Origin of the sequence: Dactylosporangium salmoneum (genome assembly GCF_039532525.1) — a bacterium.
Lineage (GTDB): Bacteria > Actinomycetota > Actinomycetes > Mycobacteriales > Micromonosporaceae > Dactylosporangium > Dactylosporangium salmoneum.
In genome coordinates this window covers 56,719-112,391 of record NZ_BAAARV010000029.1, presented here as the reverse complement: position 1 = coordinate 112,391, position 55,673 = coordinate 56,719, and the positions used below count along the sequence as shown (strand labels likewise).

The following is a 55,673-nucleotide window of genomic DNA, read 5'->3' as shown; positions in this document are numbered from 1 at the left end:
TCCCCGCCGTCTCCTTCGCCGCCGTCGACGCGGAGCTGGCGAAGTACCACCAGGGTGACGGGTTCGTCGCGTACGACTCCCTGCGCCCGGAGCAGGTGCAGCGCCTGGCCGCCGTGGTCAACGCGCTGGCCGAGCAGGTCAGCGCGGTACCCGCCGCGATCGCCCATCGCTGATCAGGCCGGCAGCCGGTCGCGGCCCGACGCGGTGAGGTAACAGACCAGGGCGACGACCGCGGCCAGGCACACGGCGCTGGGCCCGACGGTGCCGAAGTCCAGCCCGCCGGAGTCGGACGGCTGGGTGACCCAGTCGCCGAGCGAGGCGCCGAGCGGGCGGGTGAGCACGTAGGCGGCCCAGAACGCGAGCACGCCGCCGAGCACGCGCAGGCCGTAGAACAGGCCGATGAAGGCGATCACCGTGGCGAACAGGGCCGCGGAGAGCAGGTAGCCGAGGCTGAGGCGCTCCGCGAGCAGGTCGCCGGCCGCGGTGCCGAGCGCGAAGGTGACGAGGATGGCGGCCCAGTAGAACGTCTCGCGCCGCCGGGTGGTGATGGAGTGGATCGACAGGGTTCCTTCGCTGCGGTACCACCAGACGAACACGATCGCGAGGAGCACCGCGAACACGGCCGTCGTCGTCTCCAGCGGCACGCCGAAGCCGTCGGTCAGGTTGTCGGTGACGAGCGTGCCGGCGATGCTGACGAGGACGACGACCAGCCAGTACCGCCACGGCACGTACCGCGGCGCGCGGTACTGCAGCACGAGCGCGACGGCCAGCGCGACGAACATCACCGCCGTCGTGCCGCCCAGACCCAGGCCCAGATTGAAGTTGAGCAGGTCGGCCGCGGTCTCGCCCACGGTGGTGGCGAGCACCTTGATGACCCAGAAGTAGACCGTCACCTCCGGAACCTTGCTCACAATACGGGCAAACTCGGACTTTCTCGGCTGCATGGAAGCATGGTCGCCGCCCGAAGCTGAAACCACGCTGAACGCCGGGGGCGGCCGGTTCAGCGGGGCCTCAGCCGGGCGCGCCTACCTTCGGCCTGTGCTTCTACGGCCCCGCACGCTCGCGTGCCTCGTGCTCGGGTGGGCCGTCGCCTGGTTCGCGCTCATGGCCCTCGGCGGCGGCTCGTCGTGGCGGTTCTTCGCCGAGGGCGCGGGCGCCCTCGCCGACGTGGACGACGCGGTCCGCGGCGGCCTGCACCTCTACGCCGGCGCGCCGGTGCTGCAGATCGGCCCGCTGACGTTCCTCGCCGTACTGCTGTTGCAGGCCCCCGCCGGAGCCGTGGCGGCCCTCGCCGGCTGGCAGGTCCTCGGCGCCGCCGCCGGGCTGCTGGTGCTGTGGCTGGCCCGCGGGCTGGTCCCGCGATGGCGGCGCCACGAGGGATGGCTCGCCCTGGGGGCGGCCTGCTTCATGCCGGTGTGGATGTTCCTCGCCGTCGGCGTCGCCCACCTCGACGACGTCCTGGCGCTGCTGCTGTCCGTCGCCGCCCTGCGCACTGCCCGGGACGGCCGCGCGGCGCTCACCGGGCTGCTGCTCGGGCTGGCCGCGGACGCCAAGCCGTGGGCGGTCGGCTTCGCGGCCATGCTGCTGTTGCTGCCGGGATGGCGCCGGGGGCTCACGGCCGCGGCGGTGCTGGCGGCGGCGGTCGCCGCGGCCTGGCTGCCGTTCTTCGCCGCGGACCCGCACACGAGCAATGCGGTGCGGTACACCATCCAGAACGTCCCCGTCTCGGCGCTGCACGCCCTCGGCGTCCACGACCCCCGGACCCCGCCGTGGGACCGCCCCGCCCAGCTCGCGCTCGCCCTGGCCCTGGGCGCCGTCGCCGTGTGGCGGGGCCACTGGCCGGCGATCCCGTTGCTGACGGTGGCGTCCCGGCTGGTGCTGGAGCCCGGCGGGAACAAGTACTACATCGCGGGCGTGGTCGTCGGCACCATCATCTGGGACTATGCCGGCTCGCGGCACGACGTGCCCTGGTGGACGATGTCGGCCTGCCTCGGCCTGTTCGTCGCCCGCTGGGTCCCGATGCCCGATCCGGTGCACGGCTGGCTGCTGGTGGCGTTCTTCGCGGCCGCCTGCGCCCTGCTGCTCGGCCGGCCCGACTTTTCTCACGCAATCCTTAGCCGGATCGGCGATCGCTCTTATCCCGACGGCAAAGGCTGCCCACAGCGCGTTGCGCGGCTGAACGCATCGGTTCGGGAAAGGACTCCATGAGCGACGCTCGCATCGTCGTGTCGGGGCTACGCAAGCAGTACCGCGGCGTCACCGCCGTCGACGACCTCTCGTTCACCGTCGAGCCGGGCCGGGTGACCGGGTTCCTCGGCCCCAACGGCGCCGGCAAGACCACGACCCTGCGGATGCTGCTCGGGCTGGTGGCGCCGGACGCCGGCACCGCCACGCTCGGCGGGCAGCGCTACGCCGACCTGCCGGAGCCGGCTCGCGTGGTCGGCGCCGTGCTGGAGGCGTCCTCGGCGCACAAGGGCCGCACCGGCCGCAACCACCTGCGCGCCTGCTGCATCACCATGGGCCTGCCCCGCACGCGCGCGGAGGAGGTGCTCGACCTGGTCGGCCTGCACCCCGCCGCGGACCGGCCCTTCAAGGGCTACTCCCTGGGCATGCGCCAGCGGCTCGGCATCGCCACGGCGATGCTCGGCGATCCGCGAGTCCTGATCCTCGACGAGCCCGCCAACGGCCTGGACCCCGAGGGCATCCGCTGGATGCGGGAGCTGCTGCAGGGCCTGGCCGCACAGGGTCGCACGGTCCTGGTCTCCAGCCACCTGCTCGCGGAGATGCAGTCGCTCGCCGACGACGTCGTCATCGTCGCGGCCGGGCGGCTCGTGCGGCAAGGGCCGGTCGCCGAGGTGCTCGGCTCGGTCGGCGGCGACGCCGTGGTGCACGCGCGCACCCCGGAGCCGGAGAAGCTCACCGCGGCCCTGCACCAGCTCGGCGCCACCGTCACGGCGGACGGCCCGAACCGGCTGCGCGTGGCGGGCGTCGCCGCCGAGGCCGTCGGCGACGCCGCCCTGGCCGCCGGGGTCGCCCTGCACCAGCTCACCACCGAGCAGCCCGACCTCGAGGACGTGTTCCTCGACCTGACCCACGCGAAGGCGGCCATCCGATGACACGTCTGGTCCGGGCGGAACTGTTCAAGCTGCGCACGACCAGCCTGTGGTGGCTGCTGGCCGCCGCCACGTTCGTCAGCACCGGGGTGATGCTCGCCATCGACCTGGTACAGGCCCACGAGCTGCTGCAGCCGTTCGACGCGTTCGTGGCGCTGCACGCGCACGGGCGTACCGCCGCGCAGATGCCGCCCGAGTTCCTCAACCGGCTGCGGGGTGAGTGGACCCTCGGCCACAGCGCGCTCACCCAGGCCGCCACGATCTTCACGGCGGGACAGCTCATCGGCGTGCTCCTGACCTGCCTGCTCGGCGTCGTCCTGGTCACCGGCGAGTACCACCAGCAGACCGCCACCACCACGTACCTGCTCACCCCGCGCCGGGGTGCCGTGGTCGTGGCCAAGCTGGTCACCGCCGTCATCGTCGCCGCCGCGTCCTGGCTCGCCTCGACCGCGCTCGCCCTGGTCGTCGGCGCCGTCTTCCTCAGCAGCGAGGGCTACGGCACGCAGCTCGGCCAGTGGGGTGTCGTGCGGGCCATCCTGCTCAACCTCGCCGCCTACACCATCTGGGCCGTCTTCGGCGTCGGCTTCGGCGCCCTGATCCGCAGCCAGCTCACCGCGACCGTCTCCGCCACCGTGCTCTACCTGGTCGGCGCGGCGGCCGCCGCCGGGGTGTTCGACCTGCTGTACACCTACGTCATCAAGAAGGACTGGATCCTCACCGCGCAGGTCATCGTGCCGTCGGTGGCGTCGGCCGTCATGATCTCGCCGACGAAGACCTTCGACCAGAGCCCGCCGCAATGGGTCGGCGCCGCCGTCCTGCTCGGCTACGGCGCGGTGACCGCCCTGGCCGGGACCTCGCTGCTGCGGCGGCGCGACGTCTCCTGACGCTCGGCGGCGGCGCCGTCAGCCGATCGCGACCTTCCAGTGGTACCGATGCTCCGGCCGGCCGGTCGCGCCGTAGCGCAGCTGGACCTCGGCGATGCCGTCGCGGGCCAGGGAGGCGAGGTACCGCTGGGCGGTGGCCCGGGAGATGCCGAGCTCGTCGGCGATGTCGGCGGCGGTGCGGGGACGGCCGGCGTTGCGCAGCGCGTCGCTGACGAGCCTGACGGTGACCGCGGACTGGCCCTTCGGCGCGGCCGGGCGGTCGCCGTCGTGCAGGACCCGCCAGCAGCGGTCGATCTCCGCCTGGGTCAGCTGGCGGTCGGCGGCGACCATCGCGCGGTAGTGCCGGTAGGCGGTCAGCCGGTCCGCGAACTGCTCGGCGGTGAACGGCTTCACCAGGTAGTTCAGCGCACCGCGGGCGTAGGCGGCGCGGATCGTCGCCGCGTCGCACGCGGCGGTGAGCATGATGGCGTCCGTCGTGAGCTCGGCCAGCAGGTCGAGCCCCGACTCGTCGGGCAGGTAGGTGTCGAGCAGGACCAGGTCGACCGGCCGGGCGGCGAGCTCGCGCCGGGCCTCGGCCACGGTGCGGGCGGTCGCGGTGACCGTGAAGCCGTCGACCCGGTGCGTGAAGTCGACGTGGACCCGGGCGACGCGGAAGTCGTCCTCGACGACGAGCACCCTGATCGTCACGTGGTCTCCCGGGCCGGCTGCAGCGCGGCCGGCAGCCGCGCCTCGAACACGGCGCCGTGGCCGTCGCCGCCGTCGGACGGGATCGCGGCCAGCCGCACGTCGCCGCCGAGCCGGCGGGCCGCCTGCCGGGCGAGCGCGAGGCCGATGCCGCGGCCGTCCTCGCCGTTGGTCGACACGCCGGGGTCGAAGATCCGGTCCTGCAGGTCGTCGGGGACGCCGTCGCCGGAGTCGACGACCGAGATGTGCAGGGTGGTGCCGTCCTCGAGCAGGGCCAGGTCGACCCACGCGGGGCGGCGGGCGCCGCGCCGGGCGGCCTCGAGGGCGTTGTCCACGAGGATGCCGAGCACGGTGGTGACCTCGACCGGCGCGGTGACGCGGGTGCCGACCCAGCTGGTGTCGGCCAGCGCCAGCCGTACCCCCTTCTCGGCCGCCTCGGCGCTCTTGGCGTCGACGAACGCCTGCAGGTAGGGGTCGTCGACGGTCCGGCCGGCGGCGGGGGCGGCGGTGTCGGACACGGCGTGCAGGAACTCCAGCGCCTCGCTGCTGTGGCCGTTCTGCAGCAGCCCGGACAGCACGTGCAGCCGGTTGGCGAACTCGTGCCGCTGCGCGCGCAGGGCCGTGCTCAGCGTCCGGACCGACTCGAGCTCGCGGGTGATGTTCTCCAGGTCTGTGCGGTCGCGCAGCGTCAGCACGCCGCCGAGGTCGCGCTCGTCGCGGCGCACGGGGCGGTAGTTGGCGACGAGCACCCGGTCGTGGGCGACGGTGACGACGTTGTCGACCGGGGTGCGCTGGCCGACGGCGTCGCGCAGGATGGGCGGCAGGGCGAGGTCGGCGACGGCGGCGCCGGTGGGCCCGGCGTCGCCCGGCACGCCCAGCAGCCGCGCGGCCTCGCCGTTACAGACCGACACCCGGCCGTCGGCGTCGACGGCGAGCACTCCCTCGCCGATGCCGTGCAGGACCGCCTCGCGCTCCTGGACCAGCTCGGCGAGTTCCCGCGGCTCGAGGCCGAGGGTGAGCCGCTTGAGCCGGCGCGACAGCAGCGCCGAGCCGACGAAGCCCAGCAGCAGCGCGCCGCTGACGAAGACCGCGGCGACGGCGAGCCCGCGGGTGACGTCGCCGCGGACGACCCCGAGGGCGAACCCGACGCTGACCTCGCCGACGATCGTCCCGCTCGCGTCGCGCAGCGGCGTCTTGCCGCGGGCGGACAGCCCGAGCGTGCCGCGCTCGACCTTGATCGTGTCGTGGCCGGCCAGCACCTCTGACGGGTCGGTGCTCACCGGCTCGTGGATGCGGTCGGGGTTCGGGTGCGCCAGCCGGATGCCCTTGCGGTTGGTGATCACCACGAACAGGGCGCCGCTGGCCGCCTGCGCCGCCTGGGCCCGCCCGGGCAGGATGCGCTGCGGGTCGTCGGCCGCGGCCGCCGCGGCGATGTCCGGGTCGGCGGCGAGCGTCTGCGCGACGGCGAGCGCCCGGGTGCCGTACTGCTGGGTCAGCTCGGCGTCGAACAGCCAGCCGGCGAGCGCGAAGCCGACGCCCACCACCACGACCAGCACGGCGGCCTGCAGCGCGAGCGCCTGCCGGGCGAACGGGGCGTAACGCAGGCGAAACATGACGGGAGCGTACCGCCGGGGCCGCCCATTCGGCCCCGTGAGCAAAACGCGCAATACGCGGCTTACGCGGGCTGCCCGCACAACTGCGGCAAGGGTTCGCAGCGGCCGTCGCGCTCCCTACCGTCGCTGCCTACGAAACGCGTTCGTAACAGCAAGCCCCCGTTTCCCCCAAGGAGCCCTTGTGAGCGTAATCGCGCTGCGGAACGCCACCAAGCGATTCCCGGGCGCCGGTGGCCGACCCCACACCGCCGTCCGGGATCTCACGTTCACGGTCGACGCCGGCGAGTTCGTCGCCGTCGTCGGGCCGACCGGATGCGGCAAGTCGACCACGCTGTCCCTGGTATCCGGCCTGGAGCCACCGTCCAGCGGCGAGGTCGACGTCGACGGCGTGCCGGTTCGCGGCATCCCCGACGGCGTCGGCTACATGTTCCAGACCGACGCCGTGCTGCCCTGGCGTTCGGTGCTCGACAACGTCGCCGCCGGTCCCCGCTACCGCGGCGCCGGACGGGCGGAGGCCCGCCGCCGGGCCGCCGTCTGGGTCGAGCGCGTCGGGCTGGCCGCGTTCGACCGGTACTACCCGCACCAGCTCTCCGGCGGCATGCGCAAGCGCGTCGCCCTGGCCCAGACGCTCGTCAACGAGCCGCGGATCCTGCTCATGGACGAGCCGTTCAGCGCCCTGGACGTGCAGACGCGCGCGCTCATGCAGGACGAGCTGCTGCGGCTGTGGCAGGGCACGGGCGCCGCCGTCGTCTTCGTCACCCACGACCTGGAGGAGGCGATCGCGCTCGCCGACCGGGTCGTCGTCATGACGTCGAGCCCGGCGACCGTCAAGGGCATCTTCGACGTGCCGCTGCCCCGGCCGCGCCGCGTCGAGGAGATCCGCCTGACGCCCGCGTTCATCGACACGTACCGCGAGATCTGGCAGAGCCTGCGCGAAGAGGTCGAACGAGCCCGGGAGGAGGCGAGCCGCCGTGCCGCCTGAGACCATCGCCGAAAGCCCCGTGGCGGCGCCGGACCGGGAGCGGGCCACCGGCAAGCGGCGCCGGCCGCGCCTGCTGATGTGGGCGGTCCGGCTGGCCGTGGTCATCGTCTGGCTCGGCAGCTGGGAGCTGGCCGCCACGCACTGGATCGACCCGTTCTTCTACTCCAAGCCGTCGGCCATCTGGCAGCGGCTCGTCGACTGGTTCACCAAGGGCACCGCGTTCGGGTCGGTGTGGACGCAGATCAGCGTCACGCTGCAGGAGACGGTGCTCGGCTTCGTCATCGGTGCGGTCGGCGGGGTGCTGCTGGGCGTCCTGCTCGGCCGGGCCCGCTTCGTCGCCGAGGTCGCCGCCCCCTTCATCAAGGCGGCCAACGCGGTACCGCGGATCGTCCTCGCCTCGCTGTTCGTGATCTGGTTCGGCCTCGGGCTGTCCTCGAAGGTCGCGACCGCCGTGGTGCTCGTGTTCTTCGCGGTCTTCTTCAACGCCTTCCAGGGGGCGCGCGAGGTCGACCGCAACCTGGTGAACAACGCCCGCATCCTGGGTGCCTCCCGCGTCCAGGTGCTCACCTCGATCGTGGTGCCCAGCGCCATGTCGTGGATCTTCGCCTCCCTGCACGCCGCGTTCGGCTTCGCGCTCATCGGTGCGGTCGTCGGCGAGTACGCCGGCGCCGACAAGGGCCTCGGCCTGCTCATCGCCAACGCCCAGGGCACGTTCGACGCGGCCGGCATCTACGCCGGAATGATCGTCATCACCGTCATCGCGCTGCTCGCCGAGTGGCTGCTCACGCTGCTGGAACGCCGGCTGCTGCGCTGGCGCCCGCCGGTACAGACCGAAACCCAGATCTGAAAGGAACACGCACATGCGCAAGCTCGTGGCCCTCGTCTGCTGCGCCGGGCTGGTGCTGGCCGGCTGCCGGGGTACGTCGCCGGACAAGGCCGGCTCGGCCGAGGCACCCGTCCAGGTGAAGATCATGGTCGGCGGCATCGACAAGGTCATCTACCTGCCGGCGAAGCTGACCGAGCAGCTCGGCTACTTCAAGGCCGAGGGGATCGACGTACAGCTGCTCACCGAGCCCTCCGGCGCCAGCGCCGAGAACGTCCTGATCGCCGGGGACGTGCAGGGCGTGATCGGCTTCTACGACCACACGATCGACCTGCAGACGAAGGGCAAGTGCATCACCAGCGTGGTGCAGCTGTCGGACGTGCCCGGCGAGGTGGAGATCGTCGCGGCCGGGAAGGCCGACCAGATCAAGAGCCCGGCCGACTTCAAGGGCCGCAAGCTCGGCATCACCAGCTCGGGCTCGTCGACCGACTTCCTCACCCAGTACCTCGCGACCAAGGGCGGCCTGCAGAACGGCGACTACACCACGGTGAAGGCCGGGGCCGGGCAGACGTTCATCGCCGCCATCGACAACGGCGGCATCGACGCCGGCATGACCACCGACCCGACCGCCGCGCAGCTGACCACCACCGGCAAGGGGAAGGTGCTGCTGGACATGCGCACCGAGGCGGGCACCCGCGCGGCGCTCGGCGGCCTGTACCCGGCCAGCTCCCTGTACATGGACTGCGCCTGGGTCCAGTCGCACCGGGAGGCGGTGCAGAAGCTCGCCAACGCGTTCGTGAAGACCCTGCGCTGGATCAAGGCCCACAAGCCGGACGAGATCGCCGCCAAGATGCCCGCCGAGTACTCGGCCGGCAACGCGCAGCTGTACGTGAAGGCCGTCACCGACAGCATCGGCATGTTCAACGGCGACGGCGTCATGAAGGAGGAGGGCGCGAAGAACGTTCTCGAGGTGCTCAGCCAGTTCTCGCCGAACGTCAAGGGCAAGAAGGACCAGGTCGACCTCTCCAAGACGTACACCACCGAGTTCGTCTCGAAGGTCGCCGCCGGATAAGCCGTCCGCAGCATGGCCGGCCGCCCCAGCGGGGCGGCCGGCTCCTTCCGTCAGCGGGGTGAACTTCCCGGCGTGATCAGGCCGGTCTCGTAGGCCACGATGATCGCCTGGGCGCGGTCGCGGATACCGAGCTTGGTGAAGACCCGCGTGACGTGGGTCTTCACCGTCGTCTCGCTGATCTGCAGCTGCCGGGCCAGCTCCTGGTTGCTCAGGCCGCGCGCGATCAGGCGGAGAATGTCCATTTCGCGCGGGGTCAGCGTGGACAGGTCACGGTGCAGCGTGGCGGTGTCCTGCTGCTTGGCGAACCGCTCGACCAGGCGGCGGGTGACGCTCGGCGCGAGCAGCGCATCGCCGGCCCGGACCATGCGCACCGCCGCGACGAGCCGGTCGGCGGTGACGTCCTTGAGCAGGAACCCGCTCGCCCCGGCGCTGAGCGCCGCGTAGACGTACCGGTCCAGGTCGAACGTCGTCAGGATCAGGATCCGCGGAGGGTCCGGGTGGTCGGTCAGGATGCGCCGGGTGGCCTCGAGGCCGTCCATGTGCGGCATGCGGATGTCCATCAGCACGACGTCGGGGCGGGTACGCCGGACCGCGTCGACGGCCTCGGCACCGTCGCCGGCCTCGGCGACGACGTCCATCCCCTCCGCGGCCAGGATCATCGCGAAGCCGGTTCGCACGAGCGCCTGGTCGTCCGCGATCACCACGCGCAGGGGGCGGTCGCCGTCGCCGGCCGGGTTCGTCATGCGCGCTCCAGTGGGATCGTGGCCAGGACCTGGTAGCCACCCGCGGGCAGCGGTCCATTGTCGAGGGTGCCGCCGTACACCGCGAGACGCTCGCGCAGGCCGATGAGGCCGCGGCCGTTGCCGGCGGGGGCCGACGGGCCGGGCCGGCCGCCACTGTCGGTGATCCGCAGCCGGATCGCCTCGGCCCGGTGCTCGATGTCGACGCGGACCCGGGCGCCGTCCGCGTGCTTCACGGCGTTGGTCAGTGCCTCCTGCACGACGCGGTAGGCGGCGAGGTCGATGCCCGGCGGCAAGGGCCGCGGTGTGCCGGCGACGGTGAGCTCGACCGCGGTGCCGGAGGTGCGCACCCGCTCGACGAGCTCTGGCAGCAGGTCCAGGCCGGGTGAGGGCAGCAGGTCCTCGGGGCCGGCCTGGTCGGGCTCGTCGCCGCTCATGCTCAGCAGTCCCATCACGTGGCGCAGCTCGCTCATCGCGGCCCGCCCGCCGGACTCGATGGCGAACAGCGCCTGGTCGACCTTGTCCGGGGCGGTGGCCAGGACCCGCCGCGCCGCGGCCGCCTGGATGACCATGACGCTGACGTTGTGCGTGACCACGTCGTGCAGCTCCTGGGCGATGCGGGCCCGCTCGTGCTGGACGGCCAGCGCGGCCTCGGTCTCCCGCTGTGCCTCGGCCGCCCGGACCCGCTGCCGCATACCGTGCACGGCGTTGGCGGCGAGCGCCACCGGGACGAGGACGAGGATCAGCATCAGGCTCGGCTGGCCGATCGGCAGGTTGGCCCGGTGCAGCACGAACATGAGGCCGCCGAGGGCGACGCTGATGACGGCGGGCACCCGGTACGGGCTGTACATCACCGCACCGTAGGCGGCGACGACGCACGCGGCGAACGTGAACGTGGGGTCGAAGCCGGGCGCCAGGTGGTACGCCTGCGAGGCGAGCCCGACGACCCAGAACACCGCGAGCGGGTAGCGCCGCCGCGCCGCCAGCGGCAGGGTCGACAGCGCGGTGAGCAGCCCCCACAGCACGGCCTGCTGCCACGGCATGCTGCCGAAGTAGGGCACCTCGTCGGGCAGCCGCCCGGGCGGCGGCGGGATCGGCGCCCCGGTCGACGTCATCGTCGGCCCGCCCTGGGTCCGCGTGGTGAAGCCGAGAAACGCGCCGCCGGCGAGCGCCACGGCGAGGATGGCATCCGCGATGAACGCCCAGCGCGACCGGGCCGGCGGCTCGACCGCGCCGCGGCGCAGTCCCGCTGCGGCGCGCCGCAACCGCTGGCTGATCGTCGCCGTGCTCACCGGGTCAGTGTGACAAACCGGCTTCCCGGCCACATCGCCCGTGGGCCGGCATGCGGCCGGGCCCGGAGTCGTACATCTGCGGTAGGACCCCGGCGCCGGGGTCGTACCGGCGGGGAAGCCGATGTCGTCGCCGGGATCGACGCGGTGTGCGGGCGTCCTTCCATAGCGTGCGGGCACAGCCTGACGAGAGGGAGGAGCACCCGATGCTCATGGTCGAGGCCGAGCACCTGGTCCGGTCGTTCGGTTCCACGCCGGCGCTGCGCGACGCGAGCGTGGCGGTGGCGCAAGGCGAGATCCTGGCCGTGATGGGGCCCAGCGGGTCCGGCAAGTCGACCCTGCTGCACTGCTTGTCGGGGATCTACACGCCGGACAGCGGTGCGATCCGCTACGACGGCCGGCGGCTCGACACGCTGTCCGAGGCGGCCCGCACCACGCTGCGGCGAACCGAGTTCGGGTTCGTGTTCCAGTTCGGCCAGCTGGTGCCGGAGCTGACGGTCGCGGACAACGTCGCGCTGCCGTTGCTGCTGAACAAGGTCCGCCGGCACGACGCGTACGCCACCGCCGCGGCATGGCTGCACCGGCTCGGCCTCGGCGACCTCGGCGGCCGCCGCACCGGCGAACTGTCCGGCGGGCAGGCGCAGCGGGCCGCCATCGCGCGGGCCCTCGCGATCGGCCCGCGGGTGCTGTTCGCCGACGAACCCACCGGATCGCTCGACTCCGTGACCGGCGAGGCCGTGATGGAGCTCCTGGTCGGGCTGGCCCGGCAGGAGGGGGTCGCGGTCGTACTGGTGACCCATGACGGCCGCGTCGCCGCCCACGCCGATCGCCGCGTCGTCGTCCGGGACGGCCGGGTGCTCGCCGCGAGCGAGGCGGAGGCGGCCCGATGATGTTCGTCCTCGGCGCGCGGCTGACGCTGCGCAGCGGCCGGGAGGCACTCGTCCGGCTCGTCCTGATCGCCGCCGCCGTCGCCGCCGGCGTGACCGTCCTGCTCGGGGTGCTGGCCGAGCTCAACGCGTTCCAGGCCACGGCCGGCACCCGATGCTGGCAGTGCACCACCGGCACCCCGGTCGGCCCGGCCGGCCCGGGCAGCCGCGGGGCGTTGTGGAACTACAGCGAGGACTCCTACGCCGGCCGGGTCGTGCAGCGCCTCGACGTCGCCGCGCTCTCGGCGCAGGCGCCGGTGATCCCCGGCCTGACCCGGCTGCCCGCCGCCGGGCAGTACTACGCCTCGCCGGCGCTGGCCCGCCTGCTGGCCGCGGTCCCCCGCGGGGAACTCGCGGACCGGTTTCCCGGCGTGCTCGCCGGGCCGATCGGCGACGCGGGGCTGACCCGCCCCGACGACCTGGTCATCGTCGTCGGGCGGACGCCGGCCGACCTCGCCGCGCTGCCGGCCACCCGCGTCGTCGGCGAGATCTCGTCGCGCGGCCACATCGACGGCACCACCAACCTGTACCGCTACGGCCTCGGCCTGGTCGCGGCCGGACTGCTGGTCCCGCTGCTGGCGCTCGTCGGCGCCGCGACCCGGCTCGCGGCGGCCCGCCGGGAGGAGCGCTTCGCCGCGTTCCGGCTGGCCGGGGCGACCCCACGGCAGGTCGGCGTCATCGCCTCGGTCGAGGCGGTCATCGGCGCGGCCGCCGGGTCGCTCATCGGCGTCGTGGTGTTCCAGCCGTTCCGGCCGGCCATCGCCGGGCTGGCGGTCGTCGGCACACCGTACTTCGGCCACCTCGTGGCGCCAACCGTCGCGCAGTACCTGGCGATCGTGCTCGGGGTGCCACTGGCCGCCGCGCTGGCCGCGGTCGTGTCGCTGCGCCGGGTGCGGCACTCCCCGCTGGGCGCGAGCCGCCGGGTCACGCCGCCGGCCCCCTCGGCCCGGCGGCTCGGGCCCCTCGTCGCCGGGCTCGCCCTGTTCGCCGTCGCCGCGGTGGTCCTCGGCCGGCAACCGGCCGGGCCGGCGAGCGGCGGGCTGTCCGGCGGCCCCGGCAACGCCGTGCTGCCGGTCACGCTGCTCGGGCTGCTCCTGACCATGCTGGGGCTGATCCTCGGCGGCCCCTGGCTGACGATGCGGGGCGCCCGGCTGATGGCCCGGACCGCGCGCCGGGCCCCCGCGCTGCTGTCGTCGCGGCGGCTGGCCGACAACCCGGGCGCCGCGTTCCGGTCGATCAGCGGGCTCGTCCTCGCGGTGTTCGTCGGCACCGTCATCGCCTGCGTCATCCCGGCGATCAGCGCCGGGATGCGCGCGGCCGGCGGCGGAACCCTGACCGACGTGCTGCGGGTGTCGTTCGTGCCCGAACCGGATCCGGCCGCGGAGCATCCGGTGCTGGGCCTGGCCCCGGAGGCCGGCGGGGCGCTGGTGGACCGGTTGCGGGCGCTGCCGGGCACGGCCGTGCTGCCGCTGTACGCGCCGGAGCCGCGGCTGACCGGGTACGCCTGCGTCGGCGCCAACGCGTGCGGACCCACCGAGGCCGCGATCGCCTGCGCCGACCTGGCCCGGTTCCCGGCGCTGGGCCGGTGCGACGGCGGCCGGCGGGCCATCCGGGCGCAGTTCGGCCTGCTGCTCAGCCACGACAACGTCGCGGGCCTGCGGCTGCCGTTCGCCGATCGCGACAGCCAGGCGTTCGACGCCGACCCGGCGGCGCAGCCGCTCGAGGCCATGCTGGTCCGCGCCGCCGATCCCGCGACCCTGGAGCGGGTCCGGACGCTGCTGTCCGGGTACACGGCCCGGATCGGCGCGAGCGGCGCCCCCAAGACGTTCGGTGAGAGCGTCGCACTGCGCGACGCCCGTTACCGGCAGGTGCGGCAGGCGACGCTGGCCGTCGTGGCGGTGACCCTGCTGGTGGCCGGCTGCAGCCTGGCGGTCGCGGTCGGCGGCGGCCTCGTGGAGCGCCGGCGGCCCTTCACCCTGCTGCGCGTCGCCGGCACCCCGGCGTCGGTGCTGTTCCGGGTCGTGGCATTCGAGTCGGTGGTACCGCTGGTCTGCGCCGCCGCCGTGGCGATCCTCGCCGGCCTCGGCGTCGCCGCGTCAATCACACACGCGGTGGCGCCCGGCGGCCCCGTGCTGACGCTGCCCGGCTCCGGCTACTTCGTGACCCTGGGGGCGGGGCTCGCCGCGGCGCTGGCCGTGGTCGTGTCGGCGCTGCCCCTGCTGCGCCGCCTGACCGACCCGGACGAGGCCCGCTTCGAGTAGTCCGGCGGGGATCAGGCGGGGAGGCGCAGGTGCAGCGCCGCCCCGCCTGACGGGCCGTCGACGACGCGTAGCGTCCCGCCGTGCGTGGTGACGATGTCGCGGGCGATGGCGAGGCCGAGGCCGGCGCCGCCGCCGTCGCGGGAGCGGGCGTCGTCGAGCCGGACGAAGCGGTCGAAGACCCGCTCCCGGTCGGCGGGCGGGATGCCGGGGCCGTCGTCGGTGACGGTGAGGTCGGCGTGGCCGTCGCCGCCGGACAGGTCGATCCGCACCACGCCGGCGGCGTGCCGGGCGGCGTTGTCGAGCAGGTTGCGCAGGGCGCGTTGCAGGTGCTGCGGGTCGCCCTGCACGCGCGTGGGCGTCACGTGTGCCTCGACGCGCAGGTGCGGGTGGTGTGCGGCGATCCGGTCGCGTTCGGCGTAGACGAGGTCGTCGAGGTCGACGTCGTCGTGGCGCAGCCGCAGCCCGGACTCGTCGGCCCGGGCCAGCAGCAGCAGGTCGGCGATCAGGGTGGCCATGCGGGCGCTCTCGCGGTGCATGCGGTGCACCTGGGACTGCGCGAGGGGCGGCAGGTCCGCGTGTTCGAGGATGTCCAGGCCGGCGTGCATCGTCGCGAGCGGGCTGCGCAGCTCGTGGCTGGCGTCGGCGACGAAGCGCCGCTGGGCGGTGGTGGCGTCCTCGATCCGGTCGAGCATCGTGTTCATCGTCGTGGCCAGCGCCGCGATCTCGTCGGCCGCGGCCGGCACGGGCAGGCGGGTGTGCAGGTTCTGGGCGGTGATGGTGTCGGCCTGGCGGCGCATGGCCTCCACCGGCAGGAGGCTGCGCCCGACGAACAGGAACGTGGCCACGCCGACCACGGCGGTGAGCAGCGGCAGCCCGACGGCGACGGCGCCGATGGTCGCCTCGGTGCCGTCGTTGACCTCGTCCAGCGACTGGGCGACGAGGACGGTGCGCTGCCCGCCGGCGGCCGCCACGCCGGTGGCGACGATGTGGAAGGTCTCGTCGTGGGCGACCGCCAGCCGCCGCCGTTCCCGCAGGGTCTGCCCGGTCCTGGGGCGCAGCGGCGAGATCGGCCCGACGCCGCCGACGGCGGCCGACGCCGCGACGACCCGGCCGTCGGCGTCGACGACCTGGACGATCGTGCGGTCGCGGGGCGACGGGCGCAGGGCCGCGGCGAGCCCCGACCCGCCGTCGCCCAGCGCGCCGGCGACCTGGGCGGCGCGCTCGGTGGTGGACTGGTCGACGTTCTGGTCGAGAATGATGCGGGCCGCAATGACGAGGGCGATGCCGCTGAGCACCGCGGCGATCGCGACGACGGCCGCGGCGGCGAGCGCGGAGCGCATCCGCACCCCGAGCCGCTCGCCCAGCTTCACGCGGGACATCTGCCGGCGGCCAGCCACGCGGCGGCCACGCTCTCGGCAAGGGTGTAGCGGGGCCGCCAGCCCAGGTCGCGGCGGATGCGGCCGGTCTCGGCGACGACCTCGGGCGCGTCGCCGGGGCGCGGCGGCCCGGGCCGGACCGGCACCGGCGCGCCGGCGGCCTCGCCGACGGCCCGCAGGACCTCCAGCACGGAGTACCCGCGACCGGTGCCGGCGTTGTAGACGTGCGCGTGCGGGCGGGCGGCCAGGTGCAGGCCCGCCCGGCGGTGGGCTTCGGCGAGGTCGGCGACGTCGACGTAGTCGCGCACGCCGGTGCCGTCGGCGGTCGGCAGCCGGGTGCCGGTCACCGTGAGCGGCACGCCGGTGCGCAACGCCTCGAAGGCCAGCGACAGCAGGTTCGTGGTGCCGCGGTCGCCGAGGTGGGGCTCGGCGGCGCCGACGGCGTTGAAGTACCGCAGGGCGATCCACGAGATGCCGTGCGCCGCACCGGCCGCGGCCACGAGCTGTTCGGCGACGAGCTTCGTCTGGCCGTACGGGCTGAGCGGCCGGGTCGGGGCGTCCTCGCCGACCGTCGGCGTGTCGGGCCGGCCGTAGACGGCCGCGGAGGAGGAGAACACCAGCCGGGCGACGCCGGTGGCGACCATGGCCTCGAGCACGGCGGCGACGACGCCGACGTTCTGCTGGTAGTACCGGATCGGCCGGTCCAGCGACTCCGGCGCGGACTTGCTGCCGGCCAGGTGCACCACCCCGGTGACGCCGTGGCCGTGCAGGACGGCCCGGACCAGCGCCGCGTCGCCGGCGTCACCGACGATCAGGGGCACGTCGGCGGGCAGCCGGACGGGGTCGCCGGTGGACAGGTCGTCGAGGACGACGACCGGGTCGCCGCCGGCGCGCAGGCCGGCGACGACGTGCGCGCCGATGTACCCGGCCCCGCCGGTGACGAGCCAGGTCACGGACGCACCGGCTCGTGGTCGCCGAGCGGGCCGAGGCGCAGGTTCCGGGCGCGGGACCAGTCGATGAGCCGGGGCAGCGCGTCGAGGGTGCGCTTCCACGACCCGGCCGCGGACGTGCAGTCGGAGTCGTGCAGCAGCACGGTCCCGCCGCCGACGAGGGTGCTGGTCACCGTGGCGACGATCGAGTCCGGTGTGGCGGCGGCCCGCCAGTCGCGGCCCCACGCGGTCCACAGCTTCGGCTCCAGCCCCAGCCGGCGGCAGGCGAGCAGCGCGCCGGTGGTCAGGACGCCGTACGGCGGCCGGTACCAGCGCGGGGCGCCGCCGCCGAGGCCGCCGACGAGGTCGCGGGCGCGGGCGATGTCGTCGTGGGTCGCGCGCGGGCCGCGCCACAGCAGGCAGCGGTGGTACCAGCCGTGTACGGCGACCTCGTGGCCGGCGGCGACGATCTCCCGGCCGAGGCCGAGGTCCTGTTCGAGCATCGTGCCGAGGAGGAAGAACGTCGCGCGGACGTCGTAGTCGGCCAGCATCCTCAGGAACAGCGGCGTCGAGGCCGGGTCGGGCCCGTCGTCGAAGGTCAGCGCCACGCGTTCGGCCGGCCCGGTGCCGGCCAGGCCGGGCAGCAACGCCCGGCGGCCGGGCGCGAACGCGGTGACGGCGGGCAGCGCGTGCGCGGCGGCACCGGCCACGAGGCCGGCGGCCGCGAGCGTGGTGAGGGCCCGCCTCATGCCGTCACCGCCAGGTCGGCCAGGACCGACTCGGGCGGCACCGGCGACGGCGTGAACGCGGGCCGGCCGGACATGGCCGCCCGCAGCCCGTCGGCGAGGTCCTCCCTGCACCGCAGCCAGGGCACCCAGCCGATACGGTCCAGCACCTCGGCGTTGGCGGCGCCGTGGCCGGGCAGGCAGCGGTACGTCACCACCGGCACTCCCGCGGCGAGCGCCTCCAGCGACGACAGCCCGCCGGCGTTCTGCACCACCACCCGGCAGGACCGCACAAGGCCCGGCATGTCGTCGACCCAGCCGAGCGCGACGACCCGGCCGGAGCGGTCCAGCCGCCGCCGCAGCGCGTCGTTGCGGCCGCAGGCCACCACCGGCACGGCCAGGCCGGTCGCGGCGATGTCCAGGGCGGCCCGCGCGACCGGCCCGACGCCCCAGGCGCCGGCGACGACGAGCGCCCGCGGGTCGCCGGCCGGCGGCGGGGCCGGTTCGGCGAACTCGGGCCGGACCGCGGGCGCGACCACCCGCACGTCGGGCGCCCCCAGCGCCTTGGCCTGCCGGGCCGCGTCGTCGTGCAGGGCCAGGTGGACGTCCACCCCGTCGGCGACCCAGGCGGGGTGCACGGACAGGTCGGTGAGGTACGTGACGGCGGGCGCCGCCAGCCGCCCCTGCCGCCGCAGCCGGCCCAGCACCTGGCTCGCGAGGGGGTACGTCGAGACGACCAGCCCGGCGTCGCCGACGGCGGCGAGGGTGGCCTCGTCGGCGGCCGCGGTGAGCGCCGCGGCCCGGTGGCTCAGGCGGTCGGAGCCGGCGGCCGCGAGCAGCCAGCCCCAGGTCCGCGGTGCGACGGTGAGCTGCCGCCGGTACAGTCCGCGCAGCATCGCGCCGGCGCGGCGGGGCAGCAGGTCGACGAGGTCGTGGCGCTCAACCGCGTGGCCCCGCGCCCGCAGCCGCCGGGCCAGCTCCGCCGCCGCGCCGTCGTGACCGGCGCCGAAACTGCCGGAGACGACGGCCACCGATGATCGTGGCTGCACGCGCACCTCCCCTGCCGGGCCGGCGGTCGCCGGGTTGCCGGGGATACTGGGCGGCCCAACCTGAAGAAACGCTGAACGGGCCACAGCTCAGCCAGGCCGTGCCCAGCACAGTGGCCGCGAGCAGCCAGCCGCCGACGACGTCACTGGGCCAGTGCGCGACCAGCGCCACCCGGCTCACGCCGACGAGCGCGGCCCACCCGCCGGCGACGGCGGCCAGCGCGATGCGGGACCGGCGACCGGGCAGCAGCGCCCAGCCCAGCACGATCACGATGCCGGCCGCGACGGCCGACGACGTGGTGTGGCCGGACGGGTAGGAGAAGCCGTCGGCGGCGGTGAGCCGGTCCGGGGGCCGCGGCCGGTGCACGGCGTGCAGCACCGCGAGACGGGCGACGGTCGCGGCCGCCGCGGTGCCGGCCAGGAAGGCGGCGCCGGTCCAGTGCCGCCGGGCCAGCAGGGCGGCCAGCGCCACGAGGGTGAGCGTCAACAGCACCGCGGTGTCACCCGTGTGGGTGATGGCCGACATGGCCGCCCGCCAGGCGGGGTGGGCGAGCGCGAGCCGGCGGGCCGCGTCGCTGACCGCCGCGTCGAGGCGCAGCAGCGGCGCGAACCGCACGGCGACGAGGGCGGTCAGCCCGGCGAAGAGCGCCGCGGGGACGACGGGAGCGAGGCGGCGGTCAGCCACCGTCGGGGTCCAGGCGGTAGCCGACGCCGCGGACAGTCCGGATCGCCGAGCGCCCGTACGGGTTGTCGATCTTCTTGCGCAGGTAGCCGACGTACACCTCGACGATGTTCGGGTCGCCGTCGAAGTTCGCGTCCCACACGTTCTCGAGGACGGACGTCTTGGCCACCACGTCGCCGGGGCGGCGCATCAGGAACTCCAGCAGCGCGAACTCGCGCGGCGTGACGGTGATCTCATCGTCGCCCCGGCTCACCCGCCGCCGCGCCGGATCGAGGCGCAGGTCACCGGCGGCGAGCACGGCGGGGCGTTGCGGCGCGCCCCGGCGGATCAGGGCCCGCAGCCGGGCGACGAGCACCACGAACGAGAACGGCTTGGTCAGGTAGTCGTCGGCGCCGAGGTCGAGGGCGTCGGCCTCGTCGTAGTCGCCGTCCTTGGCGGTCAGCATCAGCACCGGCGTCCACACCTCCTGCTGGCGCATCCGGCGGCAGACCTCGTAGCCGCTCAGGCCGGGCAGCATGATGTCGAGCACCACCGCGTCGTAGGCGCCGTGCGGCTGCTCGGTGGCCGCCCACAGCCCGTCCACGCCGGTGAACACGACGTCGGTGGTGAACCCCTCGGCGCTCAGGCCGTCGCGGATCGTCTCCGCGAGCCCCACCTCGTCCTCGACCAGCAGCAGTCGCATCGGGCCCTTCCCACCGCCGAAGCCAACGCCAGCAGCATACTCCTACAATATGTAGGACCTCTTCGCTGGATTCTCAGGTTCGGCGAAGTACCTTCACCGACCTCTCGACCCCGGCAGCGAGGAGCGGCCCGTGAAGTTCCTGAACCCCGAATGGCTCATCTCGACGTTCGGGATGCTCGGCATCCTGGCGATCGTCTTCGCCGAATCCGGCCTGCTCATCGGCTTCTTCCTGCCCGGCGACTCGTTGCTGTTCACCACCGGGCTGCTCGTCGCCGGCGGGCGGTACCTGCATCTGCCGCTCTGGCTGGTGATCCTGCTCATCGTGGCCGCGGCGGTCGCCGGTGACCAGGTCGGCTACCTGTTCGGGCGGCGGGTCGGCCCGGCCCTGTTCCGGCGGCCGGACTCGCGGCTGTTCAAGCAGGAGAACCTGACCCGCGCCCAGGAGTTCTTCGCACGCTACGGTCCCCGCTCCATCGTGCTGGCCCGCTTCGTGCCGATCGTGCGCACCTTCACCCCGATCGTGGCCGGCGCCTCACGCATGCACTACCGCGTCTTCACCCTCTACAACGTCATCGGCGGCGCGCTGTGGGGCACCGGGGTCACGCTGCTCGGGTACTACCTCGGGCAGATCGAGTTCGTGAGGTCCAACATCGAGCTCATCCTCGTCGGCATCGTCGCGCTGTCGGTGGTGCCGATCGCGATCGAGCTGCTGCGCGCGCGGGCCCGCGCCCGTTCATGATTTTCTCAGCAACCGCTCGCCAGTATTGTCCGACGTGAACCACCTGACCTACCCCGAGGCGATCGTCGTCGGCCTCCTGCAGGGCGTCACGGAGCTGTTCCCGGTGTCGAGCCTGGGCCACAGCGTGCTGCTGCCCGCGCTGATCGGCGGCCGCTGGGCCCGCGACCTCGACGTGTCCGCGCCGGAGTCGCCCTACCTCGCGTTCGTCGTCGGCCTGCACGTGGCCACCGCGCTGGCGCTGCTGCTGTTCTTCTGGCGCGACTGGCTGCGGATCCTCACCGGGTTCGGCACCTCCGTGCGGTACCGCCGGATCAAGACCCCGGACGAGCGCCTGGCCTGGATGATCATCCTGGCCACGATCCCCGTCGGGATCACCGGCCTGCTGCTGGAGCACACGTTCCGCACCGTGCTCGGCCGCCCCGTGCCCGCGGCGATCTTCCTCACCGTCAACGGCGTGCTGTTGTACGGCGCCGAACGACTCCGCCGGCGGGCGCTGGCCGCGGCGCAGACCTCGTGGCCGGAGGCGGCCGCGTCGGACCGGCAGATCGCCGCCGGCAGCCTCGGCGGGGCGACGCTCGTCGGCTCGGCGCAGGTGCTCGCGCTGCTGCCCGGCATCAGCCGCTCCGGCGTCACCCTCGGCGCCGGCCTGCTCAAGGGCCTGTCGCACGAGGACGGGGCCCGGTTCTCATTCCTGCTCGCCACGCCCGTCATCCTCGCCGCGGGGGTGCTGAAGGTCCCGGACCTGTTCGGACCGCTCGGCGAGGGCATCCGGGGCCAGGTGCTGGCCGGCAGCCTGGCCTCCGGCGTCGCGGCCTACTGCTCCGTGCGGTTCCTCACGCGGTACTTCGAGACCCGGACGCTGACCCCGTTCGCCGTCTACTGCGTCGCGGCCGGCGTCGCCGCCCTCGTCTGGCTCGGCCTGGCCTGACCAAAGTCAGCTCCGCGGCAGGCTGACGGTCACGCGCAGGCCGCCGCCGTCGCGGGGCTCGGCGTGGACCGTGCCGCCGTGCAGCTGGGCGATCGAGGCGACGATGGCCAGGCCCAGGCCGAAGCCGTCGCCCCCGGTGCGCTCGTGCAGCCGCCGGAACGGCTGGAACAGCGCGCCGATCGCCTCCGGGGGCACCGCCGGGCCGCGGTTGACGACCTCGAGCCGGGCGCAGCCATCCACAGTGGACGTGGTGAGCCACAGCTCGCCGCCGGGATCGTTGTACCGCACCGCGTTGTCGACCAGGTTGGCGATGAGCCGCTCGAGCAGGATCGGGTCGCCCGCGGTCGGCGCCGGTTCGAGGGACAGGTGGGCCCGGCGGTCGCGCAGGTCGGTGCCGTCCAGGACGTCCTCGGCCGCCGTGGCGAGGTCGGCCGGCTCGGCGGCGGCGAGCCCGCCGTCGTTGCGGGCGAGGGTGAGCAGGGCCTCGATGAGGGCCTCGGCGCGCTCGACGGCGGCCCGCACGTCGCGGGCCATGCCGACGAGCTCGGCCTCGGTCGCGTGCGGCTTGGCCAGCACGACGTCCACGCTCGTGCGCATGACGGTGAGCGGGGTGCGCAGCTCGTGGCTGGCGTTGGCGATGAACCGGCGCTGTCCCTCGAACGAGCGCTGCAGCCGCTCCAGCATGGTGTCGAAGGTGTCGGCGAGCTCGCGCAGCTCGTCGCGGGGACCGCCGAGCGCGACCCGGGCCGTCAGGTTGTGCTCGGACGCGGCCCGGGCGGCGACGGTGAGCCGCTGCACCGGGCGCAGGACCCGGCCGGCGACGAACCAGCCGGCGACGGCGGCCAGCAGCGTGGCGACCGCGAGGCTCAGCCCGGACTGCCACAGCAGGGACGCGAGCGTGGCGTCGCGCTGGGTCTGCGCGCCGACGATGATCCCCTCGTTGTACGCCTTCAGGCACTTGGTCCGCACCGCCGGGTCGACGTCCTGGCTGCCGTTGAGGACCGACTTGCACGCCTCGAGGAACTCGGGCGGCGGCACGCCGTCGCCGCCGTCCCTGGCCGGGGCGACGAGCTCCACGTTCTTGGCCGCCTTCAGGTCGGACACGCGCGGCAGGTTAGCCGCGAGCAGCCCGTAGGTGATCACGATCAGCGCGGCCCCGCAGAGCACGAACAGCAGCGTGTACAGCAGCGTCAGCCGGACCCGGACGGTGAGCCGCGGGCGTCTCACAGGCGGTACCCCTTGCCCACGACGGTCTCGATGAGCGGCGGCGCGCCGAGCTTGCGCCGCAGCCGGGTCAGGGTGACCGAGACGATGTTGCTGAACGGGTCGGCGTGGGCGTCCCAGACGTGCTCGAGCAGTTCCTCGGCGCTCACCACCGCGCCGTCGGCGGCGGCGAGCATCTCCAGGACGCCGAACTCCTTGCGGGTCAGCGACAGCGGCCGGCCGGCCCGGCTGGCCCGGTGCCGGGCCCGGTCGACGGTCAGGTCGCCGCGGCGCACCACCGGCGGGGCCGATGGGGCGCGGCGGGCCAGTGCCCGTACCCGCGCGATCAGCTCGGTGAACGCGAACGGCTTGCCCAGGTAGTCGTCGGCGCCCAGTTCGAGGCCGTCGACCCGCTCGTCGACGCCGGCGGCCGCGGTGAGCATGAGGATGCGGGGGCCGTCGGTGGCGGCGAGCGAGCGGCACACCTGGTCGCCGTGCACCACCGGCAGGTCGCGGTCGAGCACCACGACGTCGTAGCCGGTCTGCGCGGCCAGGGCGAGGGCGGCCGCGCCGTCGTGCACCACGTCGACGGCCATGCCGGCGTCACGCAGCCCCTCACCGATGCGCCCGGCGAGCGTCGCGTGATCCTCGACCACCAGCACCCGCATGCCGACCATTGTGCGCCGCCGGAGATGACATCCGTCCTACACGCGCGGTAGCGCCCGTGTCACGGCCGCCGGCGTACACCTGATGGCCATGCGTATCCGACTGCTCGCCGCCGCCGCGTGCACCGTGGCGGCGCTGACCGCGTGCTCGTCCGGGAGTAGGTCGCCGGGCGTACCGAGCCTCGGCGGGGCCAGCCAATCGGCCCACCCGCCCACGGGCGGCTGCATCAGCGCCGCCGACGGGCTCAGCCTGATGATCGGCGGCAAGGACGCCCCTCGCCAGGGCACCGATGAGGAGCAGGGGTACCAGCCGACGTGCGCCGGGGCGACCGGCGACGCCCGCAAGAACGCGCTGCACGCCGCGGCGGAGTGCATCCGCCAGCACGGCATCCCGACGTACAAGGACCCGGTCCTCACCGGCGACGGGCACGTCTACACCGACTCGCGCAGCCTGCAGGACGCCGAGCAGACCACCGTCCTGGCGGCGGCGCAGGCCTGCGACGCACAGATCCGGGCGGCCGAGCTCGTGCCGGACGGCCAGGCCCCGGCCCCGCCGAAGCTGGTCCAGGCCGGGGTGAAGGCGGCGCAGTGCATGCGATCCAACGGCCTGCCCAACTACCGCGACCCCAACGCCAACGAACTCTTCACCCCGGGCCACGGCTTCGGCATGCACCCCGAGGACCTGCCCGGCGACAAGACGGATCCGACCGTGCACCACGCGCTGGAAGCCTGCCGGCAGGTGCTCGACGAAGAGGCGCGCGTCTCCAGCCTGGGAAGCCTGGCGGCATGAGGCGCCGGGCGTTCGTCACGACGGCGGCCGCCGCGGTCGCCGCCACCGCCACCGGGGGGTGGTTCGTGTGGCGGTACCCCGGCGGGGCCGCACCCGCGACCGCGGAGGTGCCCACCACGACCGCGAAGGTGACCCGCACCGACCTGTCCACCAGCACGTTGGTGTCGGGCGCGCTGGGGTACCGCGGCGCCTACGACGTCATCCCGCAGGGCCCCGGCGGCACGCTCACCGCGCTGCCGCAGCCCGGGGTGGTGGTAAACCGCAACGAGGCCGTGTACGAGATCGACAACCGCCCGGTCCGGCTGTTCTACGCCGACCGGCCCGCCTTCCGCCCCTTCGCCGCCGGAATGACGGCCGGCCTCGACGTGCGGGCGCTGGAGGACAATCTGAAGGCCCTCGGCCACCTCACCAGCGCGGCGGACACCACGTTCACGAGCGCCACCGCGACCGCCATCCGCCGCTGGCAACGGGCCACCGGCCAGGCCGTCACCGGCCGCGTCGAGCTGGGCGCGGTGACCTTCCAGCCCGGCCCGATCCGGATCAACGCCGTCACCGCGAAGCTCGGCGCCGAGGTCCACGGCGGCGAGCCGCTGCTCACCGCGACCTCGACCACGGCCGTCGTGACGATCAGCGTGCCGACCGGGCAGACCTACCTGGTCCACCCGGGCGACGCCGTGACGGTCACGCTGCCCGACCGGCGCCGGGTGCCGGGCCGGGTGGCGTACCTGTCCCCCGTCGCCGAGCAGCCGCAGCAGGACAACGGGCGCGGCACGCAGGTGCTGGTCCCCGGCATCGTCACGCTGGACAACCCCGACGTCGGAGGGAACCTCGACCGGGCACCGGTGCAGGTCAGCGTCACCGACGAGACCGTCACCGGCGTGCTCGCGGTGCCGATCACCGCGCTGGTCGCCCTGGCCGGCGGCGGGTACGGCGTCTACAAGCGCTCCGGCGCCACCCGCACGCTGCTCGGGGTCACGGCGGGACTGTTCTCCGACACACTGGTCGAGGTCCACGGCGACGGGCTCGCGGAGGGCGACGACGTGGAGGTACCGTCGTCGTGACCGCCGCCCTGGAACTGCACGGCGTCGCCAAGACCTATCCACCGCCGACCGCGGTCACCGCGCTGTCCGATGTGGACCTCACCGTCCACCGTGGAGAGACCGTGGCCATCACCGGCGCGTCCGGCGCCGGCAAGTCCACCCTGCTGAGCATCCTCGGCACCCTGGAGCGGCCCACCACCGGCACGGTCCGCATCGCCGGCACCGACACCTCCAGCATGTCGGACCCGCAGCTGTCGGCCGTGCGGGCCTGGCACATCGGCTTCGTCTTCCAGCAGTTCTTCCTGCTCGACCACCTCACGGTCCTGGACAACGTGGCGACCGGCCTCATGTATCGGGGGATGCCGGCCGCCGCCCGGCGCGAGCACGCGGCCCGCGCCCTGGAGCGGGTCGGGCTCGCGGACCGCCTGCGGCACCGGCCCGCCCAGCTCTCCGGCGGCGAGCGGCAGCGGGCGGCGATCGCCCGCGCTGTCGCCGGCCGCCCCGCCGTGCTGCTCGCCGACGAGCCCACCGGCAACCTCGACACCGCCAACGGCCACCAGATCCTGCGGCTGCTCGCCACGCTGGAGGACACCTCGCTCGTCCTCGTCACCCACAACGCCGAGGTCGCCGCGGCCATGCAGCGCCAGATCCGGCTGCGCGACGGGCGCATCGTGCACGACTCTGGAGCCGCCACATGAGCCTGCGTAGCCGTCTGCGGCCGGCAGACGCCATTGCCATCGGTACGGTAGGCCTGCGCGCCCGCCGCGTCCGTGCCACGCTGTCGGCGCTGGGCATCGCCATCGCCATCGCCGCGCTGGTCGCCGTCCTCGGCGTCGCCGAGTCCTCCAAGCGGCAGCTGCTCGACGAGCTCGGCCGGCAGGGCAACCTGCTCACCGTCGCCACCGGCCAGACGTTCGACGGCCGCCCCACCCCGCTGCCGCTCACCGCCCAGGCGATGATCGCGCGGATCCCGCCGGTCCTGGCCACCACGGCGGTCGGCAACGTCGACGACGCCACCGTCCGGCGCTCCGACCGCATCCCGCCGCAGAACACCAACGGCATCAACGTGCTGGCCGCCCAGCCGTCGCTGCCGGCCACCCTGTCGGCCCGCGTCCTGCGCGGGACGTATCTCGGGCCGGCGGCCGAGCAGTACCCCGAGACCGTGCTCGGCTACTCCGCCGCGCAGAGCCTCGGCATCGACCGGCTCGACGCGCGGACGCAGGTGTTCATCGCGGGCCGGTACTTCACCGTGATCGGCGTCCTCGACCGGGTCACCGTCGCCCCGGAGATCGACACCGCGGCGCTGGTCAGCTTCGGCGTCGCCAACCGGCTCTTCGGCCTCGGCGGCGTGCCGACCCGCATCTACCTGCGGGTCGACCCCGACCAGGTGACCGCCGTGGCCGCGGTCCTCGGCCCGACCGCCTCCCCCGGCAACCCGCGCGACGTGATGGTCCAGCGCCCCTCCGACGTCATCCTGGCCCGGCTGCAGGCCAAGGGCGCCTTCGTCGGCCTGTTCCTGGGCCTGGGCGCCATCGCCCTGCTCGTCGCCGGCGTCGGCATCGCCAACATCATGGTGATCTCGGTACTGGAGCGGCGGGCCGAGATCGGCCTGCGCCGGGCCCTGGGCGCCCGCCGCCGCGACGTGGCCGCGCAGTTCCTGCTGGAGTCAGCGGTGCTGGCCGCCGTCGGCGGGTTCGCCGGGATCGGCCTGGGCTGCCTGGCCACGGCGGTCGCGGCGAGGCTGGCCGGCAACCCGCTCGCGATCCCGGCCGAGGCCCTGCTCGCCGGCCTGGCCGCGGCCCTGCTGGTCGGCGCCCTGGCCGGCCTGTACCCGGCCACCCGGGCCGCCCGCCTGCCCCCAGCCGACGCGCTACGCACCCTGTGACGACTCACGCGGCCGGGCCGGCCCGCCTACCCACCGCCGACGCGCTACGCGCCCTGTGCGGACTCACCGGCCGCTCGCCGCCGCCGAGCGGGGTCACCTCGGCCAGGATGACGATGCCGACGGCGTCGAAGCGGTGCTGGATGGCGGTCAGGGCGCCGGAGATGGCGAACACGAAGATGCCGACGAGGTCGAGCACGGCCAGCGCGGAATGACTCGACATCCCACCAGTGTCCCGGCCGCCGGCACACGTGCCGATGTCAGCCGTGGCAGTACACCCGGGCGATCACCGTGTCGTCCGGGACGGAGCCGATGTACTCGGTCATCGCGAGCGCATGGGCCTCCGGCCCCCGATCGTCGGTGAGCTCGCTCAGCCACTGCCCGTCCAGTGTCACGTACGCGTGGGTCGTCACCGACGTGGCCTCGGCCCGGGCGATGAAGGCGTCGCGGTCCACGCCGAAGTACGCCACGGGATCCGCGAGCAGCACGGTGAAGTCGAAGTACGGGTGCCGCTGCGTGACCGCGGCCTGCGCCACCTCCTGCACCGCCGGCTGCAGCATGAACGCCTGCTGCGCCGCCGAGCGGTCGGCGTGCAGCTCCTCGAAGTGGGCGCGCGGCAGGGCCCCGGGATGGGCGCGCACGACGGCGGCCCACGCGTCCCAGGCCCCCGCCGCGTGCCTGCGGGCCCCTCGCCGCATCGCATCGAAGTCGACGATCACCTTCGGCGCGGCGAATACGACGCCCCCGTCGCGCGCCGCGCGCGGGCCGCGCCACCGGCGTCGCACCGGCAGCACCTCGTGCGACGGCAGCCGCCACCGGTCCCAGGTCGCCGTGGGGTCGAACTCCCCGCGGTAGTCGTTCATGTCGAACGGCGCGAGCGCCGCCGTCAGCGCGGGGACCACGCCTTGCGGATCCACGGGATCGAGGAACACCGTCGTGTAGAACTTCACGAGCCGCGATACTACGGCCGCCGAGCCGGCTCCATCAGCCCGCGGCGGCGATGAGCGCGTCCGCCGCCGAGGCGATGTCGTCCGGGGTACTCCATCGGCCCAGCGACAGCCGCAGCGCCCCGAGCGCCCGTGCGGCCGGCAGGCCCATCGCGGTCAGGACCGGCGACGGCGTGTGGGTGCCGCTGTGGCACGCCGAGCCGGTGGACGCGGCGACCCCGGGCGCGGCCGCGAGCACGTCCGCGCCGAGGACCCCGTTGATGCTCACGTTCAGCGTGTTGGGCAGGCAGTGCTCCGCGGAGCCGTTGCGGTGCACCCGGCCCGGCAGCCCGGCCTCGAGCCGCCGGAGGAGCTCGTCGCGCAGCGCGGCGATCCGCGCCGGGACGCCGCCCGCGAGGTCCTCGGCGGCGAGGACGGCGGCGGCGCCGAGACCGGCCGCGAGGGCGACGTTCTCGGTGCCGGCCCGCAGCCCGCGCTCCTGGCCGCCGCCGTAGACGACGGGCTCGAGCCGGACCCCGTCGCGCACGTACAGCGCGGCGATCCCCTTCGGGGCGTACATCTTGTGCCCGACGACGGTCAGCAGGTCCACGCCGAGCTCCCCGACGTCGAGCGGGATCTTCCCGGCGGCCTGGGCGGCGTCGCAGTGGAACAGGGCGCCGTGACGCCGGGCGACGTCCGCCAGCTCGCGGATCGGCTGCAGCACGCCGGTCTCGTTGTTGGCGGCCATCACCGACACCAGCGCCGCGTCGAGGCCCGCGACGGCGGCGAGCGCCGACGGGTCGAGCCGCCCGCCGGGCCCCACGGGCAGCACGGTCACCCGGACGCCGTGCAGCCGCTGCAGGGCCCGGCAGGTCTCCAGCACCGCCGGGTGCTCGGTGGCCTGGGTGACGACGTGCCGCCGGCCGGCGAGGGCCGCGCCGCGGATGGCGAGCAGGTTGGCCTCGGAGCCCGACCCGGTGAACACCACCTCGCCCGGGCGCGCCGCGATGAGCGCGGCGACCTGCTCGCGGGCCTGCCGCAGGGCCGCGCGGGGCCGTTCGCCGCAGGCGTGGCCGCTCGACGGGTTGCCGAAGAGCCCGCCGAGGTACGGCAGGACCGCCTCGGTAACCCGCGGGTCGACGGGCGTGGTGGCGTTGTGGTCGAGGTACACCTCGCACTGCTTCACCCGCCGAGTCTAAGAGTTGAGTCGTAATGCTACGGCTCAGACGACGCCAAAGCAGAGTCGCGAGGGGTTGCGACTCGGCCCGCTGCCCCCGACGTGGGGTGGCGTTCCTGCTGGCCGTCTGTGTGCTTCCGCGTGGTCCCATCACTGCTGGCGGCAGTGGGGGTCTCATCGGGGGTGGCGCAGACGGTCAACAGGGTCGTTTGCCTGGCAGAGGCCACCACGTGGGTGGCTGCCGTCCCTACCCCTGTCCCGGCGTGGGCCGGAACCGGAGCGGGTGCGGTTGACCGGGCCAGGGCCTCTTGCTGCCCTGTGGTCACTCGCTGCCGCAGCGTGGCAACGAGTGGGTCATCAAGTCGTGCGGTGCTCGGGTCGTCCGGGTCGGAGAGCCGGACGCACGCGGCCATCGCCGCCGCGACCAGGTCCCGATCGCCGACGAGCCCGCACCGTTCGCAGCGGTGGGTGCGCTGTGCGAGGGGCTTCTTCGCGCGGTGCCCGCACGGGCACCGCTGCGACAGCGCCGTCCGGTAGGTGCCGGCGCGCAGCAGCCGTCCGCCGGCGGCACGAGCCTCCCGGTCGAGCGCAGCAACCAGCATGCCGGGGGAGAACAAGGCGATGCCCTTGCCCCACAGCCGGGCCCAAGTGCGCATGTCGACGTGTTCGGTCACGAGGTGCGGGCCGTGTGTGGTGACGATCTGCCGGGCGACGTCACGGGCCCGGGCCCGCTTGGCCTGCGTGGCGGCGCGGGAGTCCTGCGCGTGGTCAGCGCGGACACGGCGGTAGGTGTCGCTGTACTGGTCCTTGCGGTACGAGCGCTTCGGCCGGCCTGCCGCATCACTGACCCGCCCGCCAGCCGGTGTGCCGACAGTCCGCTCGGTCAGACCCGCCCGCTGGCGGCGTTCCGCGCGGTTGGCCTGGCGACGGCTCGGCGCGTACTGCGCCGCGTTGCTGGAGCGACGGGACCGGTCCAGCGCCCGCTGCCGCCGGCGTGCCGTCAGCGCCGCCTGCTCCGCGGCAGCGCGCTGTTCGGGCGTGACCGTCACGTAGGTGGCGAGAAGGGCGCCCTCGGCGGAGTCGAGGGGCATGGACACGACCGCGAGATTCGACACGTTGCCGTCCACGCCCGCGATCCGATCCCGTGGCGCGGCAGCGCGGTCCGCGGCGACCGCTGGGCTGGTCCAGCCAGGAGCGAGGACCATCAGGTGCGCGTAGTACCGCCAGCCATCCGGGGCGCGCCGGTCCTGGACCCGAACCAGGTCGATCTTGTGCCAGACGGCCGGGTCGGCGAGGAAGTGCTTCAGCCGCGACCACTGCCCAGCCCCTTGCGGGAGCCGGACGGGCAGCACGAGATCCCCAGCTGGTAGCCCGGTGAAGACGACGGTGAGGGGACCGTCGTAGGACCACCAGCCGGCCCGCGGCTTGGTGGGGGCCGGCATGACGGCGGGCTGCGTGAGTGCTGACTCGGGCTGCCGCGGCGGGTAGGTGGTCGCGTGGGCGTCGAGCGAGCCGACGAGTCGGAACGTCTCCCACTTCTTCGCCTGGGTGTGCGAGCGGGCTCGGCCGGGGATGCGGGCGAAGTCGAACCACCGGCCGGCCCGCGGCCGGCCGAACCGTTTCCCCGTCTTGTCCGCGAACAGGTGCCGGTCGCAGGCTTCCCACACTTCGTCCGCGAGATGCATCGCGAGCGCTTTCGTGAGATGGTGCCGCATCCAATCCGCCCGCTCCACGTGCTGGTATGCGACGGTCTCCAGACTCGTGCGGGACAGCCCGAACCGGGCCCGCGCCTTCTTCGCGTCAACCGCGCGGAGACGATGCGCGGCCCAGTACGCGTCCACCCGGGACCGGGCCTGCGCTTGCAGCGCACGACGCAGCCGGAACGCCGCCTCGTACATCCCCTCGACCCGCCGGTGAGCCTGCGCGTCGAGGGCGTCGAGTTCGAGACGGATCACCGCAACCGGCGCATCCTGGTCCCGGCGCCAGTTCTTCGTCTTCGACTTGCCCCGCGTGCGGCGGACGGGGGCGAGATCGGTATCACGCACCGTCTCCACCTCCCCGGGCACGCCTGCATGATCGACTACCCGGGCACTATATCGGCAGGGTCCGACAGAAATAGGCGGTGACGATCTCGCCTGCACTGACGCACCTCATCCCGCTGACCGGTCTCACGCCCGTGATCCTGGCCGGGCTCACCGTCCGGCTCGCCACCGGCCAGTCGCGCGGCCGGCCCTGGCGGCTCCCGCTCGCCGACCGGGCCCTGATCACCGCAGCCGCGTTACGCACCAACCTGACCACCCGCGCGCTCGCCGCCGTGTTCCGGAGAAGCCAATCCATGATCGTGCGCGTGATCCGTGACCTGACCCGCCGGCTCGCCGCCCTGCTCACCCCACACCAGGATGCTCACGGCAGACGCTGCACCTGGCTGCTGGACGGCACCCTGGTCCCGGTCCACGACCACGCCCGGACTGCGGTGAGCAAGAACTACCGGCGCAGCGTCAATGTTCAGATCGTCGCGCGCCGCTGCGACCGGCGCATCATCGCGATCTCACCCGCGTGGCCCGGTAACCGCAACGACATCATCGTCGCCCGCCACCATCACACGGAACTCCTCGCGGACCCGCCCCGCCAGGTCCTCGCTGACGGCGCATACCGGTCACTGCCCGGCGTGACCACCCCAGCCCGCGACACAACCGGCCGGATCATCCGCGACCATTCGTGGCGGTTGCACCGCCGCCGCCGTGCCACCATCGAACACGTCATCGCCAGACTCAAAGACTGGCAAATCCTGCGCCAATGCCGACGACCCGGTACCGCGATCGACGACGCGATCCGCGCGGTCGCAGCGATCTACAATCACCGCCTCGACCAATTACGACTCAACTCTTAGTGAGGTCGCCCGCCGGGCGAGGTGACGGCGGCGATGACCATCGCGGTGAGCAGGCGCTGGCGGCGCCGGCTCAGCACGGCGAAGCAGGCGGTCAGCACGACCAGCTCCGGCTCGGCCCAGTCGCCGGTGACCTCGACCCGCAGCCGCGCGCCGCGCCAGCCGGACCGCACCTCGATGCGGTCGGCGCCGCGGGTCAGCGTCGCCGAGTGCCGGCCCAGGCTCCACCGCGCCTGCGGTCCGGGGCCCGGGACGCGGGCGCCGCTCGTCTGCAGGGCGACGACGGGCCGGCCGCCGGCCCGCGCCACCACCCCGAGGCAGTGGCGGTCGGCCGGCGTCAGCTCGAAGTCGCCTGCGTCGGTGTGCAGCAGGGCGCGGCGCATCGTGCCGCGGGCGCGCAGGGTGGCGGTGCCGTAGGTCCAGCGCCCGTGCTTCCGGACGATCGTGTGCCCGCTCATCGGGGCAGCCCGGCGAGCAGCACGGCGCCGACGGTCAGGTGCAGGGCGAGCAGGCCGGCGACCGCGCCCGCCGTGGCCGCGCCGAGCGGGCCGAGCAGCGACACGAGCAGTACCACCGCGGCGGTGATGACCCAGATGGTCCTTCCGCGGCGGGTCGCGCGCTCCAGGATCGCCAGCAGCCCCCAGGCCGCGAGTCCGGCGAGCGCGGCGGTCACGCCCACCGCGACGGCGCCGACGGGCCCCTGGCCCGGGACGGTGAGGTCCACGCTCGCGGCGTGGTGCACGAGCAGGAATACGGCTTCGGCGGCGGCGACGGCGGCCGCGACGACCCCGGCCCGCTGCAGTGGTGATGTCATGCCGCCGAGTGTGGGCGCGGGCCGGGGCGGCCCACATCGTCCGGCCCGCGCGGCCGCATACGACTTTGGTCGGTGGCCGGCCCGCGCGGTCACCGCCTACCCTCGACCCGTGGATATGTGCGGGCCGTCGCGGGGGGCGGTCGTCCTGACGGGGGTCGCGATCGGCGCGCTGAGCGCGGGGAGCCTCCTCGGCTCGCACAGTCCACTCGACGTCGCGGCCGCCGCGCTCGGCATCGCCGGGGCGGTCGCGGCGCTCTACCGGCCGGTCGGGGCGGGCCTCGCGCTCGGCGTGCTGGCGGCGCTCTCGCCGGCGGCGACCCCGGCGGCCACCTTCGCGACCTTCAACGCGGCTCGCAGGCGCCCGCTGCGCGGCGCGCTCGCGGTGCTGGCCGTCGGCATCGCCGGGCACGCGGTGCAGGGCTGGTGGCGGTCGTACCCCGGCCTCGGCTACGGCTGGTGGCTGCTGCTGATGGCGGCCGCCTACGCGGCGCTGCTCGGCTGGGGCGTGTGGGCGCAGGCCCGCCACGAGCTGCTGCTGTCGCTGCGCGAGCGGGCCTGGCGGGCCGAGGCCGAGCAGGGCCGGCGGGTGAGCGAGGCGCGGCTGGCCGAGCGGACCCTGATCGCGCGCGAGATGCACGACGTGCTCGCGCACCGGCTGTCGCTGGTGGCGATGTACGCGGGCGCGATGCAGTACCGCCCCGACGCGCCGCCCGAGCGCCTCGCCGAGGCCGCCGGGGTCGTCCGCGACGGCGTCCACCAGGCCCTCGACGAGCTGCGCGAGGTGATCGCCGTGCTGCGCCACGAGGAGGTCGGCGTCGTGCACTCCCTGCCCGACGTGCCCCGGCTGGTGCGGGAGGCGGTCGCGGCCGGGCAGACGGTCCACTTCAGCGACGCCGCCGGCGCGCCCGACGTGCCCCCGGTGGTCGGGCGCACCGCCTATCGGGTCGTGCAGGAGGCGCTCACCAACGCGCGCAAGCACGCCGCCGGCCAGCCGGTCACCGTCTCGCTGGGCACCGGCGACGGGCGGCTGGTCATCGACGTGCGCAACCCGGTCGCGGAGCGGGTGCCGGACCTGTCCGGCTCGGGCGTCGGGCTGGTCGGCCTGACCGAGCGGGTCGGCCTCGCCGGCGGCACCCTCGAGCACGCGGTGACCGCGACGGGCGAGTTCCGGCTGCGGGCGGAGCTGCCGTGCCGGAGCTAGTGCGCGTCCTGATCGTGGACGACGATCCATTGGTACGGTCCGCCCTCACGATGATGCTCGACGGCGCCCCGGGCATCGAGGTGGCCGCCGCGGTCGCCGACGGCGACGAGGTCCCCGCCGCCCTCGACCGCCACGCGGCCGACGTGGTGCTCATGGACCTGCGCATGCCCCGGGTCGACGGCATCGCGGCCACCCGCCGCGCCCGCGCCCGCCCGCAGCCGCCCGAGGTGGTCGTGCTGACCACGTTCGACACCGACGAGCACGTGGTGCGGGCGCTGCGCGCCGGGGCGAGCGGTTTCCTGCTCAAGGACACGCCCCCGGAGCGGCTGGTCGAGGCGATCCGTCGGGTGGCCGCGGGCGACCCGATCCTGTCCCCGGCCGTGACCCGCCGCCTGATGACCCGGGTCGCCGCCGACGCCGCCGGCTACGAGCGGGCCCGCGCCCAGCTGGCCGCCGTGAGCCCGCGCGAGCGTGACGTGGCCGTCGGCGTGGCCCAGGGCCGGACCAACGCGGAGATCGCCGCCGAGCTGGGGATGAGCGTCGCGACGGTGAAGGCCCACCTGACCCACATCATGACGAAGCTCGACCTGGACAACCGCACCCAGGTCGCCATGCTCGTGCACGACGCCGGCCTGGTCTGACACCGGCATCTTCCGGCCGCGGCGGCGGTTCTCGCAGCGCCGGTCGCTCGGCCGCGTGACGAGCCACAGCGCGCCGACGCGACGAGATGACCTACAGTCTGACCGTGAGGCGTGGTGACCGGATCGCTACGTTACGATATGCCGTTCCGTTGCCTGCTGTCACGTGAGGGCGAGTTGTCGGATACTCAGATCGACGCCGAGCTGTCCGCCGAGGCGCATACCGTGCTCGGCCGGGACGACGTCATGTTCACCCCGCTCGCGCACGGCCAGCGCATCGGCGTGACCTCCGGGGTCTTCCGGGCCCAGGCCGGCGACACGCGGGCGGTCGTCAAGATCGTCGCGCCCGCGGCCGATGTCGAGGGCAAGGTCTGGCGCGGCTCGCACGATCCGGCCAACTACCGGTTCTGGGAGCGCGAGGCGCTGTTCTACGAGGCGGGTCAGCCGCAGGCGTACACCGACGCGGGGATTGCCCTACCCGACCTGATGGGCGTGTTCCGGCGCGGGGGCGGTGAGATCAGCCTCTGGATGCGGGACGTGTCCGGCAATGGCGGTGCCGCCTGGACCGTGCAGCGCACCGAGGAGCGCGCCCGGCAGCTCGGCCGCGCGCAGGGTACCTGCCTGCTCGACGACGGCTGGCGCAAGTCGGCTGTGCCGTTCAGCCGCAACGTCCTGCGCGACTACCTCGACACTCCGGACGCGACATCGCCGGACATCGACTGGGACATGCTCGAGAACTCCGACGCCTGGGACACCCGCCTCATGCGGACCCACTTCGGCGGGCAGCTGCGCGAGGACGTGCTGCGGCTGTGCCGGGAGCGGTACGAGTTCGTGCGCTGGGGCGAGGCGCTGCCGCACACGCTGTGCCACCACGACCTGTGGCCCAACAACGTCTTCGAGCACGACGGGCGGCTGGTCCTGGTCGACTGGGCCTTCGCGGGCGAGGGGTGGGTCGGCGGCGACATCGGCAACTTCGTGTCGGACACGGCCCTGGATCTGCTGCGCCCGTCCGAGGAGCTGCCCGCGCTCGACGAGGGTGTCTTCCGGGGATACGTGCAGGGCCTGCGCGACGCCGGGTATGACGCCGACGAGAAGGCGGTCCGGCTCGGCATGTGCGTCATGGCCGCCAAGTGGACCTGGCTGATTCCGGTGATGCTGACCCGCGCCACCCGCGACAGCCACGAGGTCTACGGCAGCCAGGCGGTCGACGCGGACCGTCTCTACGCCGAGCGGGCCAACGTGTTCCGCATGCTGGTGGCGTGGGCCGCGCAAGGTCGCGCGCTGGCCGCCGAGCTCTTCCCGGCCGCGGCGCAGCCGTAGGCGTGCCCGCCGTCAACCCGTGGCCGCCGCTGCCGGCCGGAGTCGCCGTCGTGCCCGTGCAGCCGCCCGGGCGTCGGAAGCGCGTCGGCGGTGGCCTTGGCCGGGCAGGCCGGAGCGGCGATCCTGCCCGTACTGAGCAAGCTCGACCGATCAACCGACCTGGGCGAGGCGCTACTCGTGTACGCCTCTCGGCTGATCCATCTCGTTCGTGCGGACGGCGAAGGCCCGCGCGGCCGGCTTCGTAGACGGCAACCGCATCTGGTTCGCGCCGTCGCGCGGCTACGGCGTCGTCATCCGCATCCACCCTGTCCGCGGCGACCGGGCGCCGCGTGAACTGGTGCGACGAATTTGTTGGGGTCGCTCGTCGAAAGCGGCCCGGGCTCTTCGACGCGTTGGCGAAAGCACCTCCAACGCCTCGAAGGGACCACCCCGATGACCCGCTTCTCGCTCACCGCCGGCGCCGCCGCCGCGCCGCTGTTCGCCGTTGTGGCGCTGGCCCAGGCCCCGACCCGTGCGGGCTTCGACCTGACCCGGCACCCGGTCAGCATGCTGTCCAACGGCGACCTCGGCTGGGTCCAGATCAGCAGCTTCGTCCTCGCCGGCCTGCTCTCGATCGCCGCCGCGCCCGGCACCCGCCGCGCGCTGGCCGGCGGCAAGGGCGCCGTCTGGTCGCCCCGCCTGCTCGCCGCGATCGGCGCGGGCATGCTCATCGCCGCGGCGTTCCGGCTCGACCCGGGTGACGGCTTTCCCGTCGGTACCCCTACGGGCGCCCCGACGACGATGAGCTGGCACGCGATCGTGCACAACGTGGGCGGCAGCCTCTCCTTCTTCTCGATGATCGCCCTCACCTTCGTCCTCGCCCGCCGGTTCCGGGCCGACGGCCGGCGCGGCTGGGCGCTGCTCGGACGTGCTTGCGGCATCGCGTTCGCGGTCCTGCTGCTGTGGTCGTTCTCCGGCGGCCAGGACGGCGCCCTGACGCTCTTCGTGGGCGTGCTGCTCGCCTGGGGCTGGATCGGCGCCTCCTCAGGGATCCTGCTGCGGCAGAGCTCCGGGTACCGTCGGGGTTTCGCCCAGATGGCCGCAACGCCGCGGGCGACGACGCTCCCGGCATGACCCCCTCCGGGGCACTCGGCTCGGCTCACCGGGCGACGACACCCTCGTCGCCCGGCGTCCGGCCGGGCGTATCGGCCGCCGGTGATGGCCGTCACCTCACTGCCCAACGTCTCACTCGGCATCATCCCGCTCATGGTCGAGCGCGGCGCCGTAGCATCAGCCGGCTTCTGGATCTTCGACGACGTACCCGTCGCGCTCGAGACACCGACCGCCGGCCTCGAGGTGTCCCGCCCCAGCGAGATCGGCCTCTACGAACGCATCTTTGCGAAAGTCACCGCGAAGGGCTCCGGTCGCGTCTCCTTGGCCGGACTGACCTGCTACCGACCTGGACAGCGCAGCCGGCTCATCTACCGTGCCATGGCTCACAAGGGACACAAGGGTGAGAAGAATGGCTTCCGGGAAGCTTTCCTCACGGCACGGTAGGCAGCTCGGGATCCGGTCCACGCGCGCACAACAAACTGACTCCCGGCGCGCCGACAATGCGCGGCCGGATGGGAGTGGCTTCTGTAGGTGAGCCGGGGGCAAGGTCTACAACGGTTTGCCCAGGTCCGGTGTCGAACGTGCGCGGTGTCCGAGTTCTCGGCGGTGAGCCGGCCAGTCTCTGGCCGATGGTCTATCGGGAAAAGACACGTTGCCCCGAATTCGGCACAGCGGTGTGACAACATGCCGGACCGAAATCAGCGAGACTCCGTCAGCGTCCTGAGACGCAACCATGCCGATTGACGGTGAACGCGTCGGAGAGGACGGACCGGTGACCGTCGTGTCGACCCTCTGGACCCGCATCGTCAGTCTCGTCGAAGACGGCGACCCAGGCCTCTTCGACGCGATCAACCCACCGGCCAGCGCCACGTCGATCGCCCGGGTCGCGTCCGCCGTGGGCCGGGAGCTCCCAGCGGACCTGGTGGAGTTCTGGTCGCTGGCCGACGGCGTCGATCACAATGCTGCGCGGCGGACGTCGTCCGGCACCCGCCGGCCGCGACAGCTGCCATTGTCGACAGTTGAGGCGCTCGAGAAGCGGGAGATGCTGCTCAAGGTCGCCGGCCTGGTCTCGGACATGTCCGATGCGGACCTGGCAAATTGTCTGGCCGTTCAGGACGCCGGACCCGCAGGCATCCGGGAACTGCGGTACTGGCTGCCGTCCTGGATTCCGCTGGCCTCCAATGACGGCGGAGACTATCTCGTCATCGACCTTCGACGCGGCGCACAGTTCGGCTGCATCATGGCCTTCTCGACCGACGAAGGCTCGTCCGCCCAGCCGCTGTGGCCGAATTTGACCGCGATGCTCGCATCCGCGGCCGAGTTTTTCGAGTGACGTCCCCGTGGGAGATCGATGCAACACCTTGACGGTGCCCCGACGGCCGGGCCGGCCAGCGCTCGCCGGACCTCCGCGCGCCGGTGGAGCCTGACCTTGGTCGCCGCCGCCTTGACAGGCATTGTATTGCTCGGCGGGAATTGGCTCTTCGGGGCGGGTTCCGGCACTCACGCGGCGGATCAGAGGCAACCGGGTTCTGGCGTGGCCTGTGCATTTGTCGATGACGGCCGAAGGGATGCCGAGCGGCGGCAGGACTGCTTGCGCGAGGCGTCCGACCAAAAGTCGACGAGCCGCGCCCGACCCGTCGATGGGGCCGCAGGACGATGAGGTGAAGGAGATCCGCTCGATCGTCGTCGACGCGCTGAGCTGCCCGGTCGGTGAGCGGCCCAATTGCGTCACACCGGCGGCGTCTGGCTTCGTTGGTGAGTCTGGGAGCCTTTTGTCGGTCAGCTCGGGTCCCACAGTCTGACGGCTCAATCGTGTGTTCGTCAGTTCGGGACCCACCACGATGCCGGTCCTCGTCGCGGACAGCGGCGGTAGTCTGCAGCGGTGGCCTCTTTAGGACCGGACATCGCCGCGATGTGGCAGGCTCATCGTGATCGCTGGTTCCCTCCCTTGCTGCGAGGTGCCGAAGTCGGCGACATCGATGTGATGCTTCTCGATGCCGACACCGCCGGCTGTGTCAGTACGTGGCTGGGCAAAGGTGGTCGCCTTTCCCCTGAAACGTCGCGGATCCTCGCCACCTGCGTGGAGGATCTCGACACGGTGCTTGGAGTATTCACCGACGGCGAGGAGCGGTACTACCTCCAGCAGTTGCGCATCATGGCTGCTGCCGTGCTCGCCAAGACGGAGACGTGAGAACGCAGCCTGTCGCACGATCGGGCCTGTCGCGGGCGGGTAGCGCGCTATTGATGCAGTCGGCTCTCGGCTCCCCACAGGTAGAAGGCCGGCAGCCCGCGCTGGAGTCCTGAGCGGTAGATCCCGACACCGTCCACCGTCGTAGCTGTGCTGAGGTGCTTGGTTTGGACGGCATGCGCTTTGCGCAGCAGCTCGTTGGTGGTGATGAACGAGCCGTTGTCAGCGGCGACCCGCAGGCCCGGCTTGGTCCCGCCGGCCGGCCCGAATGGGAACAAGTACAGGGCCGTCACCAGCAGTCGTGAGCCGCCCTGGACGGGCGTCACCGCGCTGGCCGACCAGTGCTGGTCTGGGTCCTGCACAGCGGTAAACGGAAGATCCGGGCGGTGTAGTGCACGTTCGTCGTCCGACAACGGATCCGATCGCAGGTAGATGCCCTTGTCCACAACCGTGGGAACGGTCGTCACGTAATAGCTGATGCGTTGACGTTTGGTCGCCTCGAGATCCGCGAGGGCCCAGCCGTCGAGATGCGGCCACCAGCAGTCGTACATCACGGCGTCGGCATCACGGACAAGCACCCGAAGCGGACGCTCGTCGTGCGGAAACCGGAACACGGCGCCGGGCTCGAGCTGGGATTCGTCCACGAGGCGCAGCGTAGTGCCTTGCTCAGGCTCCGGCAGCGACAATCGCAGGTGAAGGATCGCGCATCCACAGGTACCCGGAGCCGGAGCAGTCGATGATGTGACAGGCGCCTTGTCTCTGGGTTGACCTGCGGTTTGTCGGCGAGTTCGGGGACCACCTCGTTCGGGTGGATTTCGATGTTCGCGAGTTCCGTGTCCGTTGCCAGCGAAGTTGAACTCTTTGCCACTACATCTGGTTCGGATGAGGTTTCTGTCACTACAGTTGGTCCGCCCTGATGATCGAGTCTGGAGTGGACGGTGGCGTTGGCCCGGCCTGTGGCGGCGGAACCTGGCCGCCAGGAGTTGGTGGTGGAGTTCGCCGGGGATGCTGGCCGACGGCGTGAGCCGTTACGGGGCTGCCAGGCGATGGCATTCGAGGATGTCGAGCCGGTACGGCGTTTCCGCTGGTCGAAAGGGCGACGGGAGTTCGCTGGGTGGTGGTGGTCGGCTACAACTGGCCGGCATGTGGGGTACGAGTCCTGGCTTGAGCGCGACAATGTGATGCTGCTGGACTTCGACCGGCGGGTGGTAGGGATGGCGTCGCAGCCGTTCTGGCTGCACTGGTCAGACGGGACGCGGGCGCGCCGGCATGCGCCGGACTATTTCGTGCGGCAGGTGGACGGGACCGGCGTGGTGATCGACGTGCGGCCGGATGAGCGGATCGAGGAGGCCGACGAGCAGGCGTTTGCTGCGACTGCCAGGGCGTGCGCGCAGGTGGAGTGGGAGTTTCGGCGGCTCGGGGTTCCACCGGTGGTGTTGGCGAGCAACGTGCGCTGGTTGTCGCGTTATCGGCATCCGCGGTGCGGTCAGGACGTCGATGTGGCGCAGCGGCTGGGTCAGGTGTGTCAGCGTCCGCGGCCACTGTTCGAGGCGGCTGCGCAGGTGGGTGACCGGCTGGCGGTGTTGCCGGTGTTGTTCCACCTGTTGTGGCGGCAGATGCTGCAGGTCGAGTTGGCCGGCGAGTTGTTGCACGCGGGCAGCCTGGTCAGTGTTGGCCCTGCCGGGGCTTGGCGGTGAGTGGGCGGGGGCGGCTGGGCCCTGGTGATCGGGTCCGGGTCGACGGCACGCTGTTGACGGTGGTCGGGGTCGCGGGGCCGGCGGTCCGGCTGGCTGATGTCGATGGCACGGTGAGCACGGTGCCGCTGGCGGTGCTGCAGGCATCGCCGGGTTTCACGGTGATCGGTGCGGGAGCACCGTTGGCGGTGCCGGCGACCGGAACGTTGGAGGGTGTCCCGGCCGCTGCGGTCGAGCAGGCGCGCTGGTGGGAGCAGCACATCCTGGAGGTGCTGCACGGCCGTCGTTGTGACGACGAGGGCGGGCAGTCGCGGCCGGAGTATGACCCGGCAGAGCGGTCGCTGGCCGGTCGGGAGCGGTCGAAGGTTGCCGAGCTGAACGCGGCCGGTGTCGCGGTGACGCTCAGCACGGTCCGTCGGCATCGGCTGCGCTATCAGGAACAGGGGTTGTTCGGTCTGGTCGACCAGCGGGTGGCGCGCCGCACGCCGAGGTTCGGCAGGGTGGACGAGGCGGTGGTCGAAGCGATGCGCGCGGCGATCGCCGAGACCACGGACGCGTCTTCGCGCACGGCCGGGTTCGTGTTGTGGCGCACCGAGCAGTTGCTGGCGGCCCGGGGTGATGCGGTGCCCGTGCCGTCGCAGCGCACGCTCTACCGGCTGTTCGACAAGCTCGCGGCGGGCAAACACGTGACTGGATCGGCAACGACCCGCCGATCGTTGGCCAACCGGCCGGACGGACCGTTCGGGCAAGTGACGGCGTCCGCGCCGGGTGAGCTGATGCAGATCGACTCGACGCCGCTGGACGTGCTGGTCCTGCTGGATGACGGGGTGGTCGGCCGGCTGGAGCTGACCGGGATGATCGACGTCGCGACCCGCACTGTCACCGCCGCGGTGCTACGGCCGACGACCAAGGCGGTCGACGCGTCGGTGTTGTTGGCCCGCACAGTGACCCCGGAACCGATGCGCCCGGGCTGGGTGGACGCGCTGCGGATGTCGCGCTCGGTGTTGCCGCACCAGCGGCTGTTGAGCATCGATGAGCGCCTTGAGCACGCGGCGGCCCGGCCCGTGATCGTCCCCGAGACGATCGTGTGTGACCACGGCAAGGTATTCGTGTCGCACAACTTCCGGGCGTCCTGCCGGTTCCTGGGGATCAACTTCCAACCAGGACATGAGGCAACCCCCACCGACAAACCGCACATCGAGCGGATGCTGGGATCGGTCGCCACCGGGTTCGCGCAGTTCGTCGCCGGCTACACGGGCGCGAACACCGAACGCCGGGGCCGCAAGGTGCAGGATGGTCCGTTGTGGTCGATGCTTGAGCTGCAGGAGTTACTCGATGAGTGGATCGTCGCGAAGTGGCAGAACCGCCCGCATGACGGGCTGCGGGATCCGGCCAGCCCAGGCCGGGCGTTCACCCCGAACGAGAAGTACGCCGCGCTGATCGAGGCGGCCGGCTACGTGCCGGTCGCGTTGTCCGGCACCGACTACATCGAACTGCTACCGGCCCGCTGGCAGGCGATCAACGCCTACGGCATCCGGATCAACCACCGCACCTACGACGCCGAAGCCCTCAACCCGCTGCGCGGGCAACCGTCCGGGGTGACCGCGAAGAAAGAACGATGGCAGATCCACTACGACCCATACGACGTGTCCCGGGTCTGGGTCCGGGATCCGGCCGGCGGCTGGATTCGTGCGCTCTGGAAACACCTGGACCGGGTGCCGACCCCGTTCGGGGAACTGGCCTGGGATCACGTCCGCAAGGGCCTCCCGGAGGCCACCGAGGCCGAAATCGCCGACGCGGTCAAAGCCTTGTTGCAGCGCGCGCACCAGGGACCGGCGGCACATGCGGCTACCGCCAAGAAGACCGCCCGGCGCGACAAACGGGTCGCCGCCCGCACCCGGGCCGCCGCCGCGGCGATGCCGGCCGCGTCCGTTCCCGCCGACGAACCCGGCGAGGACCAGCAGACCGCGACAGCACGGCAGGAGACACGCCTGGCGAAGGTGATCCCGCTGCCGCTGTTCGACCCGTTCGCCGAGGCCGATAAGCCGTGGTGACCCCAGCGGCGGCCACCGCCGAGCACGGTCCTCACGCTCGGGGCGGGCCACATCACCTGACCACTCTGCAGGGCTGGCGGCAGTTCACTACCGCACCGGTCGCCCTGCCTCCGGCGATCAGCCAACAGCGGTGGTCGGCCCTGTCCGAGGCGGACCAGGCCCGCCACGACGAGGACCGCCTCGACTACCACACCCGCATGGCCGTGGTTGCCATATCCGCCCTGCAACAGGTGATCCACGCCGGCCGCCGGCTGACCCTGCTCAACCGGCACGCGATCAGCGCCCGCCGCGGCCTGATCCTGTCCGGCCCGGCCGGCACCGGCAAGACCACCGCGATCACCCAGTTCGGCAAGGCCCACGAAGCGATCGACCGCCGCCGCCACCCCGGACTGCACGACCGGATCCCGGTCATCTACGTCACCGTTCCACCGGCCGCCACTCCGCGGATGGTCGCCGTCGAGTTCGCCCGGTTCCTCGGCCTGCCCTTGACCACCCGGGCGAACATCACCGACGTCATCGAGGCCGTCTGCGGTGTTGCCCTGGACACCCACGTCAGCGTGGTATGCATCGACGAAATACATAACCTGCAACTGGCCACCCGCAACGGCGCCGAAGTCTCCGACACCCTCAAATACTTCTCCGAACGGATCTCAGCCACCTTCATCTACGCGGGCATCGACGTCGAACGGCAAGGACTGTTTACCGGGACCCGCGGCCGGCAGATCGCCGGCCGGTTCTCGCTGATCCGCACCACCGCGTTCCCCTACGCCGACGAGTGGCAAGGGCTCGTCGCGTCGCTGGAAGCCGCGCTACGGCTACGCCGGCACCGCCCCGGCAGTCTGCCCGAGTTGGACCGCTACCTGCACGACCGCACCGCCGGAATGATCGGCAGCCTCTCGCACCTGATCCGCGGCGCCGCCGTTGACGCCATCCTCACCGGCACCGAAGCGATCACCAAGACCGTCCTCGACCTTGTCGAACTCGACCACGCCGCCGACAGCCAACACACCACCAAACGCCGCCGCCGATGACCGGAACCGACCTACCACGGCCGCTGCCGATCCGGCCACGACCGCGCACCGCCGAAACGACGGCCTCCTACCTGCGCAGGCTCGCCCACGCCAACCACCTCCGCCCCAAGGTCCTGGACCGCTACCTGCGCGGCGGACAACCCGACGGCCCGATCCGGCTCGACTGGTTCGCGGCCCTCGCTGGCCGACACCCCACCGACCTGGCCAAAGCCCTCGCCGAGCACCGCAGCGAACATCTCCCCGGACCCATGCCAGATTCATCGGGCGAATCGCTCCGGCAGCGACAGGCCCGCATAGCGCTGTTCACCGCGATCCGCCGTGACGCCACCAACAACCCCGCGCTCTCGCTGCGGTTTCTGGCCGAACGTCACGGCGTTCACCGTCGCACCGTCCGAACAGCGCTCCGGACGCCGACCCCACCGCCCCGCAAACCGACAGCCCGGCGAGGATCACGACTTGACCGGCACCAGGCAATCATCGACACCATGCTCACCGAGCCGCCGCCGGGACACCAGCGAACCACGATCCAGCAGGTCCACGACCACCTCACCAATACCCTGCAGCTCAACGTCTCCATCTCCGCCGTGAGCGCCTACGTCCGCAGCCGGCGCAAGCACCTGGACCAGATCGGGAAACCCGGTCGTCACCCGTCGGCCCGCTGAACCAGGATGACCAGTTCCGCCGGACCTTGACGTGCTTCGCCCAGCGCGACCTCCACGTGACGGCGACATACCAGCCTGCCGACCGGTCTGGCCGTTCCAGTTCGCCGAGTCGGCGCCGTACCTGTTGCTCGCTGGCCTGCTGACGGCGTCCTGTTTCCGGCGGCTACGCCACGTGGCCGGCTGAGCGCGACCGGGCGGGCGATCGCCGGGCTCCACCCGGCCATCGGGGCGTAGCTCGGTCCAGCGTTTCTCTCACCCTGCGCCCGGCCCGGCCGCCGGGTGGCCGCGGTCCGCGGACGCTCGCCGTGCGCGGTCGCCAATCCTGGCGCTTTCGCCCTCGTCGCCAGCCGGGAGCGGCATGGCGAGCGGGGCAAGGCGCGGCAGGCCGAGCACGACGGCGGCATCTCTATAGTCGCCAGCGCCGTAGACACGCGCTATCATACTTAGTATGATACGGGTCATGATTTCGAGTGTGGTGATCTCGTGAGCATTCGGCACGCGCTGCTGGCGCTGCTCAGCGAGGGCCCGAAGTACGGTCTGCAGCTGCGCGAGGAATTCGAGGCGCGGACCGGCGAGGTGTGGCCGCTCAACGTCGGGCAGGTCTACACGACGCTGCAGCGGCTCGAGCGGGATGGGCTCGTCGAGTCCGACGACGACGCCGAGCCGGGCCCGCAGAAGGGCTTCCGGATCACGGCGGACGGTGCGGAAGAGCTCGCCGGCTGGCTGCGGACCCCGCCCGACCTGAGCTCGCCACCCCGGGACGAGCTGGTCATCAAGGTCCTGATCGCAGTACGCCTGCCCGGAGCCGACGTGCACGAGGTCATCCAGAGCCATCGGCGGTACCTCATCGAGCTCATGCAGCAATGGACCCGCCTCAAGGAGGAGGAGGCCCACCTGGACCTCGGCCTCGCCCTGGTGGTCGACGCCGAGCTGTTCCGGCTCGACTCGGTCGTGCAGTGGCTCGACAGCGCCGACGGCCGGCTGAAGCGGGCCGCGCTCGATCCGCCGGCCCCAGCGCCGGCCGTCGCACCGCTGCTGCGGCGCCGCGCGGGGGTGCGCCGATGACCGGGGTGCTGGAACTGCGCGGGGTCTCCAAGACCTATCTCGACGGCGCCGACGAGGTGCACGCCCTGCGGGAGGTCCACCTCACCGTCGAGCCGGGCAGCATGGTCGCCGTCATGGGCCCCAGCGGCTCGGGCAAGAGCACGCTGCTCACCATCGCCGGTGCGCTGGAGACGCCGACCGCCGGCGAGGTGATCGTCGCGGGGCAGCCGCTCTCGGCAATGTCCCGCGACGACCGGGCCCGGCTGCGGCGGCGGGCCATCGGCTACGTCTTCCAGGACTTCAACCTGCTGCCCGGCCTCACCGCCGCCGAGAACGTGGCCCTGCCGCTCGAGCTCGACGGCACCGGTGCCCGCCAGGCCCGTGCGGCCGGGCTGCGCGCCCTCGCCGAGCTCGGCCTGGCCGAGCGCGCCACCCGGTTCCCCGACCAGCTCTCCGGCGGCGAGCGGCAGCGGGTCGCGATCGCCCGCGCCGTCGTCGGGGACCGCCAGCTCCTGCTGGCCGACGAGCCGACCGGCGCCCTCGACTCGGCCAACGGCGAGGCCGTCATGCGGCTGATCCTGGCCGCTTGCAAGCGTGGCCTGGCCGCGGTCGTGGTGACCCACGACGCGCAGCTGGCGTCCTGGGCCGACCGGGTCGTGTTCATCCGCGACGGCCACATCGTCGACCGCACCGGCCCCCGACCGGGCCCCGACTCGCTGCTGGCCGAGGAGGCCACCCGATGACACTGGCCGTGCAGGACAAGCCGGTCGAGCTCGGCGCGGGCCACGGCGGCATGCCGGCCCGGCGCGCGGTGGTCCGCTGGGCCTGGCGGCTGTTCCGGCGCGAGTGGCGCCAGCAGAGCATCGTGCTCGGCCTGCTCCTGGTGGCCGTGGCGGCCACCGTCGTCGGGCTCGGCGCGGTGGCCAGTGCCCCGTCCCAGGCGGCCGTCTTCGGCACCGCCGACCACCTGGTGACCCTCGGCAGCACCGGCACCCAGCTGGACACCGACCTCGCCACGCTGCGCAGCTCCTTCGGCGCCATCGACGTGATCGAGCACACGAAGCAGCGGATCGCGGTGCCCGGCTCCGCCAACGGCGTCGACCTGCGCACCCAGAACCCCGGCGGCCCCTACGGCAGCCCGATGCTCCGGCTCAACCAGGGCCGCTACCCGCACGGCCCGGGCGAGCTCGCTGTCACCGATCGCACCGCCACGCTCTTCGGCCTGCACGTCGGCGGCACCTGGACCCAGGCCGGCACCACCTGGACCATCGTCGGCCTGGTCGAGAACCCGCTCAACCTGGCCGACCTGTTCGCCCTCGCCGCACCCGGCCAGATCGAGGCCGACCACGTCGACGTGCTCCTCCGAGCCCCCGACCGCGTCTTCCGCAACCAGCCCCGCCCGGACGGCGCCAACGTTCAGGTCCGCTCGCCCGAGACCGACGCGGCGGCCGGCGTCGGGGTGCTCGCCCTGGCGACCATCGGGCTGGTCTTCGTCGGCCTGCTGGCGGTCGCCGGCTTCACCGTCATGGCCCAGCGGCGGCTCCGCGCGCTCGGCATGCTCGGCGCCATCGGCGCCAGCCACCGCCACATCCGGCTCGTCCTGCTCGCCAACGGGGCAGTCATCGGCGGCGTCGGAGCTCTGGCCGGAGCCGCGGTCGGCGTCGCCGCCTGGGTCCTGCTCGGCCCTCAGCTGGAGCCTCTGCTCGGCCACCGCGTCGACCGGTTCGGGCTACCCTGGACGCCGGTGCTGATCGCCATGGGGCTGGCCACCCTGACCGCGCTCCTCGCCGCCTGGTGGCCGGCCCGCGCCGCCGCCAGGATGCCGGTCGTCGCCGCACTGTCCGCGCGGCCGGCACCGCCGCGCCCGGCCCACCGCTTCGCCCTCGTCGGGGCCGGGCTGCTCGTCCTCGGCCTCGGCGCGCTGGTCCTGGCGAGGCAAAGCCGGCCGCCCTACATCGTCGCCGGGGTGCTCGCCACCGCGATCGCGCTGCTCCTGCTCGCTCCCGTCGGGGTCGCGATCATCGGGCGGATCGCCCGCCACGCACCCCTCCCGGCGCGGCTGGCGATGCGGGACCTGTCGCGGTACCGCGCCCGCTCCAGCGCCGCCCTCGCGGCGATCGGGCTGGCGATCGGCATCTCGGCGGTCGTCGCCCTGTCCGGCGGCGTCACCGTCGCGAAGGCGGCCGTTCCCGGCAGCGGCAACCTGCCCACCGACCAGATCCTGGTCTGGCTGTCGCCGGACGGCCTGAACGGGACGATCCCAGAGCTCACCGCAGCGCAGGCCGACACCATGCGCAAGCAGGTCGACGCCATCGCCGCCGACCTCCAGGCCACCTCCGTGCTCCCGCTTACTGGCGGCATCTCACCGGACGCCCCGATGGAGCATGGCGGCAAACCGGCGGTCATCCTGGCCCGGCCACACCCGACCGGCAACGGCGGCGCCTCCTACAGCAGCAGCGACGCCATCCCGCTGTTCATCGCCACGCCGGAGCTGCTGACCTACTACGGCATCGACCCGGCCGGCATCGCCGCCGGCACCGAGGTGATCACCGGGCGCCCGGACGTCAACGGCTACGACGTCATCCCGATCCGCGAGCGCGACTTCCACCCGAAGGCCCAGCACGTCCCGCTGCCCACCACCTACACCTCACTGCCGAACACGCTGCTCACCGACCACGCCGTGACCACCCTCGGGCTCACACCGGGCCCGGTCGGCTGGCTCGTCAAGGCACCGCGGCCGCTGACCACCGCGCAGCTCGACAAGGCCCAGCAGCAGGCCGTCGCGGCCGGGCTCAACATCGAGAGCCGCCCGACCGGCGCGGACCAGACCCGGCTGGCCGCCTGGTTCACCGCCGCGGGCATCGCGGTCGGCCTCGGCGTGCTCGCCATGACCGTCGGGCTGATCCGCAGCGAGACCGCCCGCGACCTGCGCACGCTCACTGCGGCCGGCGCGCCCCGCCGCACCCGCCGGGCCCTCACCGCCGCCACTGCCGGGGCGCTCGCGCTGACAGGGGCGGTCATCGGCACGGCCGGCGCCTACCTGGCGATGCTGGCCTGGTACGCCCGCGAGCTACACTGGCTGGCCGACCCGCCGCTGGCCAACCTGGCCGCGATCCTGGCCGGGCTGCCGGTCATCGCCTACGCCGGCGGCTGGCTGCTGGCCGGACGGGAGGCACGGACGATCGCCCGCCAGGCCCTGGACTGACTGTTGCTCGGCCCGCCGTGTCGCCCGGGTCGGCGGCATAACCGAGTTCGCGCACATCGCGATCCGGACGGCGGCGGGCCGGCTCGTCGCACGATCACGAGCCCTCTTCGACGCGCCCGGCCGGCTTCGTCTGACATGAGCGTCTCTTCACAAGCGGGCCCGCGCCGCATCGGTGAGCCAGGCAAGCCCCGGTCATCTGGAGCCCTGTTCGGGCCGGCGCCCTGGCGACCGCCGGTCGGCGACCGCACCGGCGATTCGGTCGAGCTCGTCGGCACTGCAGAGGCCGCTCGCGTCCTCGGCTATCCCGGGCCGCCGATCGCAAAGCGAACACCGGCTCAGCACCTGCCGCGACCAAATGACCGACCCGGCGCCGCACCCCGACATCCCCACCCAAGCCGAGCGCCAGGCGCTCAACGCCGCCCTGCACACCGCTGGTGCCGAAACCGGTTTCTGGGACAACCACGGCCGCCCCGCACCCTGACCCGACGACATCGAGGACCGGACACCCGACATCCACCAATCCCGGACCCCCGCCCCAGGGCAAACGCCTTTCTGAGCATCCCCGCCAAGTCCGCAGCCAGTCCCATTCCATGAGCCCAGGCCAGGGGAATTACGTGAGCGTCCACACCCAGGAATGGACCGGAACCGAGGACCACTGGCTCGGCGGCACCGCCACCATGTGGTGGAGCCACGCCGACGCGGCCACCTACCGTCACTGGATCACCCAGGCCGGCCTGACCATCGACTCCGAACAGTTCGTGCCCGAAGAAGACAGCGGCCACCAACTCTTCTGGGCCCACCGACCCGAAGATTCGGGCCAACTTCACTGACAAAAGGCCCGAACAAACGACGACTTGACCTCGAAGCCGTCACGACGCCATTGACATCGAATCTGATCCGACCTGCTCACAGAGGCCGAAGAGGACCAACTTCAGTGGCAGCGGACATTCCGGTCCCACTTGCGCTGGTGGGGAGCATCGGCTGGTCTGGACGGGAGCCTGCCGATGGCGCCGATGTCGAAGGTTGACCTGTTCGCGGCGATCCGAAGGGACTCGCGGGCCGGCATGTCCGTGCGGGCGTTGGCTCGTCAGTATCGGGTCAGCCGCCGCACGGTGCGTTCGGCGCTGCTGTCGGCGTGGCCCGAGCCGCGTAAGCCGTTGCCGCCGCGTCCGTCGAAACTGGCCGGGTTCAAGCCGATCATCGACGGCATCCTGCGCGCGGATCTGGACGCGCCTCGCAAGCAGCGGCACACCGTGAAACGGATCTACGACCGGCTGATCGACGAGCACGGCATGCTCGACGTGTCCTACGCGGTGGTCCGCGCCTACGTCGCGGACCGCAAACCGAAGATCCGGGCCGAGGCCGGGCGAGGCCCGGTCAACGTGTTCTTCCCGCAGACCCACCGGCCGGGCGACGAGGCAGAGGTTGATTTCGGGGAGGTCGCCGTCAAGCTGCGCGGCGAGCTGGTGACCTGCATGCTGTTCGCGTTCCGGCTCTCGTTCTCCGGCAAGGCCGTGCATCGGATCTTCATCTCAGGTGGGCAGGAGGCGTTCCTGGAGGGCCACGTCCACGCATTCGCCGCGCTCGGCGGTGTCCCTACCGACAAGATCCGCTACGACAACCTGCGGGCAGCGGGTCGAGACCGCCCGCTGGACCGCGTTCCGGTCGCATTTAACCCGTGTTGCCGTGAGTTCCCGCGGCCGGGTGTCCACCTTGGCCAGCGTGGTGACCGGGCTGACCTCGACGCAGGGCTGGACTCCTGATCTTCGATGAATCTATGATCCAGTCTCGGGATTCCTGAGGTATCCATCGGGAAGCCGATGGTTGTCGTGGATTTTCGAGCTGGAGGCCGCTGTGTCGGTGGCAGTGGTCAGGGACCTGCGGGCGCATCAGCGCCTGGACGGACCCGGCCAGATCGCGGCGTTCGAGCAGGATCTGCTGGCCGAGTTCGTGCTGGCACGCTCGTCAGCAGGAATCACCGACGCGACGATCCGAGCCGACGTGGCCGCGGTCGAGGAACTGCGGGAGTGGTTCGGCCGGCCACTATGGGAGATGACGCCCCAGCACATCGACACCTTCTTCGGCCGGCATCTGCGGCAGGCGATGCCGGGCACGAAGGTCCGCAAGGCGGCCGGGTTCGCCGTCTACTTCGAGTTCCTGGAGTTGCGGCACAAGCCGGACATCCACGCGGCGACCGGGTTTGTGGTCGAGTCACCGCTGGACGAGATGAACCGGCCGCGCGGCGGCACCCATGGCCAGCTGCGGATCCCGCCGACACCGCGGGAGGTCACGCAGCTGTTCACCGGCTGGCAGCACGGGCTGGAGAGCGCCCGCAAGTACGCGCCGGCGGTCCGCAACTACACGGCATTCCGGCTGGTCAGCTTGATCGGCCCGCGGGTGTCGGAGCTGTGCCTGCTGCGCATGGGTGACCTGCGCTGGGAGCTGGGCCGGTTCGGCAAGGTGCTGCTGCGCGGCAAGGGCAGTAACGGCCGTGGAAAGAAGGAACGCCTGGTCCCGCTGATCAACGGGTCCCGGGAACTGCTGGACTGGTGGGTACACGGACCGCGCTGGGAGTTCGACGACCGGATCAACGACCCGATGGCGCCGCTGTTCCCGTCCGAACGCCGCCGAGCCGACGGCAGCAGCGGCTTCGCAACCACCGACACGCTGCGCGACGGGCTCGCCGAGGCCGTCGCCGCCCACCTGCCCGCGCAGACCGGCCGGCTGTCACCGCACCTGCTGCGTCACTTCGCGGCCTCCGATCTCTACCGCAACGGCATGGACGTCCTGGCTATCCAGGAGATCCTGGGCCACGCCTGGCTCAACACAACGATGATCTACGTTCGACAAAACCCACATCGAAGACGCCTGGGCCGGTGCCGGCCAGCGGGCCGCGAACCGTTTCGGGAGCCGACGATGAAGTGGAACCTGCGCCTGGCCGCCGCGCAACGCGACATCTGGAAAGCCTCGCAGCTACAGGCCATGCTCGCCGACGCGGGCCTGGTGATCAGCGCCGGGAAGATGTCGCACCTGTGGTCGAGCCAACCGGTGACGATCCGGTTGGAAGATCTGCAGATCATCTGCACGGTGCTCGGCTGCACCCCGAACGACCTGCTGGTGCTGGAAGACCTTCCGCTGCCGGCGCCGCGCCCGGCCGAGGCCGCTCCGCTGCGGGCCGTGGCGGGCGAGACGCCGATCCAGCGCCGGCACACCGGCCGCAGCAAACCCCCGGTATGACAGCAGCTTCACCGCGACGCCGGGGCAAACGCGTCTATCGGGGCCCGGCGCGCAGCTGCGATCAGTGCCTGGCCTGGGGCGTGCTGCGTCAGCGGGTCTGCCGCGGCTGCGAAGCCTTCGCCCGCAAGAACCCGCTCGGCCGCTGCCGCACCTGCGCCCGCCGCGCCGTTCCGGTCGACGAGGGCGTTTGCCGGCTCTGCCGCCGGCAGGCCAGCCTGGTCGCCGGACCCGACTGCAAGATCGCGCTGGACCTGACCGTTGCGGCCAGCACCGGCCAGCAGCTGTTCCTCGCCGGTTTCTCCCGGGCGGCCAGGAGCCGCTCGAAGCCGGCGCAGTCACCGGAGCTCTCGGCGGCACTGGTGGCTCCGGCCGCGCGGCCGAAGGGCTGGGAACAGCCGATCCTGGTCGATGCGCCGCGCGACTGCCGGCACGCCAGCAGCCTCGACCCGCCTCGCGATCCCGGGTTCCTGCAGCTGGTGCTGCGTCAAGCGGATGTCCTGGCGGAGCACAACGGCTGGCCACCACGCACCCTGCAACAGGTTCGCCGCGGCCTGCGAATGATCGCCAGCTGCCACGAACCCGGCGAGCCCGTCAAGGCCAGCACCGTGACCGCGATGAGCCCGCACGGCGTCCCCGGCCTGCGCGTGCTCGAAGTCCTATTCGCCGCCAGCGACGACCTCGTCGTCGACGACCGCACCGACTCGCTCACCGTCTGGATCGACGCCAAGTTCGCCTCGCTGCCCCCGCGGATCCGCGACGAGCTCGACGCCTGGATCACCGTGCTCCGACACGGCACCCCACGGCGGCGAGCCCGACCCCGCATCACCACCTTCACCCTGCTGGCAGCCGCCCACCCGTTCCTCACCGAGATCACCGACCGCTACACCACACTGCGGGAGGTCACCCGCCAAGACGTGCTCGACTGGCTCGACGACCGCAAACACCGGGCCTCCGACGCTCACGCTTTGCGCGACCTGTTCGGCGTCCTCAAGGCCCAGCGGCTGGTGTTCGCCAATCCGCTCGCACGGATTCACGTCGGCAGCGCCAACCCGAGCACGCCGGCCGCGTTGACCGGAGAAGCACTGCACGCCATCGGCGACGCGGCTAAGAACGACCCCACTCTGCAGACCGTGGTGGCGCTCATCGGCGTCCACGCCTTACGCCCTCATCAGGTCCGCGACCTGACTCTCGACCAGATCGATCTACCCAACCAGCGCATTAACCTGGGCACCGCCCGACGGCGCCTGGACGCGTACACCACTGCCGCGCTGGCCGCCTACCTGCACTACCGGCATCAGCGCTGGCCAGACACCGGAAACCAGCACCTGTTGCTGACGCGCCGCACCGCCCACGAACGCGGACCAGTCAGCGCCTACTGGCTCACCAGCCTCTTCGACGGCCTATCGGCCACCGCCGCCCAACTCCGCGAAGATCGCATCCTGGAAGAGGCGCGAGCTGCCAACGGCGACCCGCTGCACATCGCCGTGATGTTCGGACTCAGCGCCAAACCCGCTCTGCGCTACGCCAAGACCGTCTGGCCGGGGGAGCCCGCCGAGCAGAAACTGACGTGAACACTGAGAGCAAGTCGACAGACATCACGATTCGCTGGCTCCAGGGGTGATAGATCGGCCGTCGCGCCCCGTGACAGGATCAATCCATGGGTCCAAAGGCCACGGCGCAGCTACGTGTCATCCGCGAAGTCATCGCGGCCCTGCAAGCCGAGGGCATCCCGGCGTGGTTGTTCGGCGGCTGGGGACTCGACGCAAGAATCGGCAGGATCACGCGAGAGCACGGCGACGTGGAGTTCTGGGTCGAACGCACCCACGCCGAGCAATCAAAGGTACTGATCGAAGGGATCGGCGGCACGGCTTTGCCGACTCAGCCGCCAGAAGAGTCCTGCGAGTTCATCCTTGACGGGACCTCTTTCAGCACCGCCTACTTCGACCGGCGACCCGACGGATCATTCGACCAGCCCCTCGGGGGATTTTCTGACTGGCTGTTTCCGCCAGGGTCCTTCGACGACGAGCCCGTGACGCTCGACGGCACGCCGGTCCTTGCCATGAGCGTCTCCGGCATGCTCGCGATGAAGGAGCAGTTCCCGCACCTGCGCAACGGCCGGCCGTGGCGGCAGAAAGACATCGGCGACATGGAGATACTACGAAGGCTGCTCGCCGCAGAGAGAGCCGACAACAGTCTGGGAGCGGCTGAGTAACAAAAGATGACCGCCGACTTGCGGCCGTCCGCAGTGAACCACATTGAGGGACGAGTGCCGCACAATCCGGCAGGCCGGAGCATAAAGATCTCAACGGGCGCATCGTCAATCGACGCCACGAAGGCCGAACTCACCCGCCGCTGCGCTGTTGCAGCGGTGAGTTCAGGCAAGCATGACGTCAGTATTCGTGAACTCACCGGGGATCGGCGTTGAGGCCTTCTACTGCCAGCCGGGACTGCAGGGCGCGCACGAGAAGGGCGGGGTCGAGGGCCAGGTCGGCTGGTTCCGCCGCAACCACCTTGTCCCGTCCTGTTGACTGAACTATCAGCCAGCCCGGCGCTGGTCAGGGTGCGTTGAGAGATCGAAGTGACTACGGTCCCTGCCCATGATCGAACGCGAGAACCAGTGCAGGGATCTGGGGTCGTTGGTGGTGCCGCGGGTCGGGTCGCTGGCGGCTACCGGTGATCCATGGGAGCCGTATCGGCTGTTGGACTCCGGCGGGGGGCCGGTGGCGGCCGTCGCGATGTATTTCGGCGAGTTGCAGGCCGGCGGGCGGTCGATGTCGACGCACCGTTCGTATGGGATGGCGTTGTTGCGCTGGTTCCGGTTCCTCTGGGCGGTGGAGATCGCTTGGCGAGAAGTGACGCGGATCGAGGCCCGAGACTTCTCCCGGTGGATTCAGATCGGCACGAAGCCGGCCAGGCCGCACTGGCGGGCCCCGGACAGACCGGCCGTGGCGGCAACGCGATCGGTGAACGCGGTGACCGGCAAGCGGCTGCCCGGTGAGAAGTACGCGCCCTCGACCATCGCGCACTGCGAGACCGTGCTGCGCAGCTTCTACGACTTCCACCTTGATGCCGGGACCGGACCGCTGATCAATCCGTTCCCGCTTGCCAGAGCCAGGCGAGCGCATTCGAATCACAACCCCATGGATCGATTCGAGCCGCAGCGTGTGGGTCTCTATCGCCCTCGACAGCCGAAGCGGCTCCCGCGCCAGATTCCGGACCAGGCATTCAACGAGCTGTTCGCGCGGCTGCCGAGCGATCGGGACCGTGCGCTGGTCGCGTTCTGGGTGTCGACCGGCGCCCGGGCTGCGGAGCTGCTGGGCGTGCTGCGCGGCGGCGCAGACCCTGGCCAGCAACTGATCACGGTGGTGCGCAAGGGATCGCGGGCCCTGCAACAGCTTCCGGCGTCGCCGGATGCCTTTGTCTGGCTGC

Annotated in this window: 58 protein-coding genes and 1 pseudogene (2 of these 59 only partly in view); 38 read left to right on the top strand and 21 right to left on the bottom strand. The window is 72.6% G+C overall.

What is annotated here, in order from left to right:
• Positions 1-173 carry the end of an iron uptake system protein EfeO gene (efeO, locus tag ABD352_RS20115; RefSeq protein ID WP_344613958.1) on the top strand. 1,738 nt of this gene lie to the left of the window's left edge, so the window shows 173 of its 1,911 coding nt (coding positions 1,739-1,911); its start codon lies beyond the left edge, outside the window; the stop codon is at positions 171-173.
• On the opposite strand, the gene ABD352_RS20110 is transcribed toward efeO, so the two are convergent.
• A complete protein-coding gene (locus ABD352_RS20110; RefSeq protein WP_344613957.1) occupies positions 174-893 on the bottom strand; it encodes a COG4705 family protein in 720 nt (239 codons plus the stop codon).
• A 145-nt stretch (positions 894-1,038) separates the two neighbouring features.
• Between ABD352_RS20110 and ABD352_RS20105 the strand changes: the two genes are divergently transcribed.
• The 3 genes from ABD352_RS20105 to ABD352_RS20095 are packed head-to-tail and all read left to right on the top strand — an operon-like array spanning position 1,039 to position 3,997.
• Positions 1,039-2,208 carry a glycosyltransferase 87 family protein gene (locus ABD352_RS20105; RefSeq protein ID WP_344613956.1) on the top strand — a complete coding sequence of 390 codons (1,170 nt, stop codon included), beginning with the start codon at positions 1,039-1,041 and terminating at the stop codon, positions 2,206-2,208.
• Positions 2,205-3,116, top strand: a complete 912-nt coding sequence (locus ABD352_RS20100; RefSeq protein WP_344613955.1) for an ABC transporter ATP-binding protein — start codon at positions 2,205-2,207, stop codon at positions 3,114-3,116. Before ABD352_RS20105 ends, ABD352_RS20100 begins: the two co-directional genes overlap by 4 nt.
• Complete coding sequence (locus tag ABD352_RS20095; protein WP_344613954.1) at positions 3,113-3,997, top strand: ABC transporter permease subunit; 885 nt, start codon at positions 3,113-3,115, stop codon at positions 3,995-3,997. The genes ABD352_RS20100 and ABD352_RS20095 overlap by 4 nt, the downstream gene beginning before the upstream one ends.
• Positions 3,998-4,015: 18 nt before the next feature.
• Here the strand turns inward: ABD352_RS20095 and ABD352_RS20090 are convergent, their stop codons facing one another.
• Positions 4,016-4,684 carry a response regulator gene (locus tag ABD352_RS20090; protein WP_344613953.1) on the bottom strand — a complete coding sequence of 223 codons (669 nt, stop codon included), beginning with the start codon at positions 4,682-4,684 and terminating at the stop codon, positions 4,016-4,018.
• Positions 4,681-6,294 (bottom strand): sensor histidine kinase, encoded by a 1,614-nt coding sequence (locus ABD352_RS20085; protein WP_344613952.1) that lies wholly within the window; start codon positions 6,292-6,294, stop codon positions 4,681-4,683. The genes ABD352_RS20090 and ABD352_RS20085 overlap by 4 nt, the downstream gene beginning before the upstream one ends.
• A 181-nt stretch (positions 6,295-6,475) precedes the next feature.
• Here ABD352_RS20085 and ABD352_RS20080 point away from each other — a divergent pair, with 181 nt between their 5' ends.
• Genes ABD352_RS20080 through ABD352_RS20070 form a run of 3 tightly spaced genes read left to right on the top strand, consistent with a single transcriptional unit; the run spans position 6,476 to position 9,171 of the window.
• Positions 6,476-7,276: an ABC transporter ATP-binding protein gene (locus ABD352_RS20080; protein WP_344613951.1), complete on the top strand. Its 801-nt coding sequence runs from the start codon at positions 6,476-6,478 to the stop codon at positions 7,274-7,276.
• Complete coding sequence (locus ABD352_RS20075; RefSeq protein ID WP_344613950.1) at positions 7,266-8,123, top strand: ABC transporter permease; 858 nt, start codon at positions 7,266-7,268, stop codon at positions 8,121-8,123. The genes ABD352_RS20080 and ABD352_RS20075 overlap by 11 nt, the downstream gene beginning before the upstream one ends.
• A 13-nt stretch (positions 8,124-8,136) precedes the next feature.
• On the top strand, positions 8,137-9,171 hold the full coding sequence (locus ABD352_RS20070; protein ID WP_344613949.1) for an ABC transporter substrate-binding protein: 1,035 nt from the start codon (positions 8,137-8,139) through the stop codon (positions 9,169-9,171).
• 50 nt (positions 9,172-9,221) lie between these two features.
• Here ABD352_RS20070 and ABD352_RS20065 read toward each other — a convergent pair whose 3' ends face one another.
• Together ABD352_RS20065 and ABD352_RS20060 are read right to left on the bottom strand one after the other, a co-directional pair.
• Entirely contained in the window at positions 9,222-9,914 is a 693-nt protein-coding gene (locus tag ABD352_RS20065; protein ID WP_344613948.1) for a response regulator, read from the bottom strand.
• Positions 9,911-11,203, bottom strand: coding sequence for a sensor histidine kinase (locus ABD352_RS20060; protein WP_344613947.1), 1,293 nt, complete (start codon positions 11,201-11,203; stop codon positions 9,911-9,913). Before ABD352_RS20060 ends, ABD352_RS20065 begins: the two co-directional genes overlap by 4 nt.
• A 203-nt stretch (positions 11,204-11,406) precedes the next feature.
• Between ABD352_RS20060 and ABD352_RS20055 the strand changes: the two genes are divergently transcribed.
• Positions 11,407-12,090 (top strand): ABC transporter ATP-binding protein, encoded by a 684-nt coding sequence (locus ABD352_RS20055; protein WP_344613946.1) that lies wholly within the window; start codon positions 11,407-11,409, stop codon positions 12,088-12,090.
• Entirely contained in the window at positions 12,087-14,387 is a 2,301-nt protein-coding gene (locus ABD352_RS20050) for an FtsX-like permease family protein (protein ID WP_344613945.1), read from the top strand. Before ABD352_RS20055 ends, ABD352_RS20050 begins: the two co-directional genes overlap by 4 nt.
• A gap of 11 nt (positions 14,388-14,398) precedes the next feature.
• Here ABD352_RS20050 and ABD352_RS20045 read toward each other — a convergent pair whose 3' ends face one another.
• The 6 genes from ABD352_RS20045 to ABD352_RS20020 are packed head-to-tail and all read right to left on the bottom strand — an operon-like array spanning position 14,399 to position 19,827.
• Complete coding sequence (locus ABD352_RS20045; RefSeq protein WP_344613944.1) at positions 14,399-15,766, bottom strand: sensor histidine kinase; 1,368 nt, start codon at positions 15,764-15,766, stop codon at positions 14,399-14,401.
• The gene (gene galE, locus ABD352_RS20040; RefSeq protein ID WP_344613943.1) at positions 15,754-16,716 is read right to left on the bottom strand and encodes a UDP-glucose 4-epimerase GalE; all 963 of its coding nucleotides are present in this window, start codon (positions 16,714-16,716) and stop codon (positions 15,754-15,756) included. Before galE ends, ABD352_RS20045 begins: the two co-directional genes overlap by 13 nt.
• On the bottom strand, positions 16,713-17,441 hold the full coding sequence (locus ABD352_RS20035) for a polysaccharide deacetylase family protein (protein ID WP_344613942.1): 729 nt from the start codon (positions 17,439-17,441) through the stop codon (positions 16,713-16,715). The genes galE and ABD352_RS20035 overlap by 4 nt, the downstream gene beginning before the upstream one ends.
• On the bottom strand, positions 17,438-18,466 hold the full coding sequence (locus tag ABD352_RS20030; protein WP_344613941.1) for an MGDG synthase family glycosyltransferase: 1,029 nt from the start codon (positions 18,464-18,466) through the stop codon (positions 17,438-17,440). The genes ABD352_RS20035 and ABD352_RS20030 overlap by 4 nt, the downstream gene beginning before the upstream one ends.
• Positions 18,357-19,148, bottom strand: a complete 792-nt coding sequence (locus tag ABD352_RS20025) for a phosphatase PAP2 family protein (RefSeq protein WP_344613940.1) — start codon at positions 19,146-19,148, stop codon at positions 18,357-18,359. The genes ABD352_RS20030 and ABD352_RS20025 overlap by 110 nt, the downstream gene beginning before the upstream one ends.
• On the bottom strand, positions 19,141-19,827 hold the full coding sequence (locus ABD352_RS20020) for a response regulator transcription factor (RefSeq protein ID WP_344613939.1): 687 nt from the start codon (positions 19,825-19,827) through the stop codon (positions 19,141-19,143). Before ABD352_RS20020 ends, ABD352_RS20025 begins: the two co-directional genes overlap by 8 nt.
• Before the next feature lie 172 nt (positions 19,828-19,999).
• On the opposite strand from ABD352_RS20020, the gene ABD352_RS20015 reads away from it, so the two are divergent.
• Both ABD352_RS20015 and ABD352_RS20010 read left to right on the top strand, forming a co-directional pair.
• Positions 20,000-20,566 carry a DedA family protein gene (locus ABD352_RS20015; RefSeq protein ID WP_344613967.1) on the top strand — a complete coding sequence of 189 codons (567 nt, stop codon included), beginning with the start codon at positions 20,000-20,002 and terminating at the stop codon, positions 20,564-20,566.
• 34 nt (positions 20,567-20,600) lie between these two features.
• The gene (locus ABD352_RS20010; RefSeq protein WP_344613938.1) at positions 20,601-21,494 is read left to right on the top strand and encodes an undecaprenyl-diphosphate phosphatase; all 894 of its coding nucleotides are present in this window, start codon (positions 20,601-20,603) and stop codon (positions 21,492-21,494) included.
• A gap of 6 nt (positions 21,495-21,500) precedes the next feature.
• Here ABD352_RS20010 and ABD352_RS20005 read toward each other — a convergent pair whose 3' ends face one another.
• Both ABD352_RS20005 and ABD352_RS20000 read right to left on the bottom strand, forming a co-directional pair.
• Complete coding sequence (locus ABD352_RS20005; protein ID WP_344613937.1) at positions 21,501-22,721, bottom strand: sensor histidine kinase; 1,221 nt, start codon at positions 22,719-22,721, stop codon at positions 21,501-21,503.
• Positions 22,718-23,365, bottom strand: coding sequence for a response regulator transcription factor (locus tag ABD352_RS20000; RefSeq protein WP_344613936.1), 648 nt, complete (start codon positions 23,363-23,365; stop codon positions 22,718-22,720). Before ABD352_RS20000 ends, ABD352_RS20005 begins: the two co-directional genes overlap by 4 nt.
• 88 nt (positions 23,366-23,453) lie before the next feature.
• Between ABD352_RS20000 and ABD352_RS19995 the strand changes: the two genes are divergently transcribed.
• The 4 genes from ABD352_RS19995 to ABD352_RS19980 are packed head-to-tail and all read left to right on the top strand — an operon-like array spanning position 23,454 to position 27,077.
• The gene (locus ABD352_RS19995; RefSeq protein WP_344613935.1) at positions 23,454-24,152 is read left to right on the top strand and encodes a hypothetical protein; all 699 of its coding nucleotides are present in this window, start codon (positions 23,454-23,456) and stop codon (positions 24,150-24,152) included.
• Complete coding sequence (locus ABD352_RS19990; RefSeq protein ID WP_344613934.1) at positions 24,149-25,213, top strand: peptidoglycan-binding protein; 1,065 nt, start codon at positions 24,149-24,151, stop codon at positions 25,211-25,213. The genes ABD352_RS19995 and ABD352_RS19990 overlap by 4 nt, the downstream gene beginning before the upstream one ends.
• Entirely contained in the window at positions 25,210-25,890 is a 681-nt protein-coding gene (locus ABD352_RS19985; protein ID WP_344613933.1) for an ABC transporter ATP-binding protein, read from the top strand. Before ABD352_RS19990 ends, ABD352_RS19985 begins: the two co-directional genes overlap by 4 nt.
• Positions 25,887-27,077 carry an ABC transporter permease gene (locus tag ABD352_RS19980; RefSeq protein ID WP_344613932.1) on the top strand — a complete coding sequence of 397 codons (1,191 nt, stop codon included), beginning with the start codon at positions 25,887-25,889 and terminating at the stop codon, positions 27,075-27,077. Before ABD352_RS19985 ends, ABD352_RS19980 begins: the two co-directional genes overlap by 4 nt.
• A gap of 4 nt (positions 27,078-27,081) precedes the next feature.
• Here ABD352_RS19980 and ABD352_RS19975 read toward each other — a convergent pair whose 3' ends face one another.
• From ABD352_RS19975 to ABD352_RS19960, 4 genes are read right to left on the bottom strand one after another with little or no spacing between them, the layout of a single operon-like run.
• Positions 27,082-27,297, bottom strand: coding sequence for a TRIC cation channel family protein (locus ABD352_RS19975; RefSeq protein ID WP_344613931.1), 216 nt, complete (start codon positions 27,295-27,297; stop codon positions 27,082-27,084).
• Between the two features lie 37 nt (positions 27,298-27,334).
• A complete protein-coding gene (locus ABD352_RS19970; RefSeq protein ID WP_344613930.1) occupies positions 27,335-28,024 on the bottom strand; it encodes a hypothetical protein in 690 nt (229 codons plus the stop codon).
• A gap of 34 nt (positions 28,025-28,058) precedes the next feature.
• Entirely contained in the window at positions 28,059-29,186 is a 1,128-nt protein-coding gene (locus tag ABD352_RS19965) for a cysteine desulfurase family protein (RefSeq protein WP_344613929.1), read from the bottom strand.
• Positions 29,187-29,215: 29 nt separating this feature from the next.
• Entirely contained in the window at positions 29,216-31,243 is a 2,028-nt protein-coding gene (locus ABD352_RS19960; RefSeq protein ID WP_344613928.1) for a zinc ribbon domain-containing protein, read from the bottom strand.
• A 56-nt stretch (positions 31,244-31,299) separates the two neighbouring features.
• Here ABD352_RS19960 and ABD352_RS19955 point away from each other — a divergent pair, with 56 nt between their 5' ends.
• Positions 31,300-32,067 (top strand): transposase family protein, encoded by a 768-nt coding sequence (locus tag ABD352_RS19955; protein WP_344613927.1) that lies wholly within the window; start codon positions 31,300-31,302, stop codon positions 32,065-32,067.
• On the opposite strand, the gene ABD352_RS19950 is transcribed toward ABD352_RS19955, so the two are convergent.
• Positions 32,064-32,522, bottom strand: a complete 459-nt coding sequence (locus ABD352_RS19950) for a hypothetical protein (RefSeq protein ID WP_344613926.1) — start codon at positions 32,520-32,522, stop codon at positions 32,064-32,066. The two genes, ABD352_RS19955 and ABD352_RS19950, sit on opposite strands and share 4 nt — an antisense overlap.
• Entirely contained in the window at positions 32,519-32,878 is a 360-nt protein-coding gene (locus tag ABD352_RS19945) for a DUF6069 family protein (RefSeq protein WP_344613925.1), read from the bottom strand. Before ABD352_RS19945 ends, ABD352_RS19950 begins: the two co-directional genes overlap by 4 nt.
• A gap of 115 nt (positions 32,879-32,993) precedes the next feature.
• Here ABD352_RS19945 and ABD352_RS19940 point away from each other — a divergent pair, with 115 nt between their 5' ends.
• From ABD352_RS19940 to ABD352_RS19910, 7 genes and pseudogenes are all read left to right on the top strand, one after another.
• Positions 32,994-34,079, top strand: a complete 1,086-nt coding sequence (locus ABD352_RS19940) for a sensor histidine kinase (RefSeq protein WP_344613966.1) — start codon at positions 32,994-32,996, stop codon at positions 34,077-34,079.
• Complete coding sequence (locus ABD352_RS19935; RefSeq protein ID WP_344613924.1) at positions 34,067-34,720, top strand: response regulator; 654 nt, start codon at positions 34,067-34,069, stop codon at positions 34,718-34,720. The genes ABD352_RS19940 and ABD352_RS19935 overlap by 13 nt, the downstream gene beginning before the upstream one ends.
• 174 nt (positions 34,721-34,894) lie before the next feature.
• On the top strand, positions 34,895-36,037 hold the full coding sequence (locus ABD352_RS19930; protein WP_344613923.1) for a phosphotransferase: 1,143 nt from the start codon (positions 34,895-34,897) through the stop codon (positions 36,035-36,037).
• Between the two features lie 432 nt (positions 36,038-36,469).
• Positions 36,470-37,150, top strand: coding sequence for a DUF998 domain-containing protein (locus tag ABD352_RS19925; RefSeq protein ID WP_344613922.1), 681 nt, complete (start codon positions 36,470-36,472; stop codon positions 37,148-37,150).
• 81 nt (positions 37,151-37,231) lie between these two features.
• Positions 37,232-37,414, top strand: a pseudogene (locus ABD352_RS19920) (XRE family transcriptional regulator); the annotation flags it as partial.
• A gap of 487 nt (positions 37,415-37,901) precedes the next feature.
• Complete coding sequence (locus ABD352_RS19915) at positions 37,902-38,462, top strand: SMI1/KNR4 family protein (RefSeq protein ID WP_344613921.1); 561 nt, start codon at positions 37,902-37,904, stop codon at positions 38,460-38,462.
• A 549-nt stretch (positions 38,463-39,011) separates the two neighbouring features.
• Positions 39,012-39,320 (top strand): hypothetical protein, encoded by a 309-nt coding sequence (locus ABD352_RS19910; protein WP_344613920.1) that lies wholly within the window; start codon positions 39,012-39,014, stop codon positions 39,318-39,320.
• 47 nt (positions 39,321-39,367) lie between these two features.
• Here ABD352_RS19910 and ABD352_RS19905 read toward each other — a convergent pair whose 3' ends face one another.
• The gene (locus ABD352_RS19905) at positions 39,368-39,961 is read right to left on the bottom strand and encodes a hypothetical protein (RefSeq protein WP_344613919.1); all 594 of its coding nucleotides are present in this window, start codon (positions 39,959-39,961) and stop codon (positions 39,368-39,370) included.
• A 402-nt stretch (positions 39,962-40,363) separates the two neighbouring features.
• Here ABD352_RS19905 and ABD352_RS19900 point away from each other — a divergent pair, with 402 nt between their 5' ends.
• The 3 genes from ABD352_RS19900 to ABD352_RS19890 are packed head-to-tail and all read left to right on the top strand — an operon-like array spanning position 40,364 to position 44,096.
• On the top strand, positions 40,364-41,014 hold the full coding sequence (locus ABD352_RS19900) for a TnsA-like heteromeric transposase endonuclease subunit (RefSeq protein WP_344613918.1): 651 nt from the start codon (positions 40,364-40,366) through the stop codon (positions 41,012-41,014).
• 59 nt (positions 41,015-41,073) lie between these two features.
• Positions 41,074-43,065: a Mu transposase C-terminal domain-containing protein gene (locus tag ABD352_RS19895; protein WP_344613917.1), complete on the top strand. Its 1,992-nt coding sequence runs from the start codon at positions 41,074-41,076 to the stop codon at positions 43,063-43,065.
• A complete protein-coding gene (locus ABD352_RS19890) occupies positions 43,059-44,096 on the top strand; it encodes a TniB family NTP-binding protein (RefSeq protein WP_344613916.1) in 1,038 nt (345 codons plus the stop codon). Before ABD352_RS19895 ends, ABD352_RS19890 begins: the two co-directional genes overlap by 7 nt.
• A 257-nt stretch (positions 44,097-44,353) precedes the next feature.
• On the opposite strand, the gene ABD352_RS19885 is transcribed toward ABD352_RS19890, so the two are convergent.
• Positions 44,354-44,476 carry a hypothetical protein gene (locus tag ABD352_RS19885; protein ID WP_344613915.1) on the bottom strand — a complete coding sequence of 41 codons (123 nt, stop codon included), beginning with the start codon at positions 44,474-44,476 and terminating at the stop codon, positions 44,354-44,356.
• A 105-nt stretch (positions 44,477-44,581) separates the two neighbouring features.
• Here ABD352_RS19885 and ABD352_RS19880 point away from each other — a divergent pair, with 105 nt between their 5' ends.
• The 12 genes from ABD352_RS19880 to ABD352_RS19825 form a co-directional block, all read left to right on the top strand.
• Positions 44,582-44,758: a hypothetical protein gene (locus ABD352_RS19880; protein WP_344613914.1), complete on the top strand. Its 177-nt coding sequence runs from the start codon at positions 44,582-44,584 to the stop codon at positions 44,756-44,758.
• 483 nt (positions 44,759-45,241) lie between these two features.
• A complete protein-coding gene (locus ABD352_RS19875) occupies positions 45,242-45,823 on the top strand; it encodes a PadR family transcriptional regulator (protein WP_344613913.1) in 582 nt (193 codons plus the stop codon).
• Positions 45,820-46,545, top strand: coding sequence for an ABC transporter ATP-binding protein (locus ABD352_RS19870; RefSeq protein ID WP_344613912.1), 726 nt, complete (start codon positions 45,820-45,822; stop codon positions 46,543-46,545). The genes ABD352_RS19875 and ABD352_RS19870 overlap by 4 nt, the downstream gene beginning before the upstream one ends.
• Entirely contained in the window at positions 46,542-49,007 is a 2,466-nt protein-coding gene (locus tag ABD352_RS19865) for an FtsX-like permease family protein (RefSeq protein ID WP_344613911.1), read from the top strand. Before ABD352_RS19870 ends, ABD352_RS19865 begins: the two co-directional genes overlap by 4 nt.
• 355 nt (positions 49,008-49,362) lie before the next feature.
• Positions 49,363-49,488 (top strand): hypothetical protein, encoded by a 126-nt coding sequence (locus ABD352_RS19860; RefSeq protein ID WP_344613910.1) that lies wholly within the window; start codon positions 49,363-49,365, stop codon positions 49,486-49,488.
• A 133-nt stretch (positions 49,489-49,621) separates the two neighbouring features.
• Positions 49,622-49,837 carry a hypothetical protein gene (locus tag ABD352_RS19855; protein WP_344613909.1) on the top strand — a complete coding sequence of 72 codons (216 nt, stop codon included), beginning with the start codon at positions 49,622-49,624 and terminating at the stop codon, positions 49,835-49,837.
• Positions 49,838-50,011: 174 nt separating this feature from the next.
• Positions 50,012-50,770 carry a hypothetical protein gene (locus ABD352_RS19850; RefSeq protein WP_344613908.1) on the top strand — a complete coding sequence of 253 codons (759 nt, stop codon included), beginning with the start codon at positions 50,012-50,014 and terminating at the stop codon, positions 50,768-50,770.
• Between the two features lie 91 nt (positions 50,771-50,861).
• Positions 50,862-52,244 (top strand): tyrosine-type recombinase/integrase, encoded by a 1,383-nt coding sequence (locus ABD352_RS19845; RefSeq protein WP_344613907.1) that lies wholly within the window; start codon positions 50,862-50,864, stop codon positions 52,242-52,244.
• Positions 52,245-52,603: 359 nt separating this feature from the next.
• Positions 52,604-53,815 carry a hypothetical protein gene (locus tag ABD352_RS19840; RefSeq protein WP_344613906.1) on the top strand — a complete coding sequence of 404 codons (1,212 nt, stop codon included), beginning with the start codon at positions 52,604-52,606 and terminating at the stop codon, positions 53,813-53,815.
• A gap of 86 nt (positions 53,816-53,901) precedes the next feature.
• Positions 53,902-54,456 (top strand): nucleotidyltransferase domain-containing protein, encoded by a 555-nt coding sequence (locus ABD352_RS19835; RefSeq protein ID WP_344613905.1) that lies wholly within the window; start codon positions 53,902-53,904, stop codon positions 54,454-54,456.
• A 172-nt stretch (positions 54,457-54,628) separates the two neighbouring features.
• On the top strand, positions 54,629-54,772 hold the full coding sequence (locus ABD352_RS19830; protein WP_344613904.1) for a hypothetical protein: 144 nt from the start codon (positions 54,629-54,631) through the stop codon (positions 54,770-54,772).
• Positions 54,773-54,841: 69 nt separating this feature from the next.
• Positions 54,842-55,673, top strand: partial view of a tyrosine-type recombinase/integrase gene (locus tag ABD352_RS19825; protein ID WP_344613903.1) — the 5' portion only. Its footprint extends 548 nt past the window's final position; only the first 832 of its 1,380 coding nucleotides appear in the window; it begins with the start codon at positions 54,842-54,844; its stop codon lies beyond the right edge, outside the window.

What these genes read in the sequence shown, in the direction of transcription:
- ABD352_RS20100 (WP_344613955.1), top strand. Translation starts at nt 2,205, where the DNA reads ATGAGCGACGCTCGCATCGTCGTGTCGGGGCTACGCAAGCAGTACCGC.
- ABD352_RS20095 (WP_344613954.1), top strand. Translation starts at nt 3,113, where the DNA reads ATGACACGTCTGGTCCGGGCGGAACTGTTCAAGCTGCGCACGACCAGC.
- ABD352_RS20085 (WP_344613952.1), bottom strand. Translation starts at nt 6,294, where the DNA reads ATGTTTCGCCTGCGTTACGCCCCGTTCGCCCGGCAGGCGCTCGCGCTG.
- ABD352_RS20070 (WP_344613949.1), top strand. Translation starts at nt 8,137, where the DNA reads ATGCGCAAGCTCGTGGCCCTCGTCTGCTGCGCCGGGCTGGTGCTGGCC.
- ABD352_RS20065 (WP_344613948.1), bottom strand. Translation starts at nt 9,914, where the DNA reads ATGACGAACCCGGCCGGCGACGGCGACCGCCCCCTGCGCGTGGTGATC.
- ABD352_RS20055 (WP_344613946.1), top strand. Translation starts at nt 11,407, where the DNA reads ATGCTCATGGTCGAGGCCGAGCACCTGGTCCGGTCGTTCGGTTCCACG.
- ABD352_RS20050 (WP_344613945.1), top strand. Translation starts at nt 12,087, where the DNA reads ATGATGTTCGTCCTCGGCGCGCGGCTGACGCTGCGCAGCGGCCGGGAG.
- ABD352_RS20045 (WP_344613944.1), bottom strand. Translation starts at nt 15,766, where the DNA reads ATGTCCCGCGTGAAGCTGGGCGAGCGGCTCGGGGTGCGGATGCGCTCC.
- ABD352_RS20035 (WP_344613942.1), bottom strand. Translation starts at nt 17,441, where the DNA reads ATGAGGCGGGCCCTCACCACGCTCGCGGCCGCCGGCCTCGTGGCCGGT.
- ABD352_RS20020 (WP_344613939.1), bottom strand. Translation starts at nt 19,827, where the DNA reads ATGCGACTGCTGCTGGTCGAGGACGAGGTGGGGCTCGCGGAGACGATC.
- ABD352_RS20015 (WP_344613967.1), top strand. Translation starts at nt 20,000, where the DNA reads ATGCTCGGCATCCTGGCGATCGTCTTCGCCGAATCCGGCCTGCTCATC.
- ABD352_RS20000 (WP_344613936.1), bottom strand. Translation starts at nt 23,365, where the DNA reads ATGCGGGTGCTGGTGGTCGAGGATCACGCGACGCTCGCCGGGCGCATC.
- ABD352_RS19995 (WP_344613935.1), top strand. Translation starts at nt 23,454, where the DNA reads ATGCGTATCCGACTGCTCGCCGCCGCCGCGTGCACCGTGGCGGCGCTG.
- ABD352_RS19990 (WP_344613934.1), top strand. Translation starts at nt 24,149, where the DNA reads ATGAGGCGCCGGGCGTTCGTCACGACGGCGGCCGCCGCGGTCGCCGCC.
- ABD352_RS19980 (WP_344613932.1), top strand. Translation starts at nt 25,887, where the DNA reads ATGAGCCTGCGTAGCCGTCTGCGGCCGGCAGACGCCATTGCCATCGGT.
- ABD352_RS19975 (WP_344613931.1), bottom strand. Translation starts at nt 27,297, where the DNA reads ATGTCGAGTCATTCCGCGCTGGCCGTGCTCGACCTCGTCGGCATCTTC.
- ABD352_RS19950 (WP_344613926.1), bottom strand. Translation starts at nt 32,522, where the DNA reads ATGAGCGGGCACACGATCGTCCGGAAGCACGGGCGCTGGACCTACGGC.
- ABD352_RS19945 (WP_344613925.1), bottom strand. Translation starts at nt 32,878, where the DNA reads ATGACATCACCACTGCAGCGGGCCGGGGTCGTCGCGGCCGCCGTCGCC.
- ABD352_RS19940 (WP_344613966.1), top strand. Translation starts at nt 32,994, where the DNA reads ATGTGCGGGCCGTCGCGGGGGGCGGTCGTCCTGACGGGGGTCGCGATC.
- ABD352_RS19925 (WP_344613922.1), top strand. Translation starts at nt 36,470, where the DNA reads ATGACCCGCTTCTCGCTCACCGCCGGCGCCGCCGCCGCGCCGCTGTTC.
- ABD352_RS19900 (WP_344613918.1), top strand. Translation starts at nt 40,364, where the DNA reads ATGGCATTCGAGGATGTCGAGCCGGTACGGCGTTTCCGCTGGTCGAAA.
- ABD352_RS19880 (WP_344613914.1), top strand. Translation starts at nt 44,582, where the DNA reads ATGCTCACCGAGCCGCCGCCGGGACACCAGCGAACCACGATCCAGCAG.
- ABD352_RS19870 (WP_344613912.1), top strand. Translation starts at nt 45,820, where the DNA reads ATGACCGGGGTGCTGGAACTGCGCGGGGTCTCCAAGACCTATCTCGAC.
- ABD352_RS19865 (WP_344613911.1), top strand. Translation starts at nt 46,542, where the DNA reads ATGACACTGGCCGTGCAGGACAAGCCGGTCGAGCTCGGCGCGGGCCAC.
- ABD352_RS19860 (WP_344613910.1), top strand. Translation starts at nt 49,363, where the DNA reads ATGACCGACCCGGCGCCGCACCCCGACATCCCCACCCAAGCCGAGCGC.
- ABD352_RS19850 (WP_344613908.1), top strand. Translation starts at nt 50,012, where the DNA reads ATGGCGCCGATGTCGAAGGTTGACCTGTTCGCGGCGATCCGAAGGGAC.
- ABD352_RS19835 (WP_344613905.1), top strand. Translation starts at nt 53,902, where the DNA reads ATGGGTCCAAAGGCCACGGCGCAGCTACGTGTCATCCGCGAAGTCATC.
- ABD352_RS19830 (WP_344613904.1), top strand. Translation starts at nt 54,629, where the DNA reads ATGACGTCAGTATTCGTGAACTCACCGGGGATCGGCGTTGAGGCCTTC.